The sequence below is a fragment of the Okeania sp. SIO2B3 genome (assembly GCF_010672525.1).
In the GTDB taxonomy this organism is placed as follows: domain Bacteria; phylum Cyanobacteriota; class Cyanobacteriia; order Cyanobacteriales; family Microcoleaceae; genus Okeania.
Map to the genome: position 1 here is coordinate 83275 of NZ_JAAHGH010000004.1, position 57671 is coordinate 140945.

35 protein-coding genes and 1 tRNA gene are annotated in these 57671 nt (G+C 37.4%); 13 read left to right on the forward strand and 23 right to left on the reverse strand.

What is annotated here, in order from left to right; all coding sequences use genetic code 11:
• The 4 genes from F6K15_RS04675 to F6K15_RS04685 all read right to left on the reverse strand — a co-directional run.
• Positions 1–2692, reverse strand: a 2692-nt coding sequence (locus F6K15_RS04675) for a valine--tRNA ligase (protein WP_293057690.1), incomplete at its 3' end; no start/stop codon positions are given.
• A 137-nt stretch (positions 2693–2829) separates the two neighbouring features.
• The gene (locus tag F6K15_RS38115; RefSeq protein ID WP_363267274.1) at positions 2830–3027 is read right to left on the reverse strand and encodes a Uma2 family endonuclease; all 198 of its coding nucleotides are present in this window, start codon (positions 3025–3027) and stop codon (positions 2830–2832) included.
• Between the two features lie 9 nt (positions 3028–3036).
• On the reverse strand, positions 3037–3399 hold the full coding sequence (locus F6K15_RS38120) for a Uma2 family endonuclease (RefSeq protein WP_363267276.1): 363 nt from the start codon (positions 3397–3399) through the stop codon (positions 3037–3039).
• 185 nt (positions 3400–3584) lie between these two features.
• Entirely contained in the window at positions 3585–3770 is a 186-nt protein-coding gene (locus tag F6K15_RS04685; RefSeq protein ID WP_293057693.1) for a hypothetical protein, read from the reverse strand.
• Positions 3771–4262: 492 nt separating this feature from the next.
• Between F6K15_RS04685 and F6K15_RS04690 the strand changes: the two genes are divergently transcribed.
• Positions 4263–4565 (forward strand): PASTA domain-containing protein, encoded by a 303-nt coding sequence (locus F6K15_RS04690; RefSeq protein ID WP_293057696.1) that lies wholly within the window; start codon positions 4263–4265, stop codon positions 4563–4565.
• On the forward strand, positions 4562–4963 hold the full coding sequence (locus F6K15_RS04695; RefSeq protein ID WP_293057699.1) for a hypothetical protein: 402 nt from the start codon (positions 4562–4564) through the stop codon (positions 4961–4963). The genes F6K15_RS04690 and F6K15_RS04695 overlap by 4 nt, the downstream gene beginning before the upstream one ends.
• 120 nt (positions 4964–5083) lie before the next feature.
• Here the strand turns inward: F6K15_RS04695 and F6K15_RS04700 are convergent, their stop codons facing one another.
• The 4 genes from F6K15_RS04700 to F6K15_RS04715 all read right to left on the reverse strand — a co-directional run bounded on the left by F6K15_RS04700 (position 5084) and on the right by F6K15_RS04715 (position 11402).
• Positions 5084–7465, reverse strand: coding sequence for a restriction endonuclease (locus tag F6K15_RS04700; RefSeq protein ID WP_293057702.1), 2382 nt, complete (start codon positions 7463–7465; stop codon positions 5084–5086).
• An 83-nt stretch (positions 7466–7548) separates the two neighbouring features.
• Positions 7549–10173: an alanine--tRNA ligase gene (gene alaS, locus F6K15_RS04705; RefSeq protein ID WP_293057704.1), complete on the reverse strand. Its 2625-nt coding sequence runs from the start codon at positions 10171–10173 to the stop codon at positions 7549–7551.
• Between the two features lie 154 nt (positions 10174–10327).
• Positions 10328–10498: a hypothetical protein gene (locus F6K15_RS04710; RefSeq protein ID WP_293057706.1), complete on the reverse strand. Its 171-nt coding sequence runs from the start codon at positions 10496–10498 to the stop codon at positions 10328–10330.
• Positions 10499–10820: 322 nt separating this feature from the next.
• On the reverse strand, positions 10821–11402 hold the full coding sequence (locus F6K15_RS04715) for a Uma2 family endonuclease (RefSeq protein ID WP_293057708.1): 582 nt from the start codon (positions 11400–11402) through the stop codon (positions 10821–10823).
• Between the two features lie 399 nt (positions 11403–11801).
• Between F6K15_RS04715 and F6K15_RS04720 the strand changes: the two genes are divergently transcribed.
• The gene (locus F6K15_RS04720; RefSeq protein ID WP_293057711.1) at positions 11802–13562 is read left to right on the forward strand and encodes a choice-of-anchor tandem repeat NxxGxxAF-containing protein; all 1761 of its coding nucleotides are present in this window, start codon (positions 11802–11804) and stop codon (positions 13560–13562) included.
• 354 nt (positions 13563–13916) lie between these two features.
• Here the strand turns inward: F6K15_RS04720 and F6K15_RS04725 are convergent, their stop codons facing one another.
• Both F6K15_RS04725 and F6K15_RS04730 read right to left on the reverse strand, forming a co-directional pair.
• Entirely contained in the window at positions 13917–15719 is a 1803-nt protein-coding gene (locus F6K15_RS04725) for a sodium:solute symporter family protein (RefSeq protein ID WP_293057713.1), read from the reverse strand.
• Between the two features lie 535 nt (positions 15720–16254).
• Positions 16255–17274, reverse strand: a complete 1020-nt coding sequence (locus tag F6K15_RS04730) for an ATP-binding cassette domain-containing protein (RefSeq protein ID WP_293057716.1) — start codon at positions 17272–17274, stop codon at positions 16255–16257.
• Between the two features lie 488 nt (positions 17275–17762).
• Between F6K15_RS04730 and F6K15_RS04735 the strand changes: the two genes are divergently transcribed.
• Together F6K15_RS04735 and F6K15_RS04740 are read left to right on the forward strand one after the other, a co-directional pair.
• On the forward strand, positions 17763–19187 hold the full coding sequence (locus F6K15_RS04735) for an ATP-binding protein (RefSeq protein WP_293057719.1): 1425 nt from the start codon (positions 17763–17765) through the stop codon (positions 19185–19187).
• Between the two features lie 208 nt (positions 19188–19395).
• Entirely contained in the window at positions 19396–24213 is a 4818-nt protein-coding gene (locus F6K15_RS04740; protein ID WP_293057722.1) for an NACHT domain-containing protein, read from the forward strand.
• Positions 24214–24667: 454 nt separating this feature from the next.
• On the opposite strand, the gene F6K15_RS04745 is transcribed toward F6K15_RS04740, so the two are convergent.
• A complete protein-coding gene (locus tag F6K15_RS04745) occupies positions 24668–24802 on the reverse strand; it encodes a hypothetical protein (RefSeq protein WP_293057725.1) in 135 nt (44 codons plus the stop codon).
• Positions 24803–25362: 560 nt separating this feature from the next.
• Here F6K15_RS04745 and pbpC point away from each other — a divergent pair.
• Positions 25363–27846 (forward strand): penicillin-binding protein 1C, encoded by a 2484-nt coding sequence (gene pbpC, locus F6K15_RS04750; RefSeq protein ID WP_293057727.1) that lies wholly within the window; start codon positions 25363–25365, stop codon positions 27844–27846.
• A gap of 852 nt (positions 27847–28698) precedes the next feature.
• On the opposite strand, the gene F6K15_RS04755 is transcribed toward pbpC, so the two are convergent.
• The gene (locus F6K15_RS04755; protein WP_293057729.1) at positions 28699–29562 is read right to left on the reverse strand and encodes a DUF72 domain-containing protein; all 864 of its coding nucleotides are present in this window, start codon (positions 29560–29562) and stop codon (positions 28699–28701) included.
• A gap of 247 nt (positions 29563–29809) precedes the next feature.
• Here F6K15_RS04755 and F6K15_RS04760 point away from each other — a divergent pair.
• A tRNA-Cys gene (locus F6K15_RS04760) sits at positions 29810–29881 on the forward strand.
• Between the two features lie 1186 nt (positions 29882–31067).
• On the opposite strand, the gene F6K15_RS38125 is transcribed toward F6K15_RS04760, so the two are convergent.
• The 4 genes from F6K15_RS38125 to F6K15_RS04775 all read right to left on the reverse strand — a co-directional run bounded on the left by F6K15_RS38125 (position 31068) and on the right by F6K15_RS04775 (position 37402).
• Positions 31068–31286 (reverse strand): zinc ribbon domain-containing protein, encoded by a 219-nt coding sequence (locus tag F6K15_RS38125; protein ID WP_363267283.1) that lies wholly within the window; start codon positions 31284–31286, stop codon positions 31068–31070.
• A 453-nt stretch (positions 31287–31739) separates the two neighbouring features.
• Complete coding sequence (locus tag F6K15_RS04765; protein ID WP_293057732.1) at positions 31740–32429, reverse strand: GerMN domain-containing protein; 690 nt, start codon at positions 32427–32429, stop codon at positions 31740–31742.
• Between the two features lie 1502 nt (positions 32430–33931).
• The gene (proS, locus tag F6K15_RS04770) at positions 33932–35737 is read right to left on the reverse strand and encodes a proline--tRNA ligase (RefSeq protein ID WP_293057735.1); all 1806 of its coding nucleotides are present in this window, start codon (positions 35735–35737) and stop codon (positions 33932–33934) included.
• Positions 35738–36724: 987 nt separating this feature from the next.
• Positions 36725–37402, reverse strand: a complete 678-nt coding sequence (locus F6K15_RS04775) for a LuxR C-terminal-related transcriptional regulator (protein WP_293057738.1) — start codon at positions 37400–37402, stop codon at positions 36725–36727.
• Positions 37403–37623: 221 nt separating this feature from the next.
• Between F6K15_RS04775 and F6K15_RS04780 the strand changes: the two genes are divergently transcribed.
• On the forward strand, positions 37624–38460 hold the full coding sequence (locus tag F6K15_RS04780; RefSeq protein WP_293057741.1) for a sulfurtransferase: 837 nt from the start codon (positions 37624–37626) through the stop codon (positions 38458–38460).
• Positions 38461–38586: 126 nt separating this feature from the next.
• Positions 38587–39042 (forward strand): NUDIX domain-containing protein, encoded by a 456-nt coding sequence (locus F6K15_RS04785; protein ID WP_293057744.1) that lies wholly within the window; start codon positions 38587–38589, stop codon positions 39040–39042.
• Between the two features lie 455 nt (positions 39043–39497).
• Here F6K15_RS04785 and F6K15_RS04790 read toward each other — a convergent pair whose 3' ends face one another.
• The 4 genes from F6K15_RS04790 to F6K15_RS04805 all read right to left on the reverse strand — a co-directional run bounded on the left by F6K15_RS04790 (position 39498) and on the right by F6K15_RS04805 (position 44549).
• Positions 39498–39770, reverse strand: a complete 273-nt coding sequence (locus F6K15_RS04790) for a hypothetical protein (protein WP_293057746.1) — start codon at positions 39768–39770, stop codon at positions 39498–39500.
• A gap of 33 nt (positions 39771–39803) precedes the next feature.
• Positions 39804–42086, reverse strand: coding sequence for a protein-arginine deiminase domain-containing protein (locus tag F6K15_RS04795; protein ID WP_293057748.1), 2283 nt, complete (start codon positions 42084–42086; stop codon positions 39804–39806).
• Positions 42087–42602: 516 nt separating this feature from the next.
• Complete coding sequence (locus tag F6K15_RS04800) at positions 42603–43376, reverse strand: response regulator transcription factor (RefSeq protein ID WP_287525189.1); 774 nt, start codon at positions 43374–43376, stop codon at positions 42603–42605.
• A gap of 453 nt (positions 43377–43829) precedes the next feature.
• Entirely contained in the window at positions 43830–44549 is a 720-nt protein-coding gene (locus tag F6K15_RS04805; RefSeq protein WP_293057749.1) for a hypothetical protein, read from the reverse strand.
• Positions 44550–45408: 859 nt separating this feature from the next.
• Between F6K15_RS04805 and F6K15_RS04810 the strand changes: the two genes are divergently transcribed.
• A complete protein-coding gene (locus tag F6K15_RS04810) occupies positions 45409–45873 on the forward strand; it encodes a hypothetical protein (protein WP_293057752.1) in 465 nt (154 codons plus the stop codon).
• A 99-nt stretch (positions 45874–45972) separates the two neighbouring features.
• On the opposite strand, the gene F6K15_RS04815 is transcribed toward F6K15_RS04810, so the two are convergent.
• A complete protein-coding gene (locus F6K15_RS04815) occupies positions 45973–46467 on the reverse strand; it encodes a hypothetical protein (RefSeq protein ID WP_293057755.1) in 495 nt (164 codons plus the stop codon).
• Between the two features lie 2738 nt (positions 46468–49205).
• Here F6K15_RS04815 and aroA point away from each other — a divergent pair.
• On the forward strand, positions 49206–50555 hold the full coding sequence (gene aroA / locus F6K15_RS04820) for a 3-phosphoshikimate 1-carboxyvinyltransferase (RefSeq protein WP_293057758.1): 1350 nt from the start codon (positions 49206–49208) through the stop codon (positions 50553–50555).
• Between the two features lie 615 nt (positions 50556–51170).
• Here the strand turns inward: aroA and F6K15_RS04825 are convergent.
• A complete protein-coding gene (locus tag F6K15_RS04825) occupies positions 51171–51593 on the reverse strand; it encodes a CAAD domain-containing protein (protein ID WP_293057761.1) in 423 nt (140 codons plus the stop codon).
• A 715-nt stretch (positions 51594–52308) separates the two neighbouring features.
• A complete protein-coding gene (locus tag F6K15_RS04830; RefSeq protein WP_293057764.1) occupies positions 52309–54582 on the reverse strand; it encodes a heavy metal translocating P-type ATPase in 2274 nt (757 codons plus the stop codon).
• Positions 54583–56222: 1640 nt separating this feature from the next.
• On the opposite strand from F6K15_RS04830, the gene F6K15_RS04835 reads away from it, so the two are divergent.
• Positions 56223–56849 (forward strand): ABC transporter ATP-binding protein, encoded by a 627-nt coding sequence (locus tag F6K15_RS04835; RefSeq protein WP_293057767.1) that lies wholly within the window; start codon positions 56223–56225, stop codon positions 56847–56849.
• A gap of 336 nt (positions 56850–57185) precedes the next feature.
• Positions 57186–57506, forward strand: coding sequence for an antibiotic biosynthesis monooxygenase (locus tag F6K15_RS04840; RefSeq protein ID WP_293057770.1), 321 nt, complete (start codon positions 57186–57188; stop codon positions 57504–57506).
• Positions 57507–57671 lie beyond the last annotated feature (165 nt).

The window sequence follows — 57671 nt, forward strand, 5'->3', positions numbered from 1 at the left end:
CCTGTTTTTCTGCCTCGGCTAAATTATTCTTTGTTTCCTCTACAAAGAGAGCATCAGCTTTCTTAACAAACTCTGGTTTACTCAACCTTTTAGAAGTAGATAATATCTCTTTTTCTAACTTTCCTAATTTCTTCTCCAACCGAGCAGATAAAGCTTCAATATCTACTACTCCAGATAATGGAATTAAAACTTGCACAGTACCAAACACACCAGCAATAGTTTGACCAACTTCCGCATCAACACTAGGAGTAATATTCAACTTTTCAACTTTAGCTAAATCCTGAATATAAACCTCACCTTTACTCAAAATTTCCCGTTCTTTTTCATTCTCACTCTGCAAAATTGCCGTAATTTTTACCTTTGGTTTAATATCAACCTCAGACCGTAAATTTCGGATAGTCCGAATTACCCCAATTAATAACTCAAACTCCGTTTCTAAATCCGAATTAATTAAAGATTTATCCAACTTCGGATAAGACTGCAAAGCCAAACAATCTTCCTCACCAACTTGATTCAAAGTATGCCAAATTTCCTCTGTAATATGAGGCATAAAAGGATGTAATAATCTTAAAATTCCATCCAAAACATAAGCCAATGTTTGTTGTGCCACTAACTTAGAAATCTCATCCTCACCTTGAAGGCGAGATTTAACTAATTCCAGATACCAATCACAAAAATCTCCCCAAATAAATTCATAAAGACCCTTCGCAGCTTCCCCCAAACCATAATTATCTAAATAATCACAAGTTTGCTGTACAACCTGATAGAAACGAGACAAAATCCAACGGTCAACTAACTCTAATTTCTCCTGCTCCGGATCCCCTAATTCTTGAGGAGATTTACCCTCTAATTTCATCATCACAAATCGAGCAGCATTCCAAATTTTATTAGTAAAATTTCGAGAAGCTTCTACCGATGCCGACTCATCAGTTTCCCGATTATAATCCATCCTCACATCTTGTCCTGCTCCAGCAGTTTCTCGCATCAAAGTATAACGTAAAGCATCAGTACCATACTTTTCAACTAACAATAAAGGGTCAATACCATTACCAGCAGATTTAGATTGTTTTTTCCCCTTTTCATCTAACATTAAACCATGAATATAAACCGTTTCAAACGGCATTTTGCCAGTAAAATGAGTTCCCATCATTGTCATTCTAGCTACCCAGAAAAAGATAATATCAAAACCAGTAGAAAGAGTGCTAGTAGGATAATATTTTGCTAAGTCGGGAGTGTTTTCAGGCCAACCCAATGTTGAAAACGGCCATAAACCAGATGAAAACCAAGTATCAAGCACATCTGGGTCTCGTTCAATTTTGACATCAGCACCAAATTTTGCCTTTGCTTGCTCCAACGCTTCCGTTTCCGAACGAGCAATAACAAAAGGAGTGTTATCGGCAATTTTTCCATTAGTTTCACTCACAGCGTACCAAGCTGGAATTTGATGACCCCACCAAAGTTGCCGAGAAATACACCAGTCCTTAATTTTCACCAACCAGTCGCGATAAACCTTCGTCCAACGTTCGGGAACAAATTTTGGTTGGTTATGTTTATCCAATAATTCCAGCGCTTTATCAGACAACGGTTTAATTTTGACAAACCACTGAGTTGAGAGCAAAGGTTCGACAGGTACTTTGCCGCGATCGCTATAGGGAACACTATGACTATACTCCTCTACCTTAACCAAAACACCCTCTGACTCTAACCGTTTCACAACATTTTTCCGTGCCTCAAAACGGTCTTGACCAACAAACGGTCCTGCATTTTCATTCAAACTACCATCCTTATTCATAATATTGATAAATGGCAAGTCGTGACGTTTACCCATTTCAAAATCATTAGGGTCGTGAGCAGGGGTAACTTTGACACAACCAGTACCAAATTCAGGGTCAACCAACTCATCCGCAATAATAGGTATTTCCCGTTCCATTATTGGTAGCGTCAGAGTTTTGCCAATGAGATTTTTGTAGCGGTCGTCATTGGGGTTAACTGCGACACCAGTATCTCCCAACATTGTTTCCGGACGAGTAGTAGCGACTTCCACATAACCACTGCCATCAGTAAGGGGGTAACGAAAATGCCAGAGGTTGCCATTAACTTCCTTATTTTCAACTTCCAAGTCAGAAATAGCAGACTGACTTGCCGGACACCAGTTGACTAGATAGTTACCGCGATAGATGAGACCCTCTTCGTAGAGACGCATAAACGCTTCGAGAACAGCTTTTGATAAGCCTTCATCTAGAGTAAAACGTTCGCGAGTCCAGTCTGTAGAAACTCCCAAGCGACGTAGTTGGTTAACGATAGTACCGCCAGACTCAGCTTTCCATTCCCAAGCGCGTTCCAGAAATTTTTCCCGCCCAATATCATAGCGAGTTTTGCCTTCCGTTTTTAGTTGGCGTTCCAGAATAGTTTGTACACCGATACTAGCGTGGTCAGTACCGGGAAGATAGAGAGCGTTGTCACCGCGCATCCGATGGTAACGAATGAGAGCGTCAATGAGAGAATTGTTGAAGGCATGGCCTGCGTGGAGACTGCCTGTAACGTTAGGTGGGGGGATGACGATGCAGTAGGGGTCTCCTGGATGGTTGGGGTCAGCTTTGAAAGTGTTGTTTTCCTCCCAATATTTCTGCCATTTCGCCTCAGTTGAGAATGCGTCGTATTTGCTTGGTAGTTCTGGTATGGTTTTGGTCATAGATAATATGAATTATTTGGACTGTTTAATATTGTGTCATATTATTAGGAAGGTGTGAGATATTTATTAGGTTAGGGTTTGAGTCCCCATCCACTTTTTCTTGCTTTCTTCCTTCTTCCTTCTTCCTTCTTCCTTCTTCAACCACTCAAAACCTCATCATAAATATCAGTCATTGTTAAAGTTAACCCCACCGACTTTAATTCTAAACAATCTTCTTTTCCTAAATTTTCCCTAGACCAATAACCAGTTCCTGACGGACGATAAACTTCTACTTTCATTTCTGTTTTATCAACCAATATATACTCTTGTAAACTTGCTAAAATTTGATAATTCAACCGTTTTTCTCATCTATCTAAATTTTGAGTAGAAAGAGAAAGTACCTCCACAATTAAACAAGGAAAACTCTTATAATATTTTTCTGTATCTTGTGGGTTGCAAGTTACCATGACATCCGGATAATAAAAAATATCCGAGCTATTTTCCGCAATGGCAATTTTAACTTTCATATCTGCAATAAAAGTTTTACATCCACTTCCGCGTAGATGAAAGCGTAAAAGACTAGCAATATTTAACGCAATGCGGTTATGTTCCTCACTGCCACCAGACATAGCGAATATTTGACCGCCGAGATATTCATGGCGAATGGGACTCATTTTTTCCCCTTCCAAATAATCTGTCGTTGAAATAAATGCAGTTACTAATTCCATGGTTATTAGTTCCTCAATATTATATGGATAATTATTGCTCTGCTGATTAAATCTAAAAGTCTTTACAGATAAAGGTAAGTGCCTTTTTAAGTATCAAAAAGTGCGAGGTTTTAGGTGGTAATGGTTCAAAAATTTAGGATTTTAGTCAAGAATTGAGCAGAAAAATTATTCTGACGATTTGAGGTTTAGGATTCGACATCGTAAATATCTTCTTCTGGTTCATTCCACTCTGAAAAACCTGTTTCTGCTAGTTGCATCATGGTGAGAGTTTCTAGTCTTTCCTCAAGGTATTCTATGAGGATTATTTGTTCCTGAATAGGTAATTGAAATATCAGAGCTTTTATTTCTTCTATAGTTTGGTTTGGAGTCATATTTAAGTGCAATTATTATTTTTAAATTCTTCAATAAGCTTATTTTGATTTTAACATATTATTAGCGGTCGCTCCCTAGAGCTAGACACTGATTATAGCACGGATATACAGATGATTTTGGGGGTCGGTTTTGCCCTTGCTTCTACATTTTTATTTATATATTTCCATAGGTTGATAGTCTCAATCAAATAAGACAACTTATTCAAGTATTGATGCTAATATAACATCTATTGTTGATAGAATAGTTGCAAAACCAAGAAATAAAACTGCTCTATTTAATATTTTAGTTTCAGCATCTCTGAAGCACGCCATTTCAGTTATCAGTTATCAGTTATCAGTACCTCTAATATCTGGAATTTTGAAGATATTTGTAGGAGAATATGCTCAAAATTGGCGGGATATTAAATTTTAGTTTGAGAGGATAAATAAAGTTAGCGATCGCTCTAATATTAAAACCTATCTTTTTGTTGATATTTAATTAGAAATTAATTGATGATTCCTGCAGCACAACAACTTCCCGACTTAACAGGAAAAACCACATCAGAAGCTCTCACTATTTTGTCAAATTATGGGTTTCAATTTCAAACACAAACTAGGGGAGGATATGAAACTTTTGCTCATGTAGATGGTAGTATAATTCACATTATGCCGAGTGGTGAAATAGTTCGCACAGTTCCGAAAATAAAAACTTCCCAAGGTAAACCTTATCGTCGTCGCTACGACCAAAATGGTAATCAAATTCAATTTATTCCTGGAGCAAATACACATAATACAGGAGAAATATTAATTCTATGACTACAACTATTATTCCTAATTTAACTACTTTTCTAGAAGACCTAAACAGTGCTGACTTAGTTGGTATTTCTATGATGCCCAAAAATATTGGATTACGTCTTAATTTTACCTACGGCCCGGAAGTAGGAGATGTAGCAATCGAACTATATCAAATTATCCATCTTGTTCTTTCTCAACCTCTTAATTCTGAGGAAGCAGATTACTGTTTTTGGGTGGGAGAAGTAAAACTTCAGCAGTTATCTAAAACAGTTCCCGAAGTCTTATCATCTTTATCTTATCCTTTCACTAATTCTCAAAATTTAACAACTCCATTAATCCAGTTTTATTTGGAAGGGGATATTTGTTTAGAAGCAATTTGTCAAAGTTATAAAATTTTTCAAGAATTTAGAGGAGAGTAATAATTAAATTGGTTAAATAGACTTATTTTAATTTTGACGTATGATTAGCGATCGCTCCTACATTTTCATATATGTCAAAAAGTTTTTCAACTTTTTAAATCTTCTGATTCCAAGAATATTTTAGAATAGTGATAGTTGTTGGTGTTCTTGATCTTTCCGTTTTCCCTTTTGTTTACTCGTACCATTTGGTATTTTTATATTGTTACCCGATCCTTTTTCTAGAAGTCCTGCGAAACAGAACCAAGAAATCATTCTAGTAAAATAATGATTGACCGTTCTATTATTTCTATTATTCACTGACAAATTGTATAGGTTTGCAATAATTTTGTGAAGTTTATATACCGTCATTATACTGCCTGGTTTATTGTTTTGATATATTTCTTTGATGACGATATGTTCATGGAGTATATTTGCTAAATAATTTGCTATTTCTGAATCTGAACTTGTTTTTCCTAATAAATCACTATTGATCTTTAATATTGGGCTTTTATATTCAACTAATCCCAATCTTTGTAAGTCATCTCTAATATTTTTTAAAGTACTTTGTTTTATTTGATTTTTTAAATTTAATATTTCTGTATATTTTATTCCTGTTGCACCTTTTGAGGCTATTAAATCAAAAATTTCTAGTGGTTTATCAATCATATTCTTAGGTCTATAATCAAAATCTAAATGTATTTCAGGTAACTTTCCTTCTGCAAGATATTCCCTAAATAAATCCCAGTAAATTGTGTAGTTCATACCAGAACTAATTATTAATCTATTTTCTTCTAAGTATTTAACAGTGTCGTAGCCAAATTTATCTACAAGCTCAGTTTTATCAATTATAGTATTTTCTGCTAAATATTTTAAGCATTTTTGCTGTTCTGGAGCAGTACATTTATCTACATCTTGATCGAAAAGTTTTTTGATTCGTTTTTTGATATCAATTTGACTTGTCAAAGATGATTTAAGCTTAGGTTCTTTAGATATATGACTACAAGTCTTTTTTAGTAACCAAGGTAAATCGTGGCAATTCTCTATAAGCCATTTCTTCAGTGTGTCGCCTTTTAATTTATTGAACTGTTTGAGAAGTTCTTTTGATTCTTTCTGTCCGAATTTTTCTACTCCAAGATTGTATATTTTATCCTCTAAATTATGCCATAAGTGATAAGCTTGATGTCCATCTGGAATCATTATACCTGTTCTCCAGCAGAAGCCTAAAATAATATTTTCTTTCAGTTCATCAATTTCATAAGCTAATTTTTGAAATCGTTCATATACACAGAATAAAGATTCTTTTGTAAATAGTTGCTCAAATTGATCGAAGAAAATAATTATGACTCTATTCTCACTTTTCAGTAGCTCTATAATTTTCTTAAGAGAAGAATTATTAAATAAAGGTTGTTCTACACTTCCAAATTCTACTTGATGATCAGGTAAATTAATAAAACCATCTTCTATAGATTTCTGAATTGCTTTCTGAATAGCACTTAAAACAAAGAGAGGACCTTGTGCGGATCGAACATCAACTTGATATAAATAAAAATTATTATTATCTTGATTAAAACATTCTTTTTCTAAGCGCAGCATAAGAGAAGATTTTCCTAAACCTGAATTACCAGAAAAAGTAATAATTCTTGTTGATGTTTGAGAATATTTGACATTTTTTACAAATTCCCAAAATTGTTTTCTTAAGTTTTCACGCCCAACAAAATAATTTGGATTACATGGACGACTATAGTCATCAAAGCTGTCTGCCTTCCCCATTTGTGATACTACTTCTAAAGTAGATTTTACTGTAGAAGCAGTTGATTTATTTAATGATTCTTTCTGAATTGTATTACTATCAATTATTTGAATACCAGACCAAAGATCATGGTTTTTTAAGTCACTTTCTAGTCGTTCTATATTTTTGATTACTTCATCTTCTTTTGTTGGACAAATAATTGCACGAACTGGAGTTCCTTCTTTACCTATTTCTTCAACTACCCAAAAATTTTGTAAGGGAGTGACTAATAAGGTAGCTGTATTAACCTTGCCAATATTATATTTATTCCAATCAGGTAATTTGATGGATTTAATATCCATAAATACCTCAGCTAGTTTTTCTGGTCCCCAGAATTCTGCCCTAACTCCAGCATATTTTGGATCTTTATACTTCTCTTTTACTCGTTCTATGACACCTTTGGCATCTTGACCAAATTCAGAAGTACAGGCTAGAAATAGACGGTTACAATCTTCAATATCAGCTTTTCCCCATATCTTTTGTATAACTTCCGCACTAATAGTACCTTTTGCATAAAACTTACATTCAATAAATGCTTTCTCATTTGTCTCTATTTTTTTAGCTAAAACGTCTATTTCACTACCTGTAAAGCTTATGCGTTCACACACCTCCCATCTCTGCTGCCGAAACAAATTTGCTACCGTGTTTTCCCAAAAATCTCCCTTATTCTTTTTGCTCCAATCTTTAGGAACAATAACTTTAAATTTTGTTGTCACATCTCTGTCATTAACCATATTTCTGAAATTTATCAATTACTTTTTCAATATTTACTATTATAAAATAGATTTAGGTGGGCTTTTTCACCCACCCGAAAAACCTACTTCAACCCTTCAACTAACTGCTCCCTCGCACTTTCCAACGCTTCCTTCAACTTACTCGGATCACGACCCCCTGCTTGCGCCAAATTCGGACGACCGCCGCCGCCTCCTCCACACATTTTCGCTATCCCACCAATAAATTTCCCTGCTTGCAAACCTTTACTATTCACAGACTTACTAAAGGCAGCAACTAAACTAACTTTCTCCCCAGATGCAGCACCCAATACCACAGCACTCTCGCCCAACTTTTGTTGTAACCGTTCCGCAGCAGTTTTCAACGCCTCCGCATCAACTCCAGGCATTTCTGCTACTAATATCTGAAACTCACCCACAGTCTCAGCATCTCCTAACAACTGGTCAGACTTCGCCACAGCTAACTCACCTTTCAACGCTTCCAACTGTTTCTGCGACTCCTTCAACTCCTGCTGCAAATTACTCACCCGCTCCGATAATTCCTCTGGTTTTGCCTTAAAGCGATCGCTCAATTCTTTTACCACAATATCTCGGACATTCAAATAATCTAAAACTGCCAAACCTGCAACTGCTTCTATACGGCGCACCCCAGAAGAAATACCAGCTTCAGAAATAATTTTAAACACCCCAATTTCTGCCGTATTATTCACATGAGTTCCCCCACATAATTCCATCGACACTCCCGGATAGTCAACCACCCTTACCAGATCACCATATTTTTCACCAAACATAGCAACTGCTCCTTTTGCCTTTGCCTCATCCAATGGCATTTCCGCAACCGTCGCCGGATGTGCTTCAGCTATCCAACTATTTACCTGAGCTTCCACTTGCTCCACTTCCTCCGGTTTCAACCCCCGTGGGCAATTAAAATCAAATCGCAAACGGTCAAAAGATACCAAGGAACCTGCTTGAGAAATAGACTGGTCTACCAGAGACCGCAAAGCAGCTTGTAACAAATGTGTTGCGGTATGGTTTGCTTGCGCTCTGCGACGACAAGCAGCATCTATTTGAGCATTCACCGTTATTCCTAACTGTAACGTACCCCTTTCCACGCGACCGAAATGCACAAAAATATTATTCTGCTTCTGCACATCTTCTATCCGCACGACCACATTATCCCCACTCAGATAACCACGATCGCCTATTTGACCTCCAGACTCAGCATAAAAGGGTGTTTGGTCAAGCACCACTTGCACTTGAGTACCTGCTTCAGCAGACTCAACCTGTTCCCCTTCAGCTACTAACGCCATTACCTGCGCTGAGGAAGTCAAATCTGTGTATCCTAAAAATTCCGTTTTGTCAACATCTAATTTCACCCCACCTTCAGCAGTCAAGTCAATAGTTTCGTGGGCTGACTGAGAACGCTCTTGCGCCAGTTTCATTTCTTTCTCAAACCCATCAACATCAACAGTTAAACCATTCTCTTCAGCTATTTCCTGAGTCAACTCCAGTGGAAAACCATAAGTATCGTATAACTTGAAAGCATCTTCCCCAGAAATTTGTTTAGTTTTCTGAGTTTCCGGTTTTGCCATAATTTCCGCCAACAATTTTTCACCCCGCTCCAATGTTTCCAAGAAGCGAGACTCTTCCCGTTGCAACTCAGCTTTAATAGCACTTTCCCGCTCCCGCAAATTTGGGTAAACATCCTCAGAAAGAGCGATCGCTTTCTCAGCAACTTTGGATGTAAACTCCCCAAAAATGCCAATCAAACGTCCGTGACGCACAACTCGGCGAATTAACCGTCGTAAAATATAACCCCTGCCAACATTAGATGCGGTGACACCATCAGCAATTAAATGTGCTACTGCTCGCACATGGTCGCCAATTACTTTCAGGGAAATTTTGGTTTTGTCATCACTTTTTTTGTAGTCGATACCAGCAATATCCGCAGCAGTTTTAATGATCGGAAAAATTAGGTCAGTTTCATAATTATTAGGCACTTTTTGTAATATTTGCGCCATCCTTTCCAACCCCATCCCGGTGTCAATATTTCTGTTTTGCAGTGGCGTGAGATTTCCCTCTGCATCCCGGTTGTATTGCATAAACACCAGGTTATAAAATTCGATAAACCTGCTGTCGTCTTCCAGGTCAATGTTCTCATCCCCCAATTCTGGATGGAAGTCGTAATAAATTTCCGAACAGGGACCGCACGGGCCCGTCGGGCCCGATGCCCAAAAATTATCCTCCTCATCCATCCGTTGAATGCGGTGTGCAGGAATGCCAATTTTGTCGCGCCAAATAGCAAATGCTTCATCATCTTCTCGGAATACGCTCACAACCAAACGGTCTGGAGGCAAACCGAATATTTTTGTGGAAAGTTCCCAAGCAAAAGCGATCGCTTCTGGTTTGAAATAGTCGCCAAAACTGAAATTACCCAACATCTCAAAAAAAGTGTGATGTCTGGCAGTACGACCAACATTTTCAATATCGTTAGTGCGGATACATTTTTGGGAAGTAGTAGCACGGGGATATTTCCGGGGTTGTTGTCCGAGAAATATAGGTTTAAATGGTAACATTCCCGCAATAGTGAGTAAGACCGTGGGGTCTTCTGGAACTAAGGATGCACTGGGTAAAATAGTGTGTTCCCGTTGTGCGTAAAAGTCGAGAAATGTTTGTCGAATTTCGTTACCTGTGAGTTTTTTTGCAGACATAATTAATTATAATGTTCGGTTTTCTAGTTTTATTTTATAACAATGTGCGCTGGTATATTTACAAATTGTAGGAACTGTCCAATAGCTAAAAATCTTATATTATCAGCTTTTTATTCCCCCTGTTGCCTGTTGCCTGCGCGCAGTGCTATACAGTCTATTCAGGCAAAGTTTTACCTGCTGAAATTTTAGGCATTGCATATTTGTGGGATGAATAAGTGTAGGAAGTGTGGAAAGTGAAAGATTCATCCCTTGGTTCAGCAACGCCAATATCTTTATCTATTATACCAATTTGAAAAAAGAATGTTACGAATAAAATTAAGTGCAATAAAAAGATTTTGCAGGAAATGCCACTTTGAAAAAAAGAGAATTTACAAACTGAAAACTGGTATTAAATCTATTCATTATGGCTCCTGAATTCTGGATTATGTTTGCGGAGAATTCCGTAGGAAATTCTAAGAAATACCCTAGCTATTTGTAGCAAACATTTATCAAATTGGTATTAGACATCTCCAAAAATCAAAAATAAAATCAATTCTTATCCATCAATTATCAATTATTTCTTCCTGTTGCCTGTTGCCTGTTGCCTGTTGCCTCTTTTCTGGAAATGTCTATTACTTCAATGAGGTTTGAAAAGGCGATATAACTCTCTATTCTTCCTCTACTTCCTCCAAAACTACGTCCTCATAAAGCATCTCAATGGGAAAGCTAAAATCTACAGAAGTTAAAGTTACTTCGTCACCTTCTCCATAATTATAAAGTTCCCAAACACCATTTTCATTAGGCCGAAAACACTCCACTGTCATCTCTCGCGCATCAATTAAAACGTATTCTTTTAAAGTAGAAATATCGCGATAATTTTTAAATTTTTTGCCCCTGTTAAAAGCTTCAGTTCCTGGAGATAAAACCTCCACAACTAAGCAAGGATGATAAATAACTTTAGTGGCACGTCGGTCTCTTTGATCGCAAGTTACCATGACATCAGGATAATAAAAAGGTCCTTTTTCGGATACTCCCAGTTTGACATCTGCTATTGATACTTTACACCCTTTACCCCGCAGATGATTTTTTAAAGCCGCTGCCAAATTAAGACTAATGTCATTATGAGGAATAGTTCCCCCAGTCATGGCAAAGACTTGACCGTTCATATATTCATATTTAATCGGTTGTTTCTCCTCCCAGTCAAGGTATTCTTGGGGGGTCATTGGAACTGGTTTGGGAATTGCTACCATTGTTTTTCTCCTGGTAATTGAGGTTTCGATTTGATTTTAACATATTGGGGAACAGAGTTCTATTGATCTTGTTTCCTGGCAAGTAGATTAAGCGATCGCTATTTTTGCTAGTGGGGGCGATCGCTCCTATTGTAATTACTGATAGCAGCAAGTCACAAAATATAACGTTCTTAGTAACTAAGAAAAATTCTTATGGAACCCCTTGTCAGTTATCGGTTAATCTGGTATTGTCTTTGTTGATAAGTAACACTTATAATAGAAGTCCTAAATACAATTGGCCTTCTCAATGGGATTTGTAAATTTTGCAAGGATATTTGAGATTTAGTGTAAAAACAGAAGGCGCTTCCCCAGATTGTTACTTGATTTAACGCTTCCTATCAATTTTATGGGCTATTTACTATGAATTTTCGCAACTATTGTCAATTTAAAGGTAAAGCCAAGCATATTTCCGGTCTGGCTTTAACTTTGGTTTCACTCTTAATCGGTCACCAAGCTAAAGCTGCTAATTTGAGCTTTACAACGATCGCCAGTAATGCTCCAAACCATTTTGGTCAGGCGGAGTTTAGCAGTTTCGGCTTGGGACTCGGTACTTCCGGAGGCTTCTCAGGCTACAAACTTGCATACGAGGCAAATCAAAAAGGAATCTCCCTCAGCAATTCCGGACAGGTTGCATTTTTTGCAATACAGAATGGCAGGGAAGGTATTTTCACTGGAAAGACAGGCAGCACCTTTGATCGCAAAATCATTGCCCGCAACGATGGTATCTATAATAGTTTTGGTCAAGGAATCTCCATCAACAATAAACTGTCGGGCACAGACAAAGAAGATGTTGCTTTTTTCGCCACTCTCGATACTGGGGAAAGTGGCATCTACCTAGTCAAAAGGGGCGAAACCATCTTCATACCAATTACTAATACTGACGGCGATTTTAGTAGCTTCCTGCCTGGGCTTTCTCTCAACGACAACAACACTGTTGCTTTTCTTGCCAACCTAGATAGTGGGGGGCAAGAAATCTTCAAGAGTGACGGCGCTACGACTACCCAAATTACCCAGTGTACCACCATCAATCTCCTCGAATGCCCTCTAGGTAAATCGCCAGAGAACAGCCCATCCATTAATAATGACGGAACGGTTGCTTTTGCCAGCGAAAATGGAGTATTTGTTGGCGACGGCGGACCCAACTCAATTATTGTCTCTGATCCTGACAGCTTCTTGAATGATCACTATCGGGAGGCTAACATTAACAACTCTGGATGGGTATCTGCCTTTGCCCACAATGCCGGTCCTGGTCAAATTATCTTTAGCGCTGATGGAGAAGACGGTAGCATTATTGTTGGTAATCAGTTCGACACCCATAACAGTCCAGATACTTTTTGGCATCTGGGAACCAGTTCCATAAACAACGAAGGTCAGGTTGCCTTTATGGCTCAACAAGCAGGAGGGTATAAAGGAATTTTTACTGGAGGTGATGCGGTAGCAGATAAAGTTGTTGCAGTTGGCGATTACTTGCTGGATGGTACTGGCGAAAGAATCATTGATTCCAAGATTGCCGATCTCTCGTTTGATCGCCAGAGCATGAACGATAGCGGAGAGATTGCCTTCTGGGCTAAATTTGAGAATGGCATCCAAGGAATTTTTCGTTCCAATCCCCTTGGTGACTCCCAGTTCAATCCTTGGCTGCCAAACTGTGAGATCGACAACGGCTCAATTTTCAGTTTTTGCGATGTCAGTAGTCACCAATGGTACGACCCTCCCACTGCCTACGGTTTCCACTACGAGATGAACGGCGACTCTCTATTTACCTCAATCCTTGATTTACCTTCTACATTTGAGAATCCCTTTACCGTTATGGTCGAGGATATTGTTCTGGGTGAGTTTTCTAACGGCGACGAAATTGACTTTAGCCTCTATGCTGATATCTTAGGAGACTTACTCATTGATGGCGAGGGAGTGACACGGTTTACCGTTCGCACAGGTGATGCAATAGATCCAACCGACCCTATGGTTCTCCCGATTAAACTCGCTTTCAACACTGAAACAGCCGACTTTAGCCTCTATGCAGTGGAAGGCGATACAGAAACGGCCCCAGAACCAGGAATGGTGCTGGGTTTGCTATCCGTAAGCGCATTATTCGTAGGTTCCCGACTAAAGCGTAAATAATCCAATTGCTTTAGAGTATTATTAACAGGACTTACCCATGCTTCACCTTGAATGCGCAATATGTAGGGGCGAATGGCATTCGCCCTGACTGGATTTAGTATCCGTGCGTAAATCCTGATTAAGAAACTGGGTTTGTGGGAAACAGATTCAGTATAGCAAGACATCTAACACAAACCAGGTTTCTATCTTCAATCATTGTCAAATCTTTCTCAATTCTCTTCCCTATTAGATATCTCCAAAAATCAAAAATAAAATCAACAGGACTTACGCAGAGACTCTACATATAGAGAGGGCGAATGCCATTCGCCCCTACACATGGTTGTTTCAAAGTCATTTACGTAACTCCTGTAACTTTTAACTTTTAACTTTTGAGTTTTGACTTCCATACAGATGTCTGTACCAAACAAAATACAAACAGATAGAAAGTACAACCAGCAACAGGGATAGAATTAGGAAATTATCCCAACGTTTCATCATAAACATAATTCCCGTAAGACACAAAACTATTTGCCAGGGAATCGCGATCGCAGTTGCCAGCAAATCTCGCCTGTTCTCTAATGCGATATTGACCGTGAGATTGCGGGGAATATTAACAGCGATCGGCTTCCAGAAACCGAAGGGACGAGTAACAGTATAAAAATTCTCCAGAACTGACCGTTCCGTTGCCGGGGTTAACAGAGTGCCAGCGATACATCCTGCCAAAGAACAACTGCTAGGAATTAAAAATTGGATAAATTCAGCAAGTTGTAGATTCGGGAAAGAAGGTAAGACGATCGCCTTAGTAACAATTGCGGCCACCATACCAGCGGCGATACCCGTAGCGAACCCATAACCATTAAACCGCCACCAATACCATCTTAACAGCAGAGGAACCGCTAGACCAGTGCCCAATCCCAGGGTCAACCATCCCCAAATTTCATTGATATTGGAGATACTGAAGCTAAATAGCAATCCCACTATAACAATGATAACCGATGCCCAACGACTTTGAGCCACCAGTTTGCGGTTGTCAGCTTGCGGATTGAGATAAGCTTGATAAATATCCTTCACCCAGTAAGCAGCGCCACCATTAATTAAGGAGTCAAAAGTAGACATCCCAGCGGCGATAAAACAAGCTAATACCAATCCCTTAATTCCCACTGGTAGGTAAGTAGCGATAACTGTTGGCAAGACCAGTTCCGGGTCGGGAATTACTTGGTTAGTAATGCCGTAATTGATGCCCAGGATCGCAAAAGCGGTTACCAAAGGCCAGCGAAAGGAAAGCAAGAATATCCACCACAGGGACATTAACCCCACTTCCCGGTCGCTTTTGGCGGCAAAATAGCGCTGCATCATATAACCACCGATACCGCCAAATCCTTCCATCAATACTTTCAGCAGATAGAAACAAAGGATAGCGCCGAACAAGTTGAAACGACCATAGTCTCCGGGTAAGTCTACTTCCATGGAGGGAAATATACTACTCCACTCGCTAAAATTCCACTCGTGCAATTGCTCGGTTCCCGGAATGGAAATGGCAAATGTCTCCGGGAGAGGGGGAAGTTGCAGAGCGATCGCGCAGATATAGATGATAGCCACAAAAATCAAAACTCCCTGAAACAGGTCTGTTAACACCACCCCATAAAAACCGCTAAGGACAGTGTAGATCAATGCCAGGAAGATAATTAAAATCGAGGCTATGCGGGCATCAACAGTGATAAATTCTCCTAAGAATTTGCCCCCACCTATGGCAAAGTAACTAATTCTGCCAATGGTCAAGATAATAGCAGCAACAGCACTAACTATCCGGGCGATATTTCCTTCCCGTCCCACACCAAAACGCAAATGCATCCATTCCGCTAAAGTCATAACTTGGGCGCGGCGGTTCCACTTGCCCATGAAAATCATGAACATTGCTAGAATTAAGGCAATGCCACCCCGGAGTTCCAGAAAAAATCCCTTCGTTCCCAAGGCGTAGACTAAAGCCGTGATCAACATTGTCCCCGCAATGTCTGTATTGGAAGCCATCCCGGAAGCCCCCAATACCCACCAAGGCATATTCCGATCGCCCAGAAAGTAAGAGTCTATGCCAGCGGATGCTTTCCGCTGGAGAAATATGCCAAACAGGACGATCGCCAGCAGGTAGATGACGACAATAGTGTAATCAATTAAATGCATAAACTACTCAACTTTCCTCATCAGTACCATTGATTCTATTATATTTAGGACCTACACAGATACCCTATATATAGTGCTCAAAACTATTGTCCAATAGTTACTTTACCTTATAAATAGTGCCTTTTCGTAAGTCCTGATATTATGTCGGGTTGATTACTTATATAGCGCTGTGCGCAGGCAACAGCTCATCTGGGGGAATAAAAAAACCGATAATATCAGGCTTTTAACTATTGGACAATAGAAGTAGTAGACTGACACAGCTAAAACTGTGCACTCTTATTTTTGTTTCTAGGTGTCTTTATCTCCCCACTCTCCCCACTCTCCCCACACTTCCCACCCTCCTGCCATCTACAGGGGGAATAAAAAAACCGATAATATCAGGCTTTTAACTATTGGACAATAGAAGTAGGCAGCGCAACCCAACAAATGCAACAAAAGTTGAACAGATACAATAAGCTTTGAACAGATACAACAAGCGTTGTTGGGTTTCCGTTCACGTCAACCCAACCTACAAAGTGCCAATTCACGAAAACGTTCAACGCATACTTTGTTTTTTCTCAGCTTTTAAGTCACGACTGCCCACAGCAGCTAATTCTGCATCCATCAAAGTTTTTCCTGTTGCTGCTAGGTAAACATCATCCAAACTTGGTCGCGCTTGAGCAATACCAAAAATTGGTAAACCTGCTGACTGCAATGACTGTTGAATTTCAATCAAAGCATCACTTTGGGGCGTCACAACTAAGTTTAAAGAATTGCCCTGAGCAGCATTAACAATAACTTCTTGAACTATTGGCAGGTTTCCTAGTAATACTTTTGCTTTTTCCGCTTCTTCAGTAGAAGAAAATTCCCGAATACGGAGAGTGATACGATCGCCTCCCACCCGGTCTTTAAGTTCTGAAGGAGTACCCGTAGCAATAACCACACCTTGGTCAATAATAGCTACCCTATCTGCCAAAGCATCAACTTCTTCCAGATAGTGACTGGTAATCAAAACTGTTGTACCTGAGTCTCGCAACTGACGCAAAAAATCCCAAACTGCTACCCGACTATCAATATCTAAACCCACTGTGGGTTCATCCAGAACTAAAACATCTGGTTGATGCAATAAACCCGCTGCTAAATCTAGACGTTTGCGGATACCGCCTGAATAAGTGCCTGTTTTTTTGTCTGCCCAATCTTCTATTCCCAGAAGGGCGATCGCTCCTTCAATTCTTTCCCTTGCCAATTTGCCTGGAATATGATATATAGCTGCTTGCAGTTCCAGTAGTTCTCGGCCCGTTAGTACCTTGTCAAGGGCCACTTCCTGAGCAACATAGCCAAGGCGTTGTCTAGCTATTCTCGGTTGGTCAACGACTGAAATACCAGATACTTCTAAACGTCCAGCGTCTGGTGTAATTAGAGTACACAGAGCGCGTAGTGTGGTTGTTTTACCTGCACCATTAGGGCCAAGTAAACCAAATATTTCTCCAGATTCTATCTTAAAGGAAACATCCTTAACTGCTGTAACTGAACCATAACTTTTCTGAAGGTTTTCGATTAAAACTGCTGGTACCATGGTTATTAGTAAATATAAAGTTTTCTTTGATCATTGTAATTGTTTATTTTTTTCTTGGCAGTGGAAGGAAAGGACACGGACATATCAAAAGCTTAAAACTCAGACAACGCAAGATTGTCCTTCTCTCCTTCTTCCTTCAGCCATATTATGTTTGACCTGAGACATAGAAAAGCTTTTGTCACTGTTGCCTGTTGCCAGATGAGCTGTTGCCTATTTCCCAGTTCCCAGTTCCCTGCGATAAAATTGATGGTAGCTTCTCATAAATGGTAAATAGTTATGACCAAAAAATAAGGTCTCAAGCCTGCCCTTTCAAGGGGATGAAAAAGCAGTCTCGTGGATATGGCGAGGAAACCTGCGCCATATCCACGAGACCAAGAGAAAATAAAGTTCAATATTTCAAGCCTCTGACTTTCCTACGGAATGCTGCACAAACAGGCAGAGAGAGGTACTGATAACTGATAACTGATAACTGATAACTGATAACTGAAATGACCGTAGATGTTAAAGCCTTTTTTCAGGCAACAAACCCTGGTATTCCTCTGTTTATAGATAATGTAGAAATTGACAAGAAATACTACATTGACTTCTCGACCGTGCGTGGAGGAAAAGTTATTAAAAAATTAAAAAATACTATTACTCTCTGGTCTTCAGACCGACCTACTTGCCAACTATTCACCGGACATATTGGTTGTGGTAAGTCTACAGAATTATGGCGACTCAAGCAACAGTTAGAAACAGAAGGTTTTCACGTTGTCTATTTTGAGTCTGACAAAAATTTAGAAATGGGAGATATAGATGTAGGCGATATTTTTCTAACTATTGCACAACAGGTCAGCAGAAGTTTGGAGAAGTTGGAAAAACTTAACTTGGAGGAACCAAAAGGGTTAAAAGGTCTACTTCAGGGAGCCGCAAAATTATTGCAGACAGAAATTGAACTCTCTGCAGAAGCGAATATTCCTGGTGTGGGTAAAGTGGCGGCTAGTAGTGAGGGTTCGTTTTCAGCAGAAGTTGGTTTGCCTGGAGTTGGTCAAGTCAAAGCTGACGAAAAAGGATTAGAATTTGTCGCTTTAGGAATTGCTAAAATTACTGCCCAGGCAAAAGCTAGTCCCGAACTTCGTACTAAACTCAGAGAATATCTCGGACCCCGCACTAGCGGAATTATTGAAACTATAAACAAAGAATTGCTCGAACCCGCTAACGAAAAGCTGAAACAGTATGGCAAAAACGGATTGGTTGTTATAGTTGACAACCTGGAAAAAGTTGATAGTTCACCTAAACCTTGGGGGCGACCTCAACCAGAATATCTATTTGTTGACCGGGGTGAACAACTGATGAGTCTTAATTGTCATCTGATTTATACTCTTCCTATCGCACTGAGGTTTTCCAATGACTACGATACATTAACTCAAAGATTTAAGAAAGACCCCCAAGTATTGCCAATGGTGGCGACACAGTTGCGCGATGGTAGTGAATGTGCTGAAGGAATGAAGTTAATGCGACAGTTAGTGTTGGCGAGGGCGTTTCCAGAATTAGACTCACAGCAACGCTTGGAAAAAGTTACTGAAATTTTTGATAGTCAGGAAACTTTAGATGACTTATGTCGTTTCAGTGGTGGTCATGTGAGGAATGTATTGCGAATAGTTAATGAGGCTATTATGGAAGAAGGGGATCTTCCCATCTCCCGCGCTAGTGTTGCCAATGTAATTAAAACTTATCGCAATCAGCGACTTTTAGCTGTAGATGACCATGAGTGGGAATTATTGCGCCGAGTTGCTCAGACAAAAAAAGTAACGGGAGATGACGCATACCAAACTTTAATCCGGAGTATGTTTGTTTATGAGTATCAAGATGAACTTGGCCCTTGGTTTGATATTAATCCTCTCTTGAAAGATGCCCCGGAGTTAAAGATATAATTAGGCTCTTCAACAATTAATAATTAATAATTAATAATTAATTATTAATTATTGCCTCTCCTTGAAAAAAAGAGGATTAACGCAAAAGGGACAATTTTTTCTTTTTTCTCCTTTAAAGGAGAGGTTTTAAACCTTAATTATTCGGTAGTAGGGCTTGAGCAAGAAGATTGAATATTTGATGGTAAGAAGCAAAACTACAAACAAAAATATGTCTACACACTTGGAAATTAACAATCAAAAATTATTGCAGAAATTAATCCGAGGCATGAAAATGTCTCAAGAACAATTTCGGCTGTTTTTGGCACAGTGCAATAATCTGAGCCAGCGCGATCGCCTAATTCCACAACTCCGGGAATCTTTTTCTGGAGACTTGGCAGAATTGCAGTTGGATGAGTCTGTCGATGAACTTTATGCAACTATTAGAAAACGATTAAGAGACCAACAACCAGATGCTCTGATGATTTGGGGTTTGGAGTTTGTCAGAGATATTGATAAATTGCTGGTCGCAATGAGTTTAGTTCGCGAGGAGTTTAGAAAAAATTGCCCTTTTCCCATAGTTTTATGGGTTGATGCAGAAATTTATCGTAAATTTATTCGGTTAATTCCTGATTTTGAAAGTTGGGCAAGTCTGACCGTTTTTGAAACTGCCACTCAAGAATTAATTGATTTTATTCAGCAGACCAGTGAGAGTATTTATCAGAAAGTTTTAGAAAGTGGGGCAGGAATATTTTTAGATGATACTGCCCTTGGTTTGGGAGAGTTTGCTTATCAAGAGTTGGTGGGTGCAAGGCAAGAATTGTTAAACCGAGAAGTTACCTTAGAGCTTGAATTAGAAGCAAATTTGGAATTTGTTTTAGGCAGGGCAACCGATAATTCTACCGAAACAGCACTAGAGCATTATCAACATAGTCTCGAACTTTGGCAACAAATTAACAACTCCGTACGAGTAGCTCACACTTATTATTATCTGGGGTTATGGTGGCGTAGTTATGCAGTTAGGCATCGGGTTGAGAAAAATATGGCTTGTGAGAAAGCTTGTTCATATTTTCAGCGGTCAGTAAAAACTTTTGAAGCAGTTAACCGCCCAGACTTAGCTGCTAAGTTTATCAATGCTTGGGGAGAAGTTTTGCAGACTTTAGGGCGTTGGGATGAGTTAGAAACTGTTGCCAACAGAGCAATAGAATTACATCAAACCTATTCCCAGGCATTTTGTGAAGCTCGTGCTTATGCTTTTCTAGCAGAATTTGAACTGGCAAAAAATAATTATAGACAAGCAAAAAAACTTGCTCAAAATGCCATAGAAATTTTTAACAAAACTCTAGATGTTGTATCTCCTCCTAGCTCAGAAAAAGACAAAATAAATTTAGATTTGGAGCGCTATTCTCATCTAGGAAAATATTTATTTGCTCTAGCAAAATCCGAAAAATATTTAGGTAAATTTGAAGAATCAATAGCCAATTTTGAGCAAGCAAAAAAAACAACTAAACCTGAATACAGAACTGAATTTTATATTTGTCTTCTCACAGAATCACGAAAAATATATTACCAACAAAAGGCATATTTAGCAGCTTTTAAATTGAAGCAAGAACGACAAAAAATAGAACAACAATTTGGATTTGTAGCATTTGTCGGTGCAAATCGTTTGGGATATAGAAAACCAAATACCAACCCGGCTTTACCTCAAGTTAATCGACGAAAAGTAACTCAAGAAATATCTGCATCTGGACGCCAATTAAATGTAGAAGAATTGCTAGAAAGAATTAGTCGCCCTGACTATAAACTGATAGTGATTCATGGACAATCAGGAGTTGGTAAAAGTTCGATTTTACAGGCTGGATTAATACCTGCTTTAAACAAAAAATCAATTGATACCCATCATGTAGTAGTGGTTTTGCAGCAAGTTTATATTCATTGGATTTCAGAATTGGGAGAAAGTTTAGCTAAAAAACTCAAAACAATTCCCCAATTAGCAGTTAATTCACAGATGCTTAATTCGACTGAGGCAATTTTTTCTCAGTTACGAAATAATGCTGAATTAAATCTACTTACAGTTATTATTTTCGATCAATTTGAGGAATTTTTCTTTGTTAATTCAGAGCCAGGGCAGAAAAGAGAGTTTGCTCAGTTTCTGGAAGAATGTTTGGAAATTCCTTTTGTGAAAATTGTTTTATCCCTGCGTTCAGATTATATTCATTATTTATTAGAATTTAATGAGTTAGCTAATTTAGAAACAATCAACAATGATATTTTAAGTAAAAATATTCTTTATGAATTGAGAAACTTTTCCCAGAATAAGGCAAAATCAGTTATTAAAGAATTAACCGAAAACTCTCAATTTAAAATCGATTCAAAATTGACAGAAAAATTGGTAGAAGACTTAGCCCAGGAGACAAAAGATATTCGTCCGATTGAGTTACAAATTGTGGGGGCACAACTACAGACAGAGAATATTACCACTGTGGAAAAATATCAAGAATTAGGAGATTACCCCAAAGCAGAATTAGTAAACCGATATTTAGCATCAGTAGTGAAAGACTGTGGTGAAGAAAATGAAAAATTAGCTTGGTTGGTGTTGATGTTGTTAACGGATGAAAATAATACTCGCCCTCTGAAAACTCAGGCTGAATTGGCGAAAGAAAGAAAGTTGAATGTGGATAATTTGGAATTAGTATTAGATATTTTTGTTAAGTCTGGTTTAGTATTTTTGTTGCCAGAAAAACCTGCAAAACGTTATCAGTTAGTGCATGATTATTTAGTTGCATTTATTAGGCAAAGGAAAGAAGATGAGTTGTTTCAAGAATTAAAGCAGGAACGTAAACAAAGAAAACTAAGTGAAGCCAGATTGAATGTAGTTTTAAAGCAGCAGCTACGACAGTCACGCATTGCAATAACTGTCTTGACAATGCTGTCAGCTTTTGTAGTAGTGTTGTGGCTAAATTCAGAATCCCAAAAAAGACGAGCTGAACTTGCAAAAGTTCAAGTATTAAATTCCAATTTTCAACTTCAGTTATCTTTAAATCATCAACTTGATGCTTTAGTTGCTATTACTCAAGCTGGCAAAAGAATAAAGCATACTTCATCACCACCTAAGCTTAAAAATCAGATTAAAAAAAATCTTCAGCAAGCAGTTCGTGATGTTGAAGAATATAATCGTTTAGAATATGATTATCCACTCTGGAGTGTAAGTTACAGTCCTGATGGTCAAAAGTTTGCCTCAGCAGGTCAAGATAATAATGCGATCTTATGGCAGTCTGATGGCAAATTTGAAAAAGTTTTAAAAGGACATACAGATAATATTTGGAGCGTTAACTTTAGTCCTGATGGTAAAATTATAGCCTCTGTAGGTAAAGACAGAACCATCATACTTTGGAGTCAAGATGGTACTTTTATCCGCCAATTAAAAGGACATAGAGAATCAGTTACAGATGTTAGTTTTAGTCCCGATAGTCAGATTATTGCTTCAAGTAGTTTAGATGACACTATTAAACTCTGGAACCAAAATGGTGAATTACTTCAAACACTAAAAGAACACAAAGATGATGTTTTGACTGTCAATTTTAGCCCAGATGGTAAAACCCTAGCTTCAGCAGGTGCAGATAACAAGATTAGGTTATGGGATCGTAATGGTAAATTACTTAAAGTATTAGAAGGGCACCAAGACTGGGTTTGGAGTATTACTTTCAGTCGAGATAGCCAGATGCTTGCTTCAGGAAGTTTCGATAAGACGATTAAATTATGGGATCGTAATGGTACACTACTGAGAACCCTCGAAGGTCATACTAATCGAGTTTTAAGTGTAGATTTTAGCTTTGATGATCGAACTCTTGCTTCTGCAAGTTTAGACAAAACTATTCGGCTATGGCATCGTGATGGTACACTACTCAGAACTCTGAAAGGCCATACTGATGGGGTCAGAGATATTAGTTTTAGCCCAGATAACCAAACTATTGTGTCGGCAGGTTTAGACACCACTATTCGACTATGGAAATATGAAAACCCTCTACTCAAAACTATTGGGAGAGAAAACAAAGATATAGGACATCGAAAACAAGTAACAACTGCTATTTTTGACCCAACAGGTCAGATTATAGCTTCTGCTAGTTACGATGGAACAGTAAAGTTATGGAGTACAGATGGTTCTTTGTTACAAACTTTCTCTGGAGATCAGAAAACAGTTAATGAGATTAGTTTCAGTCCAGATGGTCAAACTATTGCTTCCGCTAGTGATGATGGAACAGTAAAGTTATGGAGTAAAGATGGTTCTTTATTAGAAACTTTCTCTGACCATGAAAAAAAGGTTAATGGAATTAGTTTCAGTCCAGATGGTAAGACTATTGCTTCTGCTAGCGAAGACAAAACAATCCAGCTTTGGAACATCCATGAAGGCTTAATCTCTGAATTAAAAGGACATCAAAGAGCTGTTAATGACGTTATTTTTAGTCCTGACGGTAAAACTTTAATCTCTGCTAGTGAAGATGGAGTAATTAAAATTTGGAAGTTGAATGGTCAATTGTTAAAGACAATACCAGCACATTTAGGAAATATTACCAGTCTTAGTTTCAGTCCCAATGCACCAATTTTTGCATCAGCAAGTGATGATAATACTATAAAGATATGGAGTAAAGACGGGACTCCAATTAGAACCCTCAAAGGACATAATTCTAGAGTATGGAGTGTAGATTTTAGCCCAGATGGTAAAATCCTTGCTTCTGCAAGTGCTGATAGAACAATTAAAATCTGGAGTTTAGATGGAACTGAATTACAAAGTATCCAGGATAATGGCTTTCTCTACTGGGGAAATGTATCTTTTTCTCCAAATGATCAGATGATAGCTTCGGCTAGTAAAAATACTATCAAACTGTGGAAACTTAATCGAGAAAACTTAGAAAAACTAGCACACACCATGAGTAAGCTTGATGCTCTTTTAGTCACCAGTTGCAGTTGGTTAAATGACTATCTTGGCTCTTTAGAAACTAACAATACTGAGGCAACTACTCTTGAGAAAACTCATCAATTATGTGATTAAAAATCAATCAAGTTGGGGTACATCTATTATTCTATATAATCTATAGGACAACAGTCGCATCCATATTCTGAATAATCTGTCGGACAACAGCCACACAACAATGGGCATCCTTCATATCCTTCTCCATATGACTCGGCATTGGCGCTATAATTACCGAATAATTAATAATTAATAATTAATAATTAAATAATTCGCGCCTTGAAGCCTCCCCTTTTCAGGGGAAAAAAAGCGGTCGTTTCGGCTGTCGCCGACATGAAAAGCGTAGCTTCCCGAAGGGTGGGATGGCGAGGTTTCCTCGCCATATCCAATCGACCAAGAAAAGAAAATATTCCTTATATTCAATTCCGTAGCGGTTAAAACCCGAGGTAATTATCAATTATCAATTAATGAACTAAGCTACCAATTAAGAATATTTAAAATGTAAAAGAGATTACTAATTTTTTCATATCTACCCCTATTCTGAATCTGCAGGACAACAGCCACACCCAGGAGCGCAGTCGCCTGTAGGATCTTCTTTAGCATGAGCACTGCCATGACCTAAGCTAACAATTAATGTTAATATCACAAAAGAGATGACTAACTTTTTCATATCTACTCCTTTCTTGAGCTTTATTATTAATTTTAACTGATCTTAAGTAAAGGTGTAAATTAGGATCAAAAAATATAGGAATGTTCCATTGAACACCCCTACACTACGAATGATATCAAATCCGGTTAATTGCACATAGTACAATCGGGAAGTACTTCTGTAGCTAGTAAGTAAAAATGCCCAGAAAGCTGCTTGTTTACTCTCATCTAAGTCTTGAGGAGCTAGAAATGGGATTATAATCAAGCCACTTCAGCGATCGCCGGCTTCACTAGACTTCGGTATTATGAATATTCCCGCTAACTAACTGACACATCTAAAATGGTGCGTTACAACGGATTGTTAAATGCCTTTCATAGTCTAAATTTTAGCCATCTAGGTGGTACATTGTAATAGTCGTGCATTGTCATTATGTTTGTTATGAGGCATGGCAGTGGGAGCATCTTGCTCCCGTGCCTGATATTTCTTTTTCCTATATACCATTACTATATAGAACTACAACTATTTGTAACATTCTTTTTTTTATTGGTACGATCAGAAAAGCGCCGATCGTAAAACTTGTTATGATAAAAATTACCAAACACATATCAAAAAATATTAAACAAAAATGGCAGCAAACTAAACCCAAGTACAAATTTATTCTGAGCTTTGTACTATTGTGCTTGAGTATCAGAGCGCTCCCTCTGTTTGCCCCCATTCGTCCTCAAGACATAACTCAAAACCAACAAACCCTAGAATTTATCGACCGCAATGGTTTGCCACTCGGAACCATCCTCACCCGCGACCAAGAAAATACAGTAGTCGTCCCCCTAGAACAAATTTCACCTCTATTTATCAACGCCATAATTGCTGCGGAAGACAAAAGATATTATCAACACGGCGCTCTAGATATCAAAGCAATAGGGCGATCGCTCCTTGAAGCTATCCAAGCAAAACAAATAGTTAGTGGAGCTTCCACTATCACCATGCAACTTGCCCGAATGTTGGAGTCCACACCACGCACCTTCGGCAATAAAATTCGGGAAATTTGGCTATCTTGGCGCATCACAGCAGGTATGAACAAAAATCAAATCCTGCAAGCATATATCAACCGTTTACCCATGGGAGGAAACATCTATGGCGTAGAAGCAGCATCCCGCGCTTATTTTGGCATCTCAGCTACGGACCTCAACCTTGCCCAAGCTACTATTCTCGCTGCCTTACCAAATGACCCCACTGACCTCAACCCTTATTATAATTGGAGTCTCCTCAAACAACGCCAAATTTACATTCTGAAGCGCATGGTTGAAGACAATTATATTACCAGTGCTGAAGCTGAAAAAGTGCTTGCGGAAAAAATAACTCTACAACCAAAAAATCAAGGTATTATTGCTGCGCCACATTTTCTATTTTGGTTATCTCAAAATCAATCTACTGTCATAAATCAAAACTTATCTACAACAACAACTCCTACAGTTATTCGTACTACTATTGACCGACCTTTACAACAATTTGTTACTACCCAAGTTCAACAAGTAATTCAAAATCTTACTCCTTATAATGTGCATCATGCTGCTGCTATTGTAATTAATAATCAGACTGGAGAAGTATTAGCTTATGTCGGTTCTCCAGATTATTTTAATACGCAAAAAATGGGTAGTAATGATGGAGTACAAGCACTACGTCAACCAGGTTCAACTTTAAAGCCTTTTTTATATCAATTAGCATTAGAAAATCAAGTAATTAATCCCAATACTATTTTGCCAGACGTACCGACATATTATGCAATTCCTGGAGCCAAACTTTATAGCCCTACTAACTATAATCAAGATAGATTTTTAGGACCTGTTATTGTTAGGGTTGCTTTAGCAAATTCTCTGAATATTCCGGCAGTAAGAGTATTAGAAAAAGTGGGAGTAGAGCAATTTTTAAACCGTCTACATCAATTAGGTTTTACACATTTACAAGCCTCACCAGAACATTATGGTTTAGGTTTAAGTTTAGGAAGTGGAGAAGTCAGTTTATGGGAGTTGGCAAAAGCTTATTTAATTATGGCAAGACAAGGAGAAATTATTCCTGTTGTTACAAGGGAAAGGTGGGAGGCAGAAGACAGAAGGCAGAAAGAATCCCCCCTACCCCCCTTTGAAAGGGGGGAAAGGCAGAATTATTTGGAAAAAATAACTTTTTTTCAAGATAGAATGAGAGAAGATTATTTACAGACAAAAAACAAAAATCTACCTCCACTACCTAAAGCAAAATCTGAATGGATGTTAATTGCAAATATGTTAAGCGATACTCATGCAAGAGCAGCAGAATTTGGAGTTAATTCAGCTTTAAATTTGCCATTTCCAGCAGCAGTAAAAACTGGTACTTCCTCAGATTTTCGTGATACTTGGGCAGTAGGTTTTACTAATGATTATACAGTGGCGGTTTGGGTGGGTAATTTTAGTGGAGAATCTATGGTGCAAATATCAGGAGTAATGGGTGCTGCACCTTTATGGAATAGGATTATGCTACATTTGCACGAAAAGAAGGAACCGACAGCTTTTACACCACCAAAAAATATGGTTCAACGCCCAGTTTGTACAATTTCTGGGTTGCGCCCGAAATCGGATTGTCCGTCGGTAATAACGGAGTATTTTTATCCAGAAAAGTTGGGAGAATATGAGCATTTATCTGCTCTTTATTCGGTGGGAAATTTGCCTGATGAGTATAATGAGTGGTTGGCAAAACAGAGTAAATCTAGTTTGGTTTCTGGTGAGTTAAAAATTTTGTTTCCTCAAGAAGATGATTATTTTTTAATTGATGATGTTGTAGGAGAGAAAAAATTAGAATTTAAGTTGGCAAATTCACGGGAAAATTCTGTGGAATGGTGGTTGAATGGAGAGAAATTAGCTGTTAATTCTGATAATTCTTTATTTTGGAAATTATCTCCCGGTAAATGGACTTTAGAAGTACGTTCAGCAGATATTATAGACCGAGTGAATTTTGAAGTTAAATTGCCGAATAAGTCTCCTTATCATGGGTTTTCTATTCGTGTGAGGAGTCAGGAGTCAACCCACCCCTAACCCCTCCCAGGAGGGGCAGGGCTGTTTCATTCTCAATAGACACGGGGACACGGAGAAACGGAGACACGGGGATGAAGGCTTTTAAGCGGCGTTGAAACAGATATTCTCTTAGAGCTTAAAGACGTTTATTGGCGCTCAAAATAGACAAATTTTGGCAAATTTCACTGTTCCACTATCCCTTAATCTCCCATTCTCCCGCTCATCTTTAATCTACAAGACTTTGAAACAGCCGTGCTCCCAGGAGGGGAAGTCAGGAGTCAGGAGGAAAAAAGTAAGGAAGAGGAAGGTTCATTAATTAATAATTGATAATGGATAATTGATAATTACTGAAGGTTAAAACCGTTACGAAATTGAATATAAGGAAATATTATTTTTTATCTTGGTCGATTGGATATGACTCCGATACTTCGCTATCTATTGACCAAAAAATAGGGTCTCAAGCCTCCCCTTGGCTGCGCCGCGAGCTACCGCTCTACAAGGGGATGAAAAAAAATCAAGTTCAATATTTCAAGCCTCTGACTTTCCTGCGGAATGCTGCGCAAACAGGCAGAGGTGCTGATAACTGATAACTGATAACTGATAACTGAAATGACCGCTTTTTTTTTCCTTAAAAGGGGAGGCTTTAAACCAGAATTATTTAATTATTAATTATTCGGTAAATATCTACAGGTAATTGAAGTTTTTTCAATGTTATAGCGGTTTTCACAAAAGTAGATTACAAAGCTTATGCCTTCTGCCTTTAAGCCAAAATCTCTGTATTATATGTTAATGAAAACTGCTATAAAAGCCTTCTTCCTTCTTTCTTCTTCCTTCTTCCTTCTGCTATGTAACATCAACAATTATCAGAAAAAATCACCATAAACTTAACTGAGTAGGCGACTGATTAAGTAAATTCCAAGGCAAGTATGGAATAGGAATTTTTGCTGTTTCTAATAACTGTTGAAAATGACGTGCTGTACTAGGCGATCGCTCTTCTTCAGGGCAATGAATAAAAAAGTAAATTGTGATATCTTGGCGTAACCATTGCTCAATTTGAGTTACCCACTCTGTGAAAAAATTTTGATTTACTGACAACTGAGGATGAGAAATAAATCTCACAATGGTAAATGGTGCAGTCACCGTCAACTGTAAAGGTAAATTGGGTTTACGGTTTTGAGACCGCAACTGGGGGTTATCTTTACCAGTGTAGACAGGACGCGAGTCTAGCAAAACTTTCCCCACACCCAGTTGTTTGAGAAGAGTATTTAACTTTTGAGCTTGAGAGTCTTCAAACCAGTCAGGATGGCGAACTTCCAAAGCTAAAGACATCCGGTCTCGTGGCCAAGCTTGCAAAAATTCTACGAGGTCATCAAATGAAGAGGGGCTGTAACTCGGCGGCAACTGAGCAAAAAATACACCCAGGCGATCGCTCAAAGGTTGCATCTGTTTGAGGAAGTCTAGAGCATCTGGGATAAAAGGTTTTAATAATCCATTATGAGTTATATTGCGCGGTAGTTTTAGGCAAAATTGAAATCCAGGAGGCGTTTGTATGGCCCATTTCGTCACAGTCTCTGGTTTAGGAGTAGCATAAAATGTAGTGTTACCTTCAACGGTAGTGAAACGGCGACTGTAGAGAGAGAGAAACTTAGAAGGAGGACTTTTGGCAGGATACAACTCTCCCACCCAAGGTTTAAATGCCCAAACGGCGCACCCAAGAAAAAATTTTTTTTGAGTCATTGAAGAAGGTGGTAGGTTTTAAGTTTTAGGTTAATTACTAATTAAATCAAATTGTAGTGGAGGTTGAGAAATCATTGTTACTGAGGCAAATTTGTGATAAGTGATAAGAGTATTAAAATTTTAAGTATAGCTTCAAATATCTGTCCACAGCGCAATTCAAAACATCAGTTTAAGTGATTTAGATCACATTTATCTTTGAACTTGCCATATATTAGTGGATGGTGTATGATTTTAAAAAGATGATAATGGCGGCATGGCCAAGCGGTAAGGCAAGGGTCTGCAAAATCCTCATCCCCCAGTTCGAATCTGGGTGCCGCCTTTTAACTCCCCCGGCGGGAAGTCCCGCGCTCTCCCGTTTTGCTGGCGCATAACTTCGTTAACGGCTGTCGCCGACATGTTTGCGGAGCATTCCGTCAGGAAAAGGCGGAGCAAGTGCGGCAGCTATTAGGGGAGCGGAGGGATGGGAAAGCCAGGCGTTGTATTTGTTGTTCCTCAGCGAATTTTTTCTTTATTCTCTTTATAGAATACATATTATAGTTATTTTACTATAGTTATTGACAATTGCAAATATAGTCACTATAATTGTTACCAACACAGGGGGAGGACATCACCTCTGTTAAAACAGCGGCTAGGGTTTCTCTGGCTGAAGAATTCCGCTTTGTCGCGCTTGCGCAACGTCGGGAGTATGTCAATATACTTCATGCTTCTCCTAACGGAGACCTTGGGTGAAGAGATACCCATATATTCTGACTCTCTTGCTGGAAGATTTATCCCCGTCAAAATTTGAAACTCACACAGTCGTACATGGTGTGAAGCAATAATTGAAAATACTTCCATACACTCCATCCCTCCATCTATATTTTATTTTAAATAGAACCCAAATAGGTTTGATCTCTCAACCATCGCGATCGCTCCATTCTCTGCACCAATTGAAATACATTTGTCTTACATTGTATTATTGCGATCTACGCATTAGTAGAGAAGAAATATGTTAACTATGAGGTTTATAGAACTCATTTGGAATATTTCGCGTCAAAATTTGAAACTCACACAGTCGTACATGGTATAAAGCAATAATTGAAAATACTTCCATACACCCCATCCTCCTATTCTCCCTCTATTTTTAAATAGAACCCATAAAGGTTTGATCTCTCAACCATCGCGATCGCTCCATTCTCTCCACCAATTGAAATACATTTGTCTTACATTGTATTATTGCGACATACGCATTAGTAGAGAAGGAATATGTTAACTATGAGGTTTATAGAACTCATTTGGAATATTTCGCGTCAAAATTTGAAACTCACACAGTCGTACATGGTATAAAGCAATAATTGAAAATACTTCCATACACCCCATGCTCCTATTCTCCCTCTATTTTTAAATAGAACCCATAAAGGTTTGATCTCTCAACCATCGCGATCGCTCCATTCTCTCCACCAATTGAAATACATTTGTCTTACATTGTATTATTGCGGTCTACGCATTAGTAGAGAAGAAATATGTTAACTATGAGGTTTATAGAACTCATTTGGAATATTTCGCGTCAAAATTTGAAACTCACACAGTCGTACATGGTATAAAGCAATAATTGAAAATACTNCACAGCAATTGGCACAATAATGAGTTCTTTCTGGTAATTTTTTGGGGACCCCCTCACCACAATTTGAACAATTTTGGCTCTGTTTTTGAGGATTCACAACTATAGTCTTCACCTCCAGCATTTGCCTCCTGGGTCGGAGCTACGCTAACAGCTTTGACAATTAAAATAGTTAGAAATTGTCCCCATCCAGTTGATTGCCCAAGTTTTAGGCTTGATTTTTGCTAGAATAACAGAAATTTTTAAATAATGGTGAAAAACTCCAGAGTAGTATTGTAAATCAATTAGACATCGAATCCAATTGATTTACCGAATAATTAATAATTAATAATTAATAATTAAATAATTCGCGCTTTGAAGCCTCCCCTTTTAAGGGGAAAAAGCGGTCGAGGGATGGCGAGGTCTCCTCGCCATATCCATGAGACCAAGAGAAAAGAAAATATTCCTGATATTCAATTCCGTAGCGGTTAAAACCCGAGGTAATTATCAATTATCCATTATCCATTATCAATTAATGAACACCGATTCATCTCACGCCAATTTTTCAAATATGGCGTGGGGCTTCTCGGCGATGTAGCTAAAATTGGAATTCTTGCTGAAAATTATTGCGAGTAATGGGCTGAGATACTTCTAAACCTTCACCCCCAAGCATTTTTAGAGGTTTACCACCGACAAAAATCCAGACTTTTACATCTGGTTCTAAACTAGAGGCAGTATAGATAACTTGTCCTAAGCGACTCATCATCGAAGCACTACCACCTCCAGAAGTAAATTCTTCAGATAAGTCTATGTAGACCCCATTATTTTCAACAGTAAGTGCTTGAACTTTTGTGCCTGTGGGAATAGCACTAAGGACATCGGTATTTGCAGGACCTACGAGCAAATGGTCGAAAGCAGCTTTTAAGATAGCTTCTGGTTCGTCTGCTGTTTCTAATTTTACCGTAGAAGAAACTAAATCAATTTCTCCAGTAGTGTCTTTAACCCAATAAAGTTGTACAGTTTTTTCTGTAACTGCTTTGGGTTGAGGTACATATAAAGGAACAGAGTCTGGAGATTCAACTTTAGTAGGAGGTGGGGGGGGTAATGTCCCATCAGGCGACTCTGAAGTTGAGGGAGTTGTAAAAGTCTGAGAATTATCAGAAGTTTTCGTGGTGGTTGATTGTAAATTTGTCCATAAGGCGATGCCACCACCTACCGCCACTGCCAATGCACAAACACTGGCCACGATACCGAGAGATAAATTATTAGTTTGATTTTGATCTTTCATGGTAAGAACTTTCCTTGAGAGTTAGGCATAATGGCGGTGAGGAGCTAAGGCTAAGTTTTTCTGAGGTTATATTTAATAATTCTATTGTATTGCAGAAAACAGGGAAGAGTGGAAAAACATTTTCCCTAATTAGGGTTTGCGTATGGAAAGTCTTTTTGCTCTTTGTAGGAGACAGGAGACAACCCACCCCTCGCCCCTCCCCCTCCCAGGAGGGGAGAAATGGGAATGAGCCAAGAGGTAGGAGCTAAGTTTTGTCTCTCAATTTTTTTGCCATAATCATCCTAAGATACTAGCTTTTTGAGTTTTTTCTACCGAAAATAGGGGCACTTTTTTCAACTCTCAAACGCTAAAACCTTTATATGTCAATACTTTTAGAATTAATCAGCAAGCCCTAATTAGCTTCATCATCAGCATAAGTCCTCACTATCCCGTTCTTTGCTAGGGTTTGCGCTCAAAAGTCTTTTGTTAAGGGTAGGAGTCAGTCCTCAGCAGGGACGGAGAATTATAGGGGAGGTAGGAGGAAGAATTTTCATTAATTGATAATGGATAATTGATAATTGATAATTACCTCGGGTTTTAACCGCTACGGAATTGAATATCAGGAGATATTATTTCTTCTCTTGGTCTCATGGATATGGCGCAGGTTTCGGAGCCATCCCACCCTTCGGGAAGCTACGAAGATAGAACTCCGTTCCGCTGACGCGACACGCGACAGCGTTGCGTTACGCCAGTTTTGCGAAGCAAAAGCAAACGACCGCTTTTTTCCCCTTAAAAGGGGAGGCTTCAAGGCGCGAATTATTTAATTATTAATTATTAATTATTAATAATTCGGTAAGAGTGATTTTGTGCTTAAAATACTGATTTTTTAATCTTTTTGGGCTAAAAAGCTGGCACTTTTTAAAGGCCTAAAAATGCACTTGCTTTTATCTGTCAATGCTTTGAGAGTTAATCAGTAAACCTTATATAGCAGAAGAAAGAAAGAAGAAAGAAGGAAGAAGGAAGAAGGAAAAATATTGCTTTGTCTGAGTTTTAAGCTTTTGATCTGTCTACCCCCTTCCCTTCAACTGCTATATGTATAAATCAGCAGTTATAGCAAAGAATGGGTTGGTTAGGACTTATGAGGATAATAAATCTTAGACAGGGAAATATTTTTCCCACTGTTGCCTATTGCCTGTTGCCTGTTGCCTGCTATAGTTATTGAAATTAGTATTTCTGCTTCTCACTTCAAGTCTTTTAACCTACATTCGGATTTAAATAAAAATAATTAATATAGAGTACTGCCATTATCAATCCAGTAAGTAACAGTATCACTAAAAGGCAGATAAATTAAAAATATCCAGAGTACTTTTCGGGAATACTTATAAGCAAATCCTAGACAGGAAAAAATAGCTGCACTGAAAAATCCTACCTAAAAACTATTACTGAAATTTATGATTAAAAAAACAGCAATAGTTAACAATATAAAAATTAAATTTTCACTAGAATTTGAGACCTTGAAGGAATCATTTTAATGCTTTCTCAATCAAATCTTTAATAGTAGATAAAACCTCCACCACAGGTATTTCCTGAGATTGATGATTAGCTCTTTCCACAAATTCAACTTTGCCTGACTTGAGCGATCGCCCGGTAACTATTCGATAGGGAATTCCAATTAAATCTGCATCTTTGAATTTAACACCCGCTCGTTCATCTCGGTCATCCAAAATAGTCTCTATTCCAGCTTCATTTAATTCTTGATAGAGATTTTCTGCTACTTCCATTTGTTGAGCATCCTTAATATTAGGAATACAAATAACCACATGATAAGGAGCGATCGCCACAGGCCAAATAATCCCATCTTTGTCATAAGACTGTTCCACCGCTGACTGAGCCAAACGGGACACACCCACACCATAACATCCCATCACCAAAGGCATTTCCTCACCCTGTTCATTTGTAAAAGTTGCCCCCATAGCTTCAGAATATTTCGTCCCTAACTGAAATATATGACCTACCTCAATACCTCTAGCAGTTTCTAGAGTTTGATTCGGGTCATGGATAGAGCGATCGCCTTTTTGAGCCTTTCGTACATCTACGACCAACTTTGGCAATTGAAATTCCTGGCCCCAATTTGTACCCACGACATGATAACCAGATTCATTACTACCTGTTGCGAAATTTGTCAAGTTTACAGCGGTCTGGTCTACCATTCGTAAGAACTTAGAACTTACCTCTTTACTAAAAGTAATATAGTCATCAGATAAATCTGGAGCAATATAACCCAAAGGTAAAGACTTAGCTGCCCATTTCTTTTGATCCTCCACATCTGGCACAGTCAAAGCCAAAACAGTATTTGCTTCATAATTTCCAGCCAACTTAGTCAACTCATTCGACAACTTCACATCATTAACATCTTGGTCTCCCCGAATATTCACCAAAACCAAAACAGTCATTCCATTGTCATAAACTGCCTGATATAAAACATTTTTCACAATATTAGTAGGAGAACATTTCAGAAACTTACACAGCTTTTCAATAGTCTCCGTGTCAGGAGTTTCCAATTTTTCATAACTCTCAAAAGGTGAAGCTTCCCCATCAGGTGGCATAGAAATAGCCTTTTCCACATTTGCTGCATATTTGCCATCTTCGGTATAGAGAATTTCATCCTCACCAGCATCAGCCAAAACCATAAATTCTTGAGACCCAGACCCACCAATAGCTCCAGAGTCAGCATCGACGGCGCGAAATTCTAATCCACTGCGACGTAACATATTTCGATAAGCCTTATCCATATCCTGATAAGTCTTTTTGAGACTTTCCTGGTCAGCATGGAAAGAATACCCATCCTTCATAATAAATTCCCGGCCTCGCATTAACCCAAATCTGGGGCGAATTTCATCCCGGAATTTGGTTTGTAGTTGATAGAGATGTAGAGGTAATTGGCGATAGGAGCGAATCATATCTTTAGCAATAGTAGTTATTACCTCCTCGTGGGTTGGGCCTAATCCTAATTCCCGATTTTGACGGTCAATTAGAGAAAACATAATACCCTCAGCCTGAGTATAAGTATCCCAACGGCCAGACTCTCGCCACAGGTCGGCGGGTTGAAGTTGAGGGAGGAGACATTCTTGAGCACCAGTAGCATCCATTTCTTCACGGACTATTTTGGAGACTTTATTGAGCACCCGCAACATTAGAGGAAGATATGCGTAGAGACCACTGCCAATGCGACGAATATATCCAGCACGGATGAGGAGTTTGTGGCTAGGAATTTCTGCTTCTGCGGGGTTGTCTCGAAGAGTAACTAATAACATTTGAGATAGTCGCATGGTTGCTCCTTAGTAAAAATAATGATTATTTCAGATTAGTGTAGGATATCTGGTACTGCTTCACATTCAAAAATGAGGACGTTCCAGATTTTCAACTTATAGCAGAAAGAAGAAGGAAAAATTTTGCGTTGTCTGAGTTTTAATATTTTGATATGTCCGCGCCCATTCCTTCGACTGCTATAACAGTCTGCTCCGGAGTCATATTAGGTCAAAACGCTATATGTTTGTATAAAAACTATAGTGCTACGCTAAATATAGTATTTACCATGAAAAAATCTCTAATTTCTGTTGAATATCCACAAAGGAAAGTAGGAAAAAAGAAGTTTCTGCTCCTGACTACTTTTAGTCATAAGTTATTGAGATACCAAAAGTAAGTGATATATATACTACTCATAAATATTTTCCGTTCCCTATTTCCTGTTATCTCTTGCAGCTCATATGAGGTCAAAACGCTATATGTTTGTAGAAAAAACTATAGTGCCACGCTAAATATAGAGTTTTCCCTGAAAAAATCTCTAATTTCTGTTGAGTAATAAAATTCAGATATTTAATGGAGACCACAAGCAGCTGATATGAGGTCAAAACGCTATATGTCTGTAGAAAAAACTATAGTGCCACGCTAAATATAGTGTTTTCCCTGAAAAAATCTCTAATTTCTTCTAATTTCTGTTGAATATCCACAAAGGAAAGTAGGAAAAAGGAAGTTTCTGTTCCTGACTACTTTTAGTCATAAGTTATTGAGATACCGACAGTAGGTAATATAGCGGTTTTCACTAAAGGTAGACTACAAAACTTATGCCCTCAGCATAGCTGTCTTCTGCTTTTATAGTCATTCCAGTTAAGATTGAGACAAAGGTTTCTTGCCTTGAAAGAGTTTCAGCTAAAAAAGTGTTCCAGTCTTATTCAGAATGACTATAAGCCAAAATCTCTGTACTCTATGAAACATGAAAACTGCTATACATATAACTCAGAAATATTTTCCGTTTCCTATTTCCTATTCTCTCTTAAGCAAAGTTTTGCTACCATTTCAGCCCGCGACGAAACTTCCAGTTTGCGAAACATCCGCTTCAAAGCTTGTTTTACTGAATTTTCTGTAATCCACAGAGTTGCTCCAATCTTTGCATTAGTAAATCCCCTGGCGACCAATTCTGCAATTTGTGCTTCCCGTGGAGTGATGTTGGAACAATTCATCCGAAACACAAAAGGTTTCGAGCGCAACACCGCTAGTTTTGTAGAAAGATGGAGACAAAGCGCATTTAGATCTGCCAGATTATCTGCATTAAAAGCCTGGTCATAACGATAACGCGTAAAGGCAATGCCACCCACAAGTTGACCATCACTCACAATTGGACCGAGCATAACGTGTCCATGATCTTTACGAGGACAAATTCTCTGCCAAACTCCAGGAGGTAACATTACTTCGTCATGGACAGCAGCATGGCGTTGAACCACATAGCGCAAAACAGGATTATGGTCTAGCGACAAAGCTCGTTTAATCATTGCTGGGGTATGTTCATCAATTACAGGAAGCTGGTCTAAAAAAGTTAGTCCCCAGCGTTTGGCAGCAAAATAATTGCCTATTTTGGCCACTATTGGTTGCCTTAGCTCTTGTTCATCCTCCGCTTGAGCGATCGCTTGGAATAAAGCTGACAAAGAAATTTCCATAAGGACTTATGCAAAGACACTATACATATAGTTAACAAAAACTATAACGTTTTAGATATGTAGTGTTGAGAAATAATTTGCCTAATGTCTAAGTCCTGTTTTACAATTCTCTCCTTGACTTTTTTCTATTGTCACTAAGGCAAAGTGTACCCGATCGAGGTCTATACGCACATAAGAGGTAAATTTTAATCTGGATTCAGGATTTTTGATAGGAGAAACCAATGACTAATTATGCTTATCCTGAAGTTCTAATTGATACACAATGGCTGGCCGAGCATCTCGATGATTCTAAAGTCCGTATAGTGGAGGTTGAGACAAGTCCACAACCAGACAAGAATACTCATTCTCATATTCCAGGTGCAGTTTTATGGAGTATTACTGACCTATTACTACCGAGTCTCCAGATAAATTTTGAGGTAAATGCCATCGAGAAGCTACTTTCACAATCTGGCATTACCAATGAGACAACTGTTGTTCCCTATGGCAGTGACCCTGGAATAGGAGGTTTTATCTTCTGGCTATTAAAATTATTTGGACATCAAGATATACGAGTTTTGAACGGCGGACATCAAAAGTGGATGTCAGAAGGTCGTCCAGTAACAGCAGAATTATCTAACTTCGCTCCGACTGAGTACAGGGCAAAACCAATCGATCAAAATCTACGAGTATTACATGGGGAGGTTCAGTTATCAATTGCTCGTCCCGACACAGTCATACTAGATGTTCGTACCATTCAAGAGTACCAAGGCGAACACTTTTTAATGAAGCCACCAGAAGTTTCGGAGCGTGCAGGACATATTCCCAGCTCTATTCATATTGAACATATACTCACAGTCAATGAAGATGGAACTTTTAAATCATTTGATGAGTTACAGATGCTCTACAGTAGTCATGGCATTATCTCAGATCGGGAAGTGTTTCCCTACTGTGCAGTTGGTGGGCGATCGGGGTACATCTGGTTTGTTTTGAAATATTTACTCGGTTATCCCAAAGTTCGGAACTATGATGGTTCGTGGAATGAGTGGAGTCGCTTGCCTAATGTGCCGATTGAAAAATAGACTAAGAGGCAGAATATAAAATATTGATTATTGATATTCCATAGTTTCTACTGGTTTGTGCTACACAGATAGCAAATATATAGACTCATGCTTCAGCAATGAAATGCTATAGTTTCTCTGGATAATATGACATTCAGCAGGGAAGATATGGAAAAGTCAGCAGTTAAGCCACAATTTCCACTTGTAACAGTTGGTGCTTTAGTTCAGGGGTCTTCTGGTCGGATATTAATTGTTGAGACTACGAAATGGAAGGGTACATGGGGAGTACCTGGTGGAAAGGTTGAGTGGGGAGAGTCTTTAGAGGTTGCTGTGGCGAGGGAATTTATGGAAGAAGTGGGTTTGAAATTAACTGATATCCGCTTTGCAATGTTGCATGAGGCAATACTCGACCCACAATTTTATAAGGAAGCACATTTTGTTATGGTTAATTATTGGGCAGTTTCAGATTCTGAAGATGTTGTGCCTAATGAAGAAATTGTCCGGTGGGAGTGGGTTACTCCTGAAGTTGCTTTTGATTATCCTTTGAATAGCTATACTCGGATACTTATTGAAAAATTTAGGTGTTATACCATGTCAGGTTGAATACTTAGGGTTTGCGTATGGAAAGTATGAGTGGTAGGGGTAGGAGACAGGAGACAGGAGACAACCCACCCCTAACCCCTCCGGTGGAGGGGAGGGGAAGACAGGAGAAATGGAAATTATAGAGGAGGTAGTCGTAAAAATTGTAAGAGTGATTTCTCTGCCATAATCATCCCAAAATACTAGCATGCATGAGCTTTTTAGACCGAAAACAGGCGCACTTTTTTAGACCAAAAAAGGCAGCAAACCAATATCTGTCAGTGCTTTGATATTTAATCAGCAAGCCCTACTTATAACCCACATTCGGAACTTCAAAATGTAGCATAAAAAATCAGTCTTCAGGAGGACCGAGTCAGGAGTCAGGAGAAAAAAAATAGTGGTTAATTAGGAGTAAATAATTAAGTATTTATACTTAATATTTTCCTGATAATTTGACTTTGAGAAAGGTCAATCAATAACTATCCGATTTTTACACTACTTTTAATGTTACAAGTTGACGTGCGGAATGTGAGTGGTAAAGCAACAAGTCTAATGATGTCAGCTATCATCGCCTCAACTCCAATTAAAAGAAAGCGGTGGAGGGATGGCGAGGTCTCGGAGCCATATCCATGAGACCAAGAGAGAGGATATATTTCGGTTTCTTTCCTACTGACAGTTTTTTCCACTCCAGGTCTCCCCATCCCCCACATTCCCCTCCTGGGAGTCCCCATCTCCCCATCTCCCTCTACCATTACGGCTACACCACTACCGTCAATGGGATAATATTACCTTTGACCTCTAACTTCATAATTTTGAAATCTCAACTCTGAAATATCCTCAGATAAAGATTTCCAGAAAGGATTATTTTTTCCTAAACGGGTTGTATTCGTCGCATCATGGATACTTCCCCTAAGATTCTGATAATATTTATCGTCCATAAAATTAATATTTAAACTAGCATCAGCTACTAACCTGCGGAATTTTTCCTGAGTATAATCTCTACCATTAATCAATGCTCCTACAGGATTTGAAACCAACAATTCTCCATTAACTACCACCGAATTTACCATATTCGGCCACCAAGAATAACCGCTATATCCAAACATAGCAGGTACTTGAATAATCTGATCATCACTTAAGTTAAACTCCCGCTTCAACTTTTCAATTAATGGGTCTAATTTTTCCCGCTGTAAATAGAGATTATGCTGAATTAACTTCTGATTTTTTAGCGCTGCTCTTACTGTTGTTTGAGTGCTTAAACCACGATTTATTGCCGCTTGTCCATATCCTTGTTGACTCAATTCTTGTAATAGTTTTACCCCTGCTTCTGGACTAACAATTAACATTAAAGGTTTGCCAAATTTACTAGGAATAAAAGTAATAATTTCATCTACATGACGAATCATTAACCAAGAAGTATCAATATCTACTGGCGGACCTTGAATTTTTTGTGCTTTAATAAAATCAACAATTTCTGGATTCATTCCTACTTCACCTGCCTTACCATAATAAATTCTTCCCAACTCGTATCCTGGTAGAGGCGGTGTAACTTCTAAATTTCCATAAGCATCTGCCCATCTATTTAAAGGATCGAGTTGTCTGGGTTTACCTACTTCAAACCAGCCAAAATCTTCTTTGAGCAGACTTCTAGCATATTGGTCATTTTCCCCAGGACGGTTAGCTTTGAGTACCACATTCATATTATGGGTTTTGCCTTGAGAGGGAAATTGCACATAACCTATTTCTTTAGTATCTTGCATCCAGGTGGTACCACCAGAATTAATTTGAGCTTTAGCGCCTGTTTTTTCAACTATCTGTTTGATTTTGGCGACAAATTCTTGATTACCAAAACCACGTTCGCTGACATGAAGCTCTTTGACTGGAGCAGTATTGGGAGACATTAACCAAGGAACTACACCTATTTGAATACTATCAGAAGCAATTTTTCTGCCATTTTTTTCAGCGATCGCTGTTAATTTAACGACTCCTTTCCAGTTGCGATCGGCAAACTGTTTAGCTTCTACCCCTAATACTACTTTCTCTCTAGATATTAATGCTTCATTACCAGAAATATCTACTGGTTGCCATCCGTATTCTGTTTTTTGGAATACATTAATATAGTCACTAGCATCTGTGTCGGTTGCAATATAGATTTGAGCATCTTGATAATTTTCTGCTACTTGAATATTCACCAACGCCAAGTCTGCTTCATCACTTTCCCCATTAACTTCTCGATCGCGCCAGTCTGGTCTTCGATCGCCATTATCATCATCGCTATTAAACAACATCAATGCACCTTCTGATAAAGACCATTTTTCTCTACTCGATATGTCAGCTTTATCTAGTTCTCCATCTCTGTTGGTATCGCCATACATGGTGAAACCGGGAGATAAACTATATGCAATGGGTGAATAATTGGTTGTATTATTGTTTGTGTCGTCTTCTGTATTTTCTACCCATCTTCTTGCTGCTATTACTTTTTCATAGGAGGCAACTGCTAGATAACCTTGATATTCGATCATTTTTTCGATCGCTTTATCTGTAATTAAAGAATTTTGGGGAATTTCGCGCAGGTTAGAAATTGCCTCTAACCAAAGATTTTCTGCTTCTTGCCAGGTTTGGTAATTTGCCTGAGTTATTTTTCCTTTTTCTACTGCCTTCTTTGCTTTGGCGATCGCTTGCTTCCAGCTTTGGAGCGCTTTTTCTTCTCTAATAATATTAGCTTCTACATTACGGAAGTTTTTCAGGGTTTTTTCATACTGTTGTAGGTAAAATTGGTATTGCCAGGGTTCTTCTACTTCTTGGAGACTTGGCCTTTGAGAGACTTTATTCAGTTCAGTTTTGATTTCGTCTCTAAGCTGGTAAAGTTCTGATAGTGAATTTACTTTTTTTGTAGTTTTTAAGCTGTTGTTTACTGACTTGATCGTTTCTAATGGTGAAACTGCTGAATTTGTTTGTTCTGGAAGTAAAGGTTGTGCCACTGCTTGAGGAACAGGCACCCAAATAATTGCTACTAATGCTCCAATGGTATTAACTAGAGCTATTTTGACATATCTAATCCAACACATAGTATACATCCTCATATATACTAATGGATTTTACCGGATTCTTGGCAACTCAGAGGGCTAATTTCCAATCTTCTCAATATTGACTCTACAGGAGTTACGCTAAACTCAATTAATACCAAATTCATTTCTAAGTTGCATAGAATAATATTGCGATCGGGGTTGACTTTAGATCGAGATAGGCAAATTAATGAATTTCTTCAAGAAAGAAGGACTGAAGTTGGAAAAAGGAAAAAATAATTCTGTGTCGCCTCACATAAAGTTTGTATAAAACCTTAATTTATCAAAATAATTGGGTCGCGCCACCCCGCCTTTTCAGGCGAAATATTTTTGGAGGGGGGATCAAATACCCGTTACAAAAATTATTTTTGACTTCTGACTTTTGACTTCTGACTTCTGACTTCGTTAAATTTCCGGTTGAGAGATTGTAATTCGTAAGGTATTACAGAATTTTGAAAAAATCTCTCTGTTAGTTCAGTTTTTTATACCTAAATTATAATTTTTCAACCGGAAATTACTTTAAGGTTCTCTAACCCATTCCTGATTTGGTTTTGCCAAATTAGATGTTTCCACATTATTAGCACTGGAACTATTACTAGGTAACTCTAAGCAGTAACCAGCACCGTATACTGTTTTAATATACCGAGGATGGCGAGGATCTGGTTCCATCTTTGTTCTTAGATGTCTAATATGGACTCGGATAGTCTCAATATCATCATCTGGATCGTAACCCCAGACCTCCTTGAGAATTTCACTCGGAGATACTGTCTGGCCATGTCGTTGCAGTAAACAATGGAGTAACTCAAATTCTAAATGAGTTAGTTTGACTGTCTGCTCAAACCAAATAGCCTCAAACCTTTCAGGAACAAGAGTCAGAGGACCATAATTCAGAATTTCGCTATGTTTAGCTGCTTGTGGAATTCGATCTGTGCGTCGCAGTAGGGCACGCACTCGTGCCAGCATTTCTTCTACTTCAAAGGGTTTTGTGAGATAATCATCTGCTCCTGCATTAAAGCCTTCTACTTTGTTTTGGGTTTGATTTAAAGCAGTTAACATCAGTACTGGAATATCGGCTGTCCGTTCATCACGACGCAGACGTTGACAAACTGTAAACCCATCTACCTTTGGTAGCATTAAATCTAATACTATCAGGTCTGGTAGTAGTTGCAGGGCTAGAGCTTGCCCTTTTATGCCATCTTCTGCTTGGCTAACTTCATAGCCAGCCATTTCTAGGTTGACAGCAACGAGTTCTGCGATCGCAGGATCGTCGTCAATGACGAGTATTCTGGGCATCATTTGCTACACTTACCTATAATTTTTTTTATTGTAATGTTTAATTAAGATTTTTAAGTTTGTTCTAACATTTTTTCATTCAATGTTATAATCCTTTTTCAGTACATAGCTGATCTTTATTTTATTGTTCTACTTCTCTTTAACATGATTTTATCTTTTTGTCAAGCAACACTATTATAGATTATAGAGAAGAATATCTAAGTGGTACTTTAACTAGCTGTCAGCTATCAGCTTGAATTGAAATCCCTGGTTTATAGGCACAAGATAATTTATAAAGAGGATTTCAACCCCCTATAAAATAAATTGTATTTCTATGTTGTTTCAATATAAATCTAAGTTGAAGGAAAGGTGTTTGACAGTTCAAAAGTTTCAAACTCAGACAACGTAAGATTTTTCCTTTTTCCTTCTTCCTTCTTCCTTCTTCCTTCTTCCTTCTGCGATAAAACTTTGTACTTAAAATCTAGAAATTATAGGTAAAAATTGTGCTTGTTCTTTAAAATATTTCCATGCAATTGATTCGGGATCTTTTTGGCTACTCCATTCTCCAAAATCAGGTTTTGATTTCCGTTTACTGATAGTACTAGCATGAACATTGAGCCTAATTGCTAATTCTTTTTGGGTAAGAGGAGAAGCTATTTCAGTAGCAGATTGAAGTTGGGAATTTTCTGGCAGTTGAGTCTCATAATTTGAAACTTTCGAGATTAATTGATTATTGTTTTCTAAAGTTTTATCTGTTGTTTTTCCAACTATAGATACAGCAGTAGGAAAATAATATAATAAACCACCTTCTTGTGTAATTTCTAATTCAGCACCAAATTCTTTAGCTTGTTCATCAAGAAACTCTTGGGCTATTTTTCCCGATAGTTGGGAGTTTATAGCTAAGTCTAAGGCTGTAATATATCCGTTATTTTCCTGAATTAACTGATAAAATATGCTATTCAAATAATCTTTTTGTTGTTTTTGTTTTTCCTGATAATGCTTGAGGAACCAGGTAACTCCAGAGGCAATAGCAATGATTGTCAATATACGCCAGGATAAACCTAGTATTAGCAATGCTAATCCCAAAGAAATTACAATGAGAAAATTATCTGTGGATTTATTATTAGTGTTAAGGTTTCTTGGTTGTTCGGGCATTTTAATGTTCTTGAGCAAACTTTGATACTTGTTAGGCATCACCAACATTTACTGTCAATATAACTAAATATAGACACAATGGCTCAATACTTTTAGCGGATTTTTAATAAATAATGATGTAATTGGGATAGATATAGTTGGGATAAATTTTTGTTAATAATTAAGTGAATCGGACTAATTATTAATACTATTGAGGTGATTTATGAAGCCAAACAAATACAATAATGATTACTTGTAATAGAACATATTGCTGAGATAATTCATTCTCTCATCACTCACAAAAAAAAATGGCATTATGAATAATTTTTCAAAAGCAATAATAGTAATAAAATGTTAATTTAGGGAAAAAATAATTAAATGATTTAAATCTAATAATTTAGTCCTCATGGATAGTAATGGTAGATGGATGAACAACCCATAGTAAGGGAGCAAGATGCTCCCACTGCCTTTCCTCTTGACCAAAATAATTACAATAGACCATCATTATAATGCACCACCAATAATTCTATACATCAAAAATAATTTTTATTGATAATGATTAAATTCCTATCTATAAAATTAGTGATAAAAAATAAGTCTATAGTTTTAGTAGGTAAAAAAAGATTACTCCCAAATTATTTTAGCTATGAGATAGAATAGTAAGTGCCTTTGAAAGTTTCTTTGACTTGAAATAACTAGCGTAGCTTTATAGTCTACACCATTTGGATAAAATTGGTAAAAAAAAGACCTGTCTTATGTAATAGAACTCTCCGTTTAATGAGTTATGAAAAAACCGATCCTCTAGCTTCAACGGCATTTTCCTCTTCACTAAATTTATAAAATTTATAAATATTCAACCGGACATGATATAACTATGTTTTTATAAGGTATAACTCCTTAGTTTGCAAGATTTTAAATAATGTTTCGTAAATTAAAAATTATTGGTGGAACTATTCTAATCTATTTGTCCATTGCTGGCTGTGGGCCTAGCAAAGTTGTTCAGTGTAATCAATTGATTGTTACTATTAACAAGGGAAATACTCTTGTAAATTCTGAAAATTCCTTTGATGCTGCGACAACTAATCAGCTAGGAGGAGATTTAGAAGTAATTTCTCAAGAATTAGAAGCTCTCAAACTTGAGGATGAAACTCTTCAACAGTTTCAAAAAGACTTAACTAAAACATTTAAAGAACTTTCTCAAGCTTTTCTTGAGATGAGTTTAGCTCTTAAAACTAGCACACAAGTTGAAGCTTCATTAGAGGGTAGAAAAAAATTTAATCAGGCTAAAAATCAACTGACTCAAACAGGTCAGCAAGCTAATAAGGTTGCTACACAAAAAGATATTTTGTTAGATAAGCTGGTTACTTATTGTCAAAATAAATAAGTTTAGAACACTTTACAACTAATAAATAATTTCTATGACAGTTAAGTTTTAGCTGGTTGTTGTTAGGAAAAATATTGATTGGTAACTTAAACCAAACTATTAGTTATGGATTTCTAGCTCTAGTACATAATGTCCCATGCGTAATTGCTGAGACCATAGTTCATATTCTAAACGTAGATAATCTGGAACTGGTTTTCCCTGAACTACTAGGTTACGGGTAAAGTTACGCATTTGTAGCTGATAATGTAAATTGAATGACTCGTCTTGGAACCAATAACGACAGATGCCATATACTCCTCTTTCCCAGATATGGCGGTAACAATATTTACCGTTTCCTTGCATAGTCATAATAATTCGGGACGGGGAAACTTCTAGCCATAAAAGTCTTGGTTTTAAGACAGTTGGCAATATTGATGGGTCATCTATGTCTATACATGATGTTTCTTTGTCTGTAATTGCAGGCTCATGCAATAATATATGAAATTGATCGCGGTCTTTATGATATAGAGTGGCCGCTGTTTCGACTATAGACCAAATTGGCAAGTCTGTTGATATTAATGACAGACTTACAGGTTTGCGTTGATAAGTTAGCATATGTTTTCTTAGGGTAAGTTGTAATGATTGAATGGTTGTTAGTTCTACAAAGATCAAAAATATTACTCTTGGTTAATAGCTTTTTCTTTCGCACGCAACCTTGGTCAAGCTCTAATTTAGATTTAACTATATTCTGACTCAGAATTTAAGCTATCGTTACATACAGAACTTTTCAAGTAAGTGAGGTATACTAACAGAACAATAATATTTACTGATTAAGATCGTGATTGGATAATCTGTACTTTATAAACCTGCAATGTGCTGTGTATTTGTGGTTTGTTATTTATGGGTTTTACGGAACTCATACATCTAATGTGTAATTATGAGGTTTCTATTTCCTGCAGAAAGGCTATACAAACATAATATTAAGACGCACTCAAGAAAGTAGAAAAAAAAGATTCCTTTGGCTTAAAAATTTAGCTGAGAATAATTTAAAGCAATTACTTCATGTGAAGCAGTGTTAAATTATTTGAGTTAATTGTTATTAATAGAGAAGTAATATAGTATTAATCAAATTAATCTCTCTCATAATGTTTTTGAATTTGGTGAGGTCAAAAAAAATTAATAACACTTTGACATTAGGGTTAGGAAAATATTAAACACCATTGCACTATCAAATACTGTGCTAATAAATATATTAGTTATAGTTAAAGCAAAAAGGCAATTCACAATAACTTTTTTCTGAACTCCTGAGTTTTGAGACTTTTTTTATTAACTCACCTCAAGATATTAGAGAGTGTTTGTTAAATGAATATTAAATCTTGTAGTGACGTGAAACACTTAAAATGTTGCAATAGTAGGGGCGGATTCTGCGTTAAATTAATGAGTATTAACCAATTATTTTAACCTGACCCCGCCCTAATAATCGCTCCGCACCAAATTAGCTTTGTCAGTCCAGTAGGGTGCGTTAGTTTCAGATAAAGCACTATCCCAAAGCACGTGGTGCGTCAGGTATAAAACTAAGCATTATTCCAGAAATGCTAAGGATGCCGTCACACACCCTACTTAATCTTTTGTTTACAAACTGTCTCTTAATTATCCCTATAGTAGCATATTTACATAGTTGGACACAAGGGATAGTTTTTTTATAAAAACTTTAAAATTATCCATGCTAAAATATTGCTAGTGGCAAGTATAAATAAATGTATTGATTTTAATTATATATTTTTTATTTTCGTTACAATCTTTTAACTAAATACATCAAATTATCACTTTATGAGTTAAATTTTACTGCTTTAAATAATCATAAAAAATCAAAAGTAATCAGAGAGTTGTTTGTCAGAGAAAAATAAATTGCCCATGTTTTACAGTTTATTTATTAAGGCTATATTCGGTCTTTAAAATTTAAGTAAGATAGTGATAATTGAAATATAGCAATCTTATTTAAGTTGTCATGTTTTAGTGGTAGGGGCGAATGGCTATTCGCCCGTACAGGACTCAGGATTCAGGAGTCAGGAGTCATAATTTTAAAGGTTTTCAGTTCAAATTAACTGTTATAAAAATTATCACAACCTATTTGGGATTGGGTGCATCTCAATGCATGAATAAAGCCAAAAATTTATCGCTTTTAGGCAACAGCTCCGGAAGGCAACAGGCAACAGGCAATCTATAGGAAAAAAGTATTTTTGCAAATATGAGATGCACCCTTGGAATTACTATATATTAAGTCTGAAATAAAGAGGTTTTTGATCGATTTACTTTTTCTTGAAGAATTAACTAGGTATAATCTTACTACATTAAACTTAGATGAAATTATTTGTATATTTACTTTTTATTACTCATAGCAAACAATTTAATCGAATAATTTTAGAAATAAGCTTGAGTTATTGAAAGACAGTCTTTTGATGTTTGTTAGAGTGCAATACCAAATTAATCTTCAAAATTAGTCTCAAATCAACTAGAATAGCTACAAATAGATAAAAAAAAGACAAGATAAAGTCTAAAAGAAATCCTCAGACGCTTTGAATCATAAGTTCTAATCCCCAACGCTTCCCTTAATGGTCAACCTCTGTATACGGTTTTCCTAACTGATTTTTGCCAAAAGTGTAACAATTAGTAATAATTTTTTTTCAATTGGTATTTATAGTAAATATTGAGTTGCTTAGGACATTAGCTCAGGGAGGCAAGGTCAATTTATTGTCACGCTTAGAAAAATTGATAGGGAGATAGGGACTCACCCCTCGCCCCTCCCCCTCCCAGGAGGGGAATGTGGGTAGATTCTTAATATTTATTTGCACAATTTTTTGTATTTCATATCCATATAAATATTCTCCCCAGGCAAAGAATTAGCCCTGGGATAGGGAGTAGGGAGTAGGTCGTAGGGAGCGGGGAGAATAAGGAGATTTGCTCTATGTTAAGAAGATAGGTTTTTTCATCACTAATTATCCGGACTTGATCAGGACTTACGCAAAGCCACTATATATACTATATAAAAACTATAGCACTATGGTATATATAGTGTTTTTGTCGGAAAAATGCGTAATACCAATTCTCAAAAACTTTGCTATGCTTGGATTTTCTATTTCTAAATACTATATTATTGACGTAATTTTATTGTTAGCTAACTTCTGTGATTTCTCCAGTAATTTTTACCACCTTCCCAGGGTACCATTACTTTTGAGAAGTGGTATAAGTCCTGTTGATGTTAAATGAATTCTGCACAGGTATTTATTTCCTCACCTTCCCAGACTCCTATAAAATTGTGGCTGTGCAAATTTTGCAAATTTATAGTTAATTTTATGATAGCTGCTGTAGTTACTACAAAAATCACAAATAGTCAAGAAACTTTGATAATTCAAAGACCACAATCAGGTCTATGCCTCAAAGGTAACATTAAAATTCCTGGAGATAAATCAATTTCTCATCGGTCTCTAATGCTAGGAGCGATCGCTCAAGGGAAAACTACTATAAAAGGCTTACTCTTAGGGGAAGATCCCCGCAGCACTGCTAAATGTTTTTCACTTCTTGGGGCCGATATTTCTCAACTGAATACAGACTTGGTGGAGGTTCAGGGGGTTGGACTAGATAATCTCACAGAACCATCTCAGGTTTTGGACTGTGGTAATTCTGGCACTACAATGCGACTAATGTTGGGGATTTTGGCGTCCCATCCCGAACGTTTTTTTACTGTTACTGGAGATAGTTCCTTGGTTCAGCGTCCCATGTCCCGTGTGATTGAGCCTCTGACACAAATGGGCGCTCAAATCTGGGGTAGAAAAGGTGGCTCTTTAGCCCCATTGGCAATTCAGGGACAAAGTTTACGGCCGATCCATTATCATTCTCCCATTGCTTCAGCTCAGGTAAAATCTTGTATTTTGTTTGCTGGTTTAATGACGGAAGGGAAAACTACGATAACTGAACCTGCTCTTTCACGAGACCATAGTGAAAGAATGTTGCAAGCTTTTGGCGCTCAAATTAGTATTGACCCAGAAACAAATAGTGTGACAGTGGCAGGTCCAGCTAAATTGCGGGGTCAAGATGTGGTTGTGCCTGGTGATATTAGTTCGGCAGCTTTTTGGTTAGTAGCAGCAGCTATTGTACCTGGGTCAGAATTGGTCATTGAAAATGTTGGTGTTAATCCTACCCGCACAGGTATATTAGAAGCTTTGGAAATGATGGAGGCTAATATTATACAGGAAAATCAGCGAGTTGTTGCAGGAGAACCTGTGGCTGATTTACGAGTATGTTACAGTCCTTTGAAAGCTTGTGAAATTTCTGGTGCGATAATTCCACGATTAATTGATGAAGTTCCCATTTTGGCAGTTGCTGCTATGTTTGCTGAGGGGACGACTGTGATTAAGGATGCGGCTGAGTTGCGGGTCAAAGAGAGCGATCGTTTGATGGCTATGGCCACTCAACTCCAGAAACTGGGAGGTAGAGTTACAGAATTACCGGATGGATTGGAAATTACTGGTGGTGTGGCCTTGACTGGTGGTGATGTTGAGAGTTATGGGGATCATCGAGTTGCTATGAGTTTGGCGATCGCTGCTCTTAATGCTACTGAGACTACCAGTATCCATCAGGCTGAAGCTGCAAGCATTTCTTATCCCAATTTTACTGCTACTCTGCAACAAATTTGTAGGTCATAGTAAAATTTCGGTAAGTGGGAAATCAGCTATTTGACTCCTAGGTCGGAGCTACGCTATTGATAGCTGGATGGAAACTACTTGATGAATTTTCTTTGTAGTCAAAAAAATGTGTTTTAATTTACGAAAAACTTAAAAAGTAGCCTCACTGGTCTTTTATTCTGGAAAGAGTAGTTGTAATTGACACCGTAAGTGTGAACGACTGCTGTATAGAACCCCTGATAGTATCTTCATAAATACGCAGGTTTTTTGAGCGAGGAGACAGCTATACTGGAGACAGGAGACAACCCACCCCTCGCCCCTCCCCCTCCCAGGAGGGGAAGGTAAGAGGGAAGATGTGGGGAGAAATAATACAAAAAACACTCCTTGAGATGATTTTCGCTCAAAATTGATGCGCGAAAAGACTTGACTACCATAATTATATAGCTATCAAATGGGTTCTATACAGACTAGGGTATGATACTGGTAATGTGAAAATCGTGGTTTTAACCAATTTACAACTCCTCAGAAGAATCTGCGGGAATTTATATAAAGTAGTTAAAAAATTAAGACATTGGTTAATTTATTGAAAATGTAATTTCAAATTAATAACCAATGTCTTAATTGTTGGGGCTTTTTTTATTTACTTGATGATTTTTCCCCTAAAAGTTGTTCTTTCCAAGCTTGAAGCTCTACGGATAACTCCTGGCGGTTAGAAGCACGAAGTAGATAGCGATATATAAACCACCCAGAATAGATAATACCAATTAACTCGAAAGTAGGGGCTAGCAGTGGGATATCATTTAATGATTCGATTACTGCCAACATTACCTTGAGAGTAACAATGACTCCTAGAATTAAGCCAAGAGTGACAATTGGCTTCTGGTATTGTCCAAAGAAGCCAGATACAATAGCTGGTAGCTCTGATAATATTTCCAAGACTTGGTTTTTAATATCTTGGAACTGGTCGGATGTTTCTTCAGAATTGGATACTGTAGTTAGAGAACCTGGTTCTGTAGGGCTTACTCCTACTTCTTTTGTAGTATCTTTTTCTTGTTGCATAATTTAATGATGTCCCTTCAATTACTAAAGTAGTTATGATAAACATTTGAGTGAATCTTAATGGTCAGTATTCCAGAGTTTTAGAGGACATGACCTATTCTTCACTCAAAGTTATCTTGATTTTTCAAACATAAACCTAAACTAGAAAATCTGACATTGCAAGAATAATAATATATGGATTTTGCATATTTAGTGGTCTATAATTATTTCTACAAATCTTAAATCCTACATTTCGCACGACGAAATGTAATATCATATCCGGTTAAATACTTATAAATAACTACGGAGTCCTCAAGAGTCAGGAGTCAGGAGAGAAAAAGAAGGAAAAGGAGAAGGCAGTTTTTTGTCACAAACGGACATGATATAACACATTAAATTATAAAAATTTAAGAGTAAGTATTGAGAGTAAAGAAAAAAAGTTCTAATACTCCTATGTTAGAGAAGAGTATTGGAGAAGAAACCTGAGTAGTCCATATTATTAAGGCCATTGTATCGAGTCTGAGTCACAAAAAATAGGTTTGATACTTTTGTTTTCCTAGTTTCAGGATTTTTTAAAATATCTACGCCAAATATCTTTTGTGCAGGTTTCTATTTTAGTAAGATTTGTTCAAAATTTACTATTTCTTTTCCACAACTATTTTCTGTTCTAATTTAAGTTACTTATTTAAGTTCTGAAATTTCATGAAACATTTCCATATATTGAATTCCTATATTTCTATAGATTAACTTTGGGTCTAAATTTCCTTAAACGCAAAGCATTACTTACTACAGAAACAGAACTAAAAGCCATTGCTGCACCAGCAATCATTGGATTTAATAACCAACCAAAAAAGGGATATAAAATACCCGCAGCAATAGGAATACCCAAAACATTATAAATATAGGCAAAAAATAGATTTTGACGAATATTTTTCATAGTGGCATGACTGAGTTGAATTGCCGTAACAATTCCCCATAAATCTCCAGAAATTAAAGTTAAATCACTAGCTGACATTGCCACATCTGTACCTGTACCAATAGCAATTCCTACATCTGCTTGAGCTAATGCTGGAGCATCATTAATTCCATCTCCTACCATCGCGACGATTTTATGTTTTTGTTTTGAACTATTTCTTTCTTGTTGAATAGATTGAATAATATTAGCTTTTTGGTCGGGACGTACTTCAGCAAAAATTCTTTTAATACCGACTTCAGAGGCGATCGTTTCTGCTGTTTTTTGATTATCTCCTGTTAACATTACTACTTCTAATCCCATTTTTTGTAGAGCTTTAACTACATCCCCAGAAGATGGTTTAATTGCATCAGCAATTCCAATTAAACCTTCAATTTTTCCGTCAATAACTATTAAAGCAGTAGTTTTTGCTTCACTTTCCCATTGTTGACGATTTAATTGTAAAGTTTGAGTATCAATTTTCAACTCATCCATCCATCTTTGTGTACCAATTTGTACCAACTTTCCTGATACATTTCCCTGTACTCCCATTCCTGCTACTGCTTCAAAATTAGTCACTTCAGGCAAAGGATTTTGTACTCCTTGAGATTGAGCATAATTAACAACAGCTTCCGCTAAAGGATGTTCTGAATTTTTTTCTAAAGCAGCAGCTATTGCTAATAGTTCCATTTCGTTATTATTAGCGACACCTTTAACCGTAATATAGTTAGTAACACTAGGTTTTCCTTGAGTAATTGTTCCGGTTTTATCACAGACAATGGTAGTTAATTCATGTGCTAATTCTAAGCTATCTGCACCTTTAATTAACACTCCATTTTCTGCTCCTTTTCCAGTACCAACCATAATTGAAGTGGGAGTAGCTAAACCCAAGGCACAAGGACAAGCAATAATTAAAACTCCTACCGTAGTAATCATGGCAAGAGTTACATTTCCCATGGTATTAAACCAAATAATAAAGGTAAAAATAGCAATAGCAATTACTGCGGGAACAAACCATCCAGTTATTTTATCTGCTAATTTTTGAATAGGTGCTTTACTACCTTGAGCATCTTTTACTAACTGTACAATTTGGGCTAATACTGTATCTTTACCAACTTTTGTGGCTTTAAATTTAAAACTTCCTGTTTTATTAATTGTTGCTCCAATTACTTCATCTCCTAGTTGTTTTTTCACAGGAATTGCTTCACCTGTCACCATAGATTCATCAATAGAAGATTCTCCTTCTACAACTTCACCATCTACAGGAATTTTTTCCCCAGGACGGACTAAAATTACATCTTCTACTGCTACTTCTTGAATAGGAATATCACTCTCTTTTCCATTACGAATAACTCTAGCGGTTTTTGCTTGTAAACCCATTAACTTACGAATAGCTTCTGAAGTTTTTCCTCTAGCACGATTTTCCAATAATTTTCCTAAAAGTAGAAGGGTAATAATAACTGATGAAGCTTCATAATACACTTCTGGTTTTAAGCCTTGAGTAATAAAGAAATTGGGGTTAAAAGTAGCAAATAAAGAATATAAATAAGCAGCACCTGTTCCTAAAGCAACTAAAGTATTCATATCAGCAGTATGATGTTTAAATGCTTTAAATGCTCCAATAAAAAAGCTTTGACCACACCATAACTGTACAGGTAAACTCAAAAATAATTGCACCCAAGAATTATGCAGCCAACTAGGAAAAAAAGGAATATGTAATCCTGTCATTGCAGGTAGGGAACCAATGAATAAGAAACTACTAATAATTCCCCCCAAAATAACTTTACGAATTAACTCTTTTTCTTCAGCTTCCCTAGCTTTTTTTTCAGTATCTTCTTCTGGTTCAGATTCTGCAAAAGCATGATAACCAGCTTCTCTTACAGATTCTTGAATATGAGTTAAATTAGTTTTTTGAGAATTATAAGAAACTGTAGCTTGAGAGAGGGCAAAATTAACATTACATTCCATAACTCCTGATACTTCTTTAATTGCTTTTTCAACTCTATTTGCACAAGAAGCGCAACTCATTCCCTGTAGACGAATACGAATAGTTTCCATCACAACAACCTCAATATTTGTAAGGAAGATTAACTCTTTGATCTAATGTTATACAGCTCAAACTTATCGAGCGTTAAAATTCTTCTGATTTTCTTTTCTTTCTAGTGGGTTAATTATCTGATTAGTATTTCTAGTCCGATTATTATTCAGTTGTCAGCATTCAGCTATTAGCAGTCAGCTAGAGCGCAAATAATGAATAATTTTTACTAAGGTTAAAGGAGTGTAGTTTGATAGCAACTTTTAATTCTCTCTCAATCTATCAATTGCTTTTACCTCCCCCTCTCATTAATAGCTAATAACTGATGGCTGTTTGCGCAGCATTCCGCAGGAAATGCTTACACTCAGTTTACCTATTGAGTAGAAAATACTCATCATTTTCTATTTTTTTTAAGGGTTATATTTGCCATAATTTTTGACATTTATTCATTATTATTTTGCTGATAATAAAAAATTACTACACAGGGCAATTTGTATGTTTTCTAATATCTTTTTATTCTCTAACATAGCAATCTTAAATCATTCGCTATCGTTTTATTGCTTCGGTGTTTCTCCCATACCTGTTTCCTATTCCCTATTTCCTAAAATCTACAATATCTCGCAACTCAAATAAGATTACTATATAAATGTATAGCACTACGCAAATAGGTTAAGGCAATTATAAACACTCAAACTCAGTCAGGGGTTATATCATGTTCCCCCTCCGGGGGAGCTACGCTAACGGACAGGTTAGTTATAAATAAAATTTAAGGACTCACAGTACCGACGGTACTAAAAAAATCATGAAATTCTTTTTACCGAAAAATTGTGGTTTAAAGCCTCCCCTTTTAAGGGGATAATAAAAAAAAATTTTCATTATTAGTCAATCCTCTTCTTTTCAAGGAGAGGTAATTATTCATTATTCATTATTCATTATTCATTATTCATTATTCATTATTCATTATTCATTATTCATTATTGAATGTTCTCTAATATTTCTTCTTTTTCTCCTTTCTTCCCTCCTGACTCCTGAGGACTCGCGACAGTTATTTATAAGTATTCAACCGAACATGATATTACTTCTGACTTCTGACTTGCGCGTAGCGCTATATTGCCACTTAAATATGAGTTTAAGATGAAATCAGTTGGCTAAAATATAGAACAAGGTATTGAAAATTTTTTACTACAAAATTTACATAAAATTAGAGTCGTTCAACAATTAAGAATTAATAATTATCTCTCCTTGAAAAGAAGAGGATTGATGAGGATAACTCCCCATCCATCGACCGTTTTTTCTCCTTTAAAAGAGAGGCTTTAAACCTTAATTCTTCGTTAATCAATTCTGTCTAGGTATTTCTATTTGATAGTCAGCTTATAGGTAGAAAAAATTATTTTTAGATTGACTGCTCAAACACACAAATATATTTTATTTTATCTTCCCTCAGTACAGATATTAATCTAAAAATAAAATAGTATTTGACTATGCTAAAAAAAATGTTGTAGATACTTACTTTCAGAATGAATAATTCTCATATCATTTGACACAAAAAAGCATTTTTATCACATGAAAATAATTGAGGTTTATGCTAGACTCAAAAAAAGTAAGAAGTAAGCATTTAGCTGAATGCTTACAGTAATAAAGCACAATCATATTAGATTTCGACATGAATAATCCTAATAATCCTGCTGTTTCCTTTCATCATGTAAATAAGATTTATCCTAATAAAACTATTGCTTTGCAAGACATAAGTTTTACAATTAATCATGGTAAATTTGTAACTTTTGTTAGTCCCTCTGGCTGTGGAAAAAGTACAGTATTGCGATTAATATCAAAATTAAGCGAAGTTAGTTCAGGAAAAATTGAATCAAATATAGACCGGGATAAAAATGAATTAGCTTTTGTCTTTCAAGAACCAACTTTAATGCCTTGGTCTAACGTCATTGATAACGTAAATTTACCTCTAAAATTAACAGGAAAATCTCTCAGAGAATCTCGAACAATAGTACAAGAAGCAATTAATTTAGTAGGATTAGATGGTTTTGAACGTTCTTATCCACGACAATTATCAGGTGGTATGAAGATGCGAGTTTCTATTGCTAGAGCATTAGTAACTCAGCCAAAAATTGTTTTGATGGATGAACCTTTTGGAGCTTTAGATGAAATGACTCGCAGTAAACTGAATAGCGATCTATTAAGGGTATGGCAAGAACGAATAAAGACTTTAGCCTTTTTATGGTCGAAAAAAGTACCTGGTTTTCAGCTCTTCACGCCCAAAAAGTTAGTATTTTAGGCGCATAGTTGGGCAGAACAATTTTGGGACAAAACGCCCGCTCCTACCTCCTCGCTCCCGAGCCATTTCTCCCCTCCTGGGAGTGGGAGGGGCTAAGGGTGGGTTGTCTCCTGTCTCCCCCTCCCAGGAGGGGGAGGGGCTAAGGGTGGGTTGTCTCCTACCCCTACTAAAAGACTAGTGAAGCGCAAACCCTAATTATCCGGATACTACACGATCCCTTCTTCAATAGTTATGTCTGGTGATAAAATTCACAGACAAACTAAAAAGTTAATCAAGTTAAGAAGTCTTATTTTTGACTTTTGATTTGCTATTAAACCCTATCTATCAGGAGAAAAAATGTCTGATTTTATGGATTTTTTGAAGCATAAATATGCTTATGTTGCCTTGGGAGAATTTAAACCAGGAAAGTTTGAAGAAGCAAGAGAACTTTATGAAAAAGCAGTTGCTAGCTATAACGAAGGTTTTAAGGGAGCTTATTTATTGCAGTTGCCAGGAACAGATAAAGGTATTGCCGTTATTTTTTGGGAAGGCGTTGAAGATATGGATGCTAATCAAACTGATGCTTATAAAGCGGCATTGGAACAAATGTCACATTTATTTGCTAAACCACCAGAAACTAACTTTTATGAAACTGTCACTGAGATATTGCCAGAGTAATATCATGTCTTGTTGAGCAGTTTATAAGGAGGAGTCAGGAGTCAGGAGTCAGGAGTCAGGAGGAAAAAACAAGAAGAAAGTTTTTGGCCGCGTAAGCGGAACTCTTTTCTATCGGGCTATTACAGCGGTTTTCATTTGGGTAGAACACAGTAGGGACGTTCCATG

Bases quoted from the DNA above. Each gene is read 5' to 3' on its own strand.
- F6K15_RS38120 (WP_363267276.1), bottom strand. From the start codon at position 3,399: ATGGAATTAGTAACTGCATTTATTTCAACGACAGATTATTTGGAAGGG.
- F6K15_RS04685 (WP_293057693.1), bottom strand. From the start codon at position 3,770: ATGACTCCAAACCAAACTATAGAAGAAATAAAAGCTCTGATATTTCAA.
- F6K15_RS04690 (WP_293057696.1), top strand. From the start codon at position 4,263: ATGATTCCTGCAGCACAACAACTTCCCGACTTAACAGGAAAAACCACA.
- F6K15_RS04695 (WP_293057699.1), top strand. From the start codon at position 4,562: ATGACTACAACTATTATTCCTAATTTAACTACTTTTCTAGAAGACCTA.
- F6K15_RS04700 (WP_293057702.1), bottom strand. From the start codon at position 7,465: ATGGTTAATGACAGAGATGTGACAACAAAATTTAAAGTTATTGTTCCT.
- alaS (WP_293057704.1), bottom strand. From the start codon at position 10,173: ATGTCTGCAAAAAAACTCACAGGTAACGAAATTCGACAAACATTTCTC.
- F6K15_RS04715 (WP_293057708.1), bottom strand. From the start codon at position 11,402: ATGGTAGCAATTCCCAAACCAGTTCCAATGACCCCCCAAGAATACCTT.
- F6K15_RS04720 (WP_293057711.1), top strand. From the start codon at position 11,802: ATGAATTTTCGCAACTATTGTCAATTTAAAGGTAAAGCCAAGCATATT.
- F6K15_RS04725 (WP_293057713.1), bottom strand. From the start codon at position 15,719: ATGCATTTAATTGATTACACTATTGTCGTCATCTACCTGCTGGCGATC.
- F6K15_RS04730 (WP_293057716.1), bottom strand. From the start codon at position 17,274: ATGGTACCAGCAGTTTTAATCGAAAACCTTCAGAAAAGTTATGGTTCA.
- F6K15_RS04735 (WP_293057719.1), top strand. From the start codon at position 17,763: ATGACCGTAGATGTTAAAGCCTTTTTTCAGGCAACAAACCCTGGTATT.
- F6K15_RS04740 (WP_293057722.1), top strand. From the start codon at position 19,396: ATGTCTACACACTTGGAAATTAACAATCAAAAATTATTGCAGAAATTA.
- F6K15_RS04745 (WP_293057725.1), bottom strand. From the start codon at position 24,802: ATGAAAAAGTTAGTCATCTCTTTTGTGATATTAACATTAATTGTTAGC.
- pbpC (WP_293057727.1), top strand. From the start codon at position 25,363: ATGATAAAAATTACCAAACACATATCAAAAAATATTAAACAAAAATGG.
- F6K15_RS04755 (WP_293057729.1), bottom strand. From the start codon at position 29,562: ATGACTCAAAAAAAATTTTTTCTTGGGTGCGCCGTTTGGGCATTTAAA.
- F6K15_RS04765 (WP_293057732.1), bottom strand. From the start codon at position 32,429: ATGAAAGATCAAAATCAAACTAATAATTTATCTCTCGGTATCGTGGCC.
- proS (WP_293057735.1), bottom strand. From the start codon at position 35,737: ATGCGACTATCTCAAATGTTATTAGTTACTCTTCGAGACAACCCCGCA.
- F6K15_RS04775 (WP_293057738.1), bottom strand. From the start codon at position 37,402: ATGGAAATTTCTTTGTCAGCTTTATTCCAAGCGATCGCTCAAGCGGAG.
- F6K15_RS04780 (WP_293057741.1), top strand. From the start codon at position 37,624: ATGACTAATTATGCTTATCCTGAAGTTCTAATTGATACACAATGGCTG.
- F6K15_RS04785 (WP_293057744.1), top strand. From the start codon at position 38,587: ATGACATTCAGCAGGGAAGATATGGAAAAGTCAGCAGTTAAGCCACAA.
- F6K15_RS04790 (WP_293057746.1), bottom strand. From the start codon at position 39,770: ATGGTAGAGGGAGATGGGGAGATGGGGACTCCCAGGAGGGGAATGTGG.
- F6K15_RS04795 (WP_293057748.1), bottom strand. From the start codon at position 42,086: ATGTGTTGGATTAGATATGTCAAAATAGCTCTAGTTAATACCATTGGA.
- F6K15_RS04800 (WP_287525189.1), bottom strand. From the start codon at position 43,376: ATGCCCAGAATACTCGTCATTGACGACGATCCTGCGATCGCAGAACTC.
- F6K15_RS04805 (WP_293057749.1), bottom strand. From the start codon at position 44,549: ATGCCTAACAAGTATCAAAGTTTGCTCAAGAACATTAAAATGCCCGAA.
- F6K15_RS04810 (WP_293057752.1), top strand. From the start codon at position 45,409: ATGTTTCGTAAATTAAAAATTATTGGTGGAACTATTCTAATCTATTTG.
- F6K15_RS04815 (WP_293057755.1), bottom strand. From the start codon at position 46,467: ATGCTAACTTATCAACGCAAACCTGTAAGTCTGTCATTAATATCAACA.
- aroA (WP_293057758.1), top strand. From the start codon at position 49,206: ATGATAGCTGCTGTAGTTACTACAAAAATCACAAATAGTCAAGAAACT.
- F6K15_RS04825 (WP_293057761.1), bottom strand. From the start codon at position 51,593: ATGCAACAAGAAAAAGATACTACAAAAGAAGTAGGAGTAAGCCCTACA.
- F6K15_RS04830 (WP_293057764.1), bottom strand. From the start codon at position 54,582: ATGGAAACTATTCGTATTCGTCTACAGGGAATGAGTTGCGCTTCTTGT.
- F6K15_RS04835 (WP_293057767.1), top strand. From the start codon at position 56,223: ATGAATAATCCTAATAATCCTGCTGTTTCCTTTCATCATGTAAATAAG.
- F6K15_RS04840 (WP_293057770.1), top strand. From the start codon at position 57,186: ATGTCTGATTTTATGGATTTTTTGAAGCATAAATATGCTTATGTTGCC.